Raw genomic sequence first — 57,671 nt, 5'->3', positions numbered from 1 at the left:
AATTCATCAATAGCTTTAAACTACTAAATCATATTATAAGTTATCAGATGGCATTACAAATATTAATGCTATATATACCCAAAACATAGCTGTAAAAAAAATAAAAAAGAATATTCTTACTATAGTTGAATTAAAGCCAAAATAATCTGAAATTCCTCCACATACTCCTGATATAATTCTATCTGTATTTGATTTGTATAAAGGTCTATTCATATAACTCCCTCCTATAATTCTCTTCCAAAAATAAAAAGTTAAGACTTTAAAGTGTTTTATTAAATTAAAATTAAAACATATATCTCCGTATATTTTATATATTACAAATATACTTTACCCACTTATTTCCTGTATAATTATGTTAAGAACCTTAAATCCAAAATAACTTATGATATTTCTAATATCATTATATCTTATTACGTTATCAAATTATATCTATTTCATATCAAATTTATATTAAGGGGATGTTTTTATGAGATCTTTTAAATCAACTCTATCACTTGCCTTACTATCATGCTCTACACTATTTCTATTTGGATGTTCTGAACATGGCGCTGATGGTAAACCTGTAATTTACTTATATCCAACTGAAGAAAAAACTATTAATGTTAAATTGGACTATGATGGTGAACTTACTTCTACTTATCCTACATACAATGATGGATGGACTGTTAATGCTAAACCAGACGGTACATTAACTAACTTAGAAGATAATAAGGAGTATTCTTATTTATTTTGGGAAGGAAATCCCAATGTAGACTTAAATATTTCTGAAGGATTTGTTGTAAAAGCTGAAGATACAAAAGACTTTTTACAAGAAAAGTTAGAGTATCTAGGTTTAACACCAAAAGAATACAATGAATTTATAGTTTATTGGCTTCCTATTCTTCAAGAAAATAAATATAATCTTATATCCTTTGCAGGAAAAGAATATAATAATTATGCCAAACTAGAAATAACTCCAAAACCAGATTCAATTTTAAGAGTTATGATGATTTATAAACCATTGAAAAAGCCTATAGAAATTAAAGAACAAGAATTAAAACAATTTGAAAGAACAGGCTTTACAGTTATAGAATGGGGTGGAAGACAGGTAGATTAATTTTTATTTAATTAGAAATTTTATAAACCCCAGGGGCAATGTCTCTGGGGTTTAATATAATGTACTTCCACTCACTATGCTATTTAAATCAATTTAATTTTTATATAGTCTTCTTCTAAAAATTCATTTAAATTTTCTCTATTATCTCTTATTATCCATCTTTTAAATGCTGCGAAAGGTGATGAAGGTTTTAATTCTCTTATTACTAAATATTTTGCATCTTCCTTATCTTCTCCTTCAGCATCCCAATATTCATTTATTATATTCATAAATTTTATTATTTCATTTCTGAGTTCTTTTCTTATATTTACAGCTTCCATCTTCTTCATTACTGTTGTTCCATTATAAACCTTTTTTAGTAAGTCAACTGTTTCTTCGACTTCTTCAGAATTTACTATTGGTTTTATTTCTATATATTCATCCCATGCAAAATTACCTTCTTTTCTAAAGGAAATAAGTTCATCAACATCAATTTCTGTACAATCCAATACATTTTCATACCTAGAAGATTTTATATTATTGCAATGTCCGCATACTAAAAATAAGTTATCCCAATTAAACTTCAAGTCTATATTACTATCTTTATGTGGCCTTAAATGCTCTATATTGTAAGATGTAACTTTTTTATTTTCACAAATATAACATTTGTTATTAAAAATTAATTTCAATGCCTCTAAAACTTCTGGTTTATTATAACTTCCGCTTATTTTTTCTTTTTCTCTTTTTAAAATATCCTTTGCAGTAATTACTCGCTCAAATTCCTTATTTCTATCTACTTTAATCACTTGTATTTTCTCCTAAAGTTCTCAATTTCATTAAATTCCGCTTTTAATTCCATTGCTAAATCATTAGATGAATTTTTAATTTCCATTCTCAATTCTGCTCTTCTTGCTCTTTCATCTTCATTTAATGAATCTTTTAATACTAACTCTCTGTATTTAGATATTTTTTCTTTTAATTCTTTAGAATAATTATCAACATCAAAATATCCTTCTACTATTCCCTCATAAGAAAAATTTGATAAGTTTTCTAATCTAATATTCTTTTCTAAATCATATACTACAGCATCTTCTATTGAATTTAATACGAAAGGTGAATGAGTAGTTACTATAAATTGTATATTGGGGAAAAACTCAATTAAAAATGGTAATATCTTTTTTTGTAGCTCAATATGAAGATGAGTTTCTAATTCATCAATTAACACTATTCCTTCTATATCAAAAGAGTAATTTTTTTCTTCACTAGCTCTATTTTTATCCATCCTTAATATTAAATCAGATATTATATTAATTATAGATGAATATCCATCTGATAATTCATTCAAGCTATATGGTTCTCTTCCCTCTTGTATAATACTAAAATTATAGTTTCTATAATTAAATTTCAATTTTATGCTTTCATCATCTAATATAGTTCTAAATGCATTTTCTAATCTATTAAACCAAGAATCTATATTTTCAACAACATTCATATCATTTTCATTTCTTGCAAATGACTGTTGAGTTTTTAAATCAACAAGGTATTTTATAAAAATATTACTTGGAGATTCTTCTAAGGAATAGACATCTTGTAATACTACTTTTTCTACTCCTACTGGTACTTGAACTTCTGTTTTTCTATTTGCTCCATAATAAGCTAAAATGAATTTACCATTTTTATATAAGTTTGCTAGACTACTTTCATCTCCTGAAAACTTTAAATTTAAATTCGAATTTGCATGATTATCAAGATATGAATAATTCCTATCTATTTCCTGTTTTAGATTAAGTCTTTTTTCTTCATCAACTTCATTATCTAATTGATTTGAAAATCTATCTATCTCTTGCTTCCAAAACCTAATAGATCTAATAGAATCATTCTGAATACATCTGAGCCAATCCTTAATAGCATTTAAAGTTGTTGTCTTGCCCGATCCATTTTTACCTGTTAACAATAAATGCTTTGGCTCACTATCTGATAACTTTATATCTATATTCTCTAAGTGTCGTAACTTATTTATATTTATTTCCGTTATATAATGCTTATTCAAAAAAAGACTCCTTTCCAAATTAAAATTATCACCATTATTTTATATTATATATTAAAAAACTTATATTTTTTTATTCTACATATAAATATTTTATCATATATAAATATTTACTTAAACAAAAATAGGCCGTTGCAAAACAGCCCATTTTAGTAAAATATAAATAATTAAATTTTTAGTAAGTATGCTAGTCTTCTTTATTAATATTGCTTATATTATTCTTTTTTCTTCTCCTGCTACTAGTGAATAACTTAATTCCTCTACTTCACTATAATTTTCTAGGTCACCTCTATATTTAATATTGCAAGTTCCATCAACTATAGCTTTTACTTTTAGTAATATAAGTTTATTATCTTTCCAGCTTATATCAACAGTATACCCACCTCTTGCTCTCAATCCCTTCACTTCGCCACTTTTCCATGACTTAGGTATAGCTGGAAGTATTTCTATATATCCTTGGTGGCTTTGAATAAGCATTTCTGCTATTCCTGCTGTTCCGCCAAAATTTCCATCTATTTGAAATGGTGGATGTACACAAAATAAATTTGAGTATGTTAGTTTGCTTAATAGTATATTTAAATATTTATTTGCTAGTTCTGGTTCTTTTAGCCTTGCATAAAAATTAATTATCCAAGCACAGCTCCAACCTGTATGTCCACCACCTTGTGATAATCTTCTTGATAGAGTATTTTTGCATGCTTCAATTAAATCTTTATTTTTATACTCTGTAATTTCTTTACCCGGATATAGTCCGAACAAGTGTGAAATATGCCTATGACCCGGTTCTTTTTCGTCAAAATCCTTAAACCATTCTTGGATACCACCAAATTTATTTATTTTATATTTAGGCAATTTATCTAAAGCCTTTTGGATTTTCTCTCTAAAGTCTAAATCAATATCTAGCTCATTGCTTGCTCTTATTACATTATTAAATAAATCTCTAGTTATAGATATATCCATAGTTGATGATTTACTTAAACAACAAGCTCTGCCTTCATTATCTAAAAAGTTATTCTCAGGAGATGTTGATGGACATGTGTTTAAAACTCCTTTACTATCTTCTCTTAGCCAACTTAATAAAAAGCTAGCTGAACCTTTTAAAATAGGATAATATTCTTTTAAAAATTCCTTATCTCTAGTAAAGTCATAATGTTCAAAAATATGCTGACAAATCCATGGACCTCCCATTGGCCAATATCCCCATTCACAGCTTCCTAAAACAGTATTGGAATATCTCCAAATATCAACGTTATGATTTGCTGTCCACCCTTCACAATTAAATTCCTCTCTTGCAGTTTTTTCTCCTGATATACTAAGATCTTTAATCATATTTAATAATGGTTCATGGCACTCTGAAAGATTACAAACTTCTGCTGGCCAATAATTCATTTCTGTATTTATATTTATAGTATAATTACTACTCCATGGTGGTCTTACTTCGTCATTCCATATTCCTTGAAGATTTGCTGGCTCACTGCCACTTCTTGATGAACTAATTAAAAGATATCTTCCATAATGAAAATAAAGAGTTATTAACCCTAAGTCCTCTTCTCCATTTTTGAATCTTTCAAGTCTTTCATCAGTTGGAATATCATCATTGTCCTCATCACCTAAGGTAAACTCTACTCTTGAAAATAAACTTTTATATTCATCTAAGTGTCTTTTATATAGTTCTTCATAGGATAGCTTGTTTGCACTTTCAACATTCAAAGTACAAGAATTTAATTTTGAATTTATATATACTCTTGAATTTACATCTGTTTCTTGGTTTGACTTAGTTTCTTCTAATATATGTGAATTTAAAACTTTATTATCCGATTCTCCTGGAAACTTATCAAATCCTTCAAAATTTGTACTTGCTGCTAGTATTAATATTACTTCAGTAGCATTCTTTATTTCTATAAACTCTTCATTTATAACTATGCTTCCATCTACTATTTTCGCTTTTACGCTAACTTTAAACTTTGTACCTAACTTTTCTTCTTCATCATAAATTATGCTATCATCTGAAACATAGCTTGGTAACATTTCTATTGGAGTAATTCCAGTTAAGCTTATACTGCTTTCATCTTCTTTAAATGCTTTACTTTTTAAAAGACTAGTTAAACTTGCCTTTAAATTTATATTTTCTTTTTTATCAGAAGTTATTTTCATAACCATAACATTATCTGGCTTTGAAATAAACACTTCTCTCTTAAAGGTTGTATCCTTTATTTTATAAGAAACTCTTACTGTTGCATCATCTAAGTCAAGTTCTCTAATATAGTTATTATACAACTTGTCCTTATTACCCTTTTCACTATTTTCTATGGCATTATTAAAACTATCATTGCTTGTACACCCATCTATGTTTAATAATTCTTCGATATTAGTACAATCTTCATCACTATTAAACTCATCAATTATCTCATCTATATCATCATTAAAATTATCGTTACTTGTCCACCCAACTACTTCTTCAGTATTATCTAGCAACTCATTATAAATAAACTCTAAATATAAATCTCCAAGTGGTGCATAAGATTCTGTATATCCAGAAAGCATTTTTTCATTCATTAGCTTTTGTGCTTCAAAATATTCTTCTTTATCAATTAATTCTCTTGCTTTATCAAGATATTTTTTTGCTTCATAATTTGTTTTATCTTTTGGAATACCAGTCCATAAAGTATCTTCATTTAAGGCTATTCTCTCTTTAAATACATCACCTAAAACCATTGCTCCTAATGATCCATTTCCAAGAGGAAGGGCTTCTACCCATTCCTCTGCTTTTTCTTTGTACCATAATATCTTACTCATAAGTCACCAACTAAAATTTATATTGATTTTTTATATTTATAGTTTCCTTTAATCTTAAATCAGCTGAAGATGAACCAAGAATTATGTTAAAATATCCTTCTTCTACTATCCATGAATTTATATCTTCCTTATAAAATGCAAAAGCATTTTTATCTAAAATTATAGTGACTTCTTTTGTTTCTTTTGGCTCTATATATACCTTTTCAAAGCCTTTTAATTCAATATCAGGTCTCTTTTCTGTAGCTTCAACATCATTTATATATAATTGAACAATCTCTGCTCCTGCCACATCTCCTATATTTGTTATATCTAAAGTAACCATTACTTTCAAACCATCTTCTAGTGCTTTTTCTAGATTCTCTTCTAATTCTTTTTCTAAATCATTTTCTAATTCTTCTTTTAAACTCTTTTCTAATGATTTCTCTAAATTACCTTCTACCTCTTCTATATTATCTGCCATTTCATTTACTGAAACTCTTAAATTATCATAAGCAAAGCTTGTATATGATAGACCATGTCCAAATGCAAATAATGGTTCTACATCATAACTTGAGAAATATCTATATCCAACAAATATACCTTCATCATATCTAACCTTATCAGAACCTGGGAATTCTCCAATGCAGTGTGCTGGTGAATCTTCTAATTTTTTTGGAATAGTAACTGCAAGCTTTCCTGATGGATTAACATCTCCAAATAGAACCTCTGCTAAAGCTACTCCACCTTCCATTCCATTGTATGAAGTATGAATTATTGCTTTTGCTTTATCCTTAAAACTTGACATATCTACTGGTGAACCTGCTGTTATTACAACTACTGTATCTTTATTTACCTTTAATAATTCTTCTATTACTTCATATTGATTATATGGAAGTAACATATTTGTCTTATCATTGCCTTCACTATCTATATTTACTACATCTTCTTCTTTATTTGAATGTAAGGCATTTTGATATAATTCAAAGTTTTCCTTAGTATGTTTTAATCCACCTACAAATATTACTGCATCAGAATTTTTAGCAAGTTCAATAGCTTCATTTAATAAATTTTCTCTTTCATCTTCTTTAAAAGTGTATCCCTTAGCATATTTTACTTCTGTATTTCCACCAAGCTTCATTTTTAAACCAAGAAGTGGAGTTACTTCATATAAAGCTTTAATTTCTGCTGATCCGCCACCTAATGAATGTCTTATATCAGCATTTTCACCTATAACAGCAACAGTCTTTATTTCTTTTTCATTTAATGGAAGTACATTTTCTTCATTTTTTAAAAGGACTATTGATTCTCTTGCTATTTCCAAAGTTTTTTCTCTATTTTCATAACTATTGTATGTTCCTTTTTTTCTATCATCAGAAAACATGTTTAATTTATACATTAACTTTAAGATGTTTCTTATCTTATCATCTATAACTTCTTCTTTAATTAAGCCTTCTTTCACAGCCTTTATCATTGGGTTTGCAAAGAAGTATTCATCAAAGTTATAAGTTACAGACATTTCTATATCCATACCTGCTTCTGCTGCTTCTTTAGTATCATGAATTCCAGACCAATCTGATACTAATACTCCATCAAAGCCCCATTCATCCATTAAAATCTCTTGAAGTAACTTTGGATTATGAGCACAGTAATGACCCCATATTTTATTGTAAGCAGACATCATTGAATAGGCATTTCCTTCTTTTACTGCTGCTTCAAATGCTGGAAAATAAATTTCTCTTAAAGCTCTATCACTAACTACAACATCTACATTTAATCTTTCTGTTTCTTGATTGTTTACTGCAAAATGCTTAACACAAGCTGCAACATCATTATCTTGAACACCTTTAATATAAGGTACAGCCATTTCCTTTGTTAAGTATGGATCTTCTGACATATATTCAAAATTTCTTCCACATAGTGGACTTCTAATAATATTTATTCCTGGAGCTAATATTATATCCTTACCTCTTCCCCTTGCTTCATTTCCTAATACATAACCTTCTTTATAAGCAAGTTCTCTATTCCAAGTTGATGCTAATGCTGTATTAGATGGAAGATATGAAACATAATCATCGCTATAACCATATGGAACCCAACTATTATCAGGAAACTCATTTCTCACTCCCATTGGACCATCTGCCATTTTTAAAGGTTTAATTCCAAGCCTTTCTACTCCTTCTGTTCTAAAAAGCCCAGCTCCATGTATCATTCCAACCTTTTCTTCTAAAGTAAGCTTACTTAATATTTCTTCTATATTATTTTCATTAACTTTCATAACTAACCCTCCACTTTATTAATTTAAAATTGTCAACTGTCAATTCTCAATTCTAATCTAGCCTCAGCAAAAGTTGTTAGCTTATACTGAGGCTATATTTATTAATATAAACTTATTTTAAGGTGCATATTATTTTTGAGTTTTTATTAGATGGTGTTAATCTAACACCTCTCTTTTCGATTGTAACATCTGCTCCCTCGATCTTTTCAACATGGAAAATACCATTTAATAAGATGCTGTAATTATTGTTTGCTTCTATATCAAAAGTAACTACTTTATTATTTCTTAATGCTTTAGCTTTTAATACCACTTCTGCATTTTGATTTAATACTTCTGTATAGGCTTCCTTATTATCTACTAAATCAAATACTTCTAAAGTAACATCCTTGCCATAATCATAGTTAGGAATATTATTGTTTGCTCCTACTGTAACTATACTGTTTTCTTTAACCATCATTGGAATGCTTAAGTAGTCATGTTTTTCTCTTATCCATCTTCCACCTTCATAAGCTTTTCCTGTTATAAAGTTAGTCCATTTTCCTTCTGGTAAATAGTATTCTGCTATTCCTTCTTCATTAAATATTGGAGCTACTAAAATATTATCTCCAAGCATATATTGTCTATCTAAGTATCTGCAAGCTGGATCATCTTGATTTTCTAATATCATTGATCTCATTACAGGGATACCTTTAATTGATGTATCGTATGATGTCTTAAATAAATATGGCATTATACTACATTTTAATTTTGTAAAGAATCTAACTACATCACATGATTCTTCATCATAAAGCCATGGTACTCTATAAGATGTACTTCCATGTAATCTGCTGTGAGATGATAAAAGCCCAAATGCTGCCCATCTCTTATATACATCTGGTGTTGAAGTACTTTCAAATCCTCCAATATCATGGCTCCAGAATCCAAAGCCTGACATGCATAGTGATAATCCACCTCTTAAGCTTTCTGCCATTGATTCATAATCTGAAGTACAGTCTCCCCCCCAATGTACTGGGAATTGTTGTCCACCTGCAGTTGCTGATCTTGCAAATAATACTGCTTCATTTTCACCTTTAACTTCTTTTATGACATCAAAAACTACCTTGTTGTATATTTGTGTATAGTAGTTGTGCATCTTTTCTGGATCTGAACCATCAAAGTATGTGCAGTTTGTTGGGATTCTTTCGCCAAAGTCAGTCTTGAAGCAATCAACTCCCATATCCATTAATGCTTTTAATTTATCTCCATACCATTTGCAAGCTTCTGGATTTGTGAAATCTACTATTGCCATTGCAGGTTGCCACATATCCCATTGCCATACATCACCATTTTTCTTTTTAATAAAGTATCCTTTTTCTTTTCCTTCTTCAAATAATGAAGATTCTTGAGCTATATATGGGTTGATCCATACACAAATCTTTAAGCCTTTTTCTTTTAATCTCTTTATCATTCCTTCTGGATCTGGGAAAACCCTATTATCCCATTCAAAATTACACCAATTAAAGTCCTTCATCCAGAAACAATCAAAATGGAATACATGAAGTGGAATATCTCTACTTGCCATTCCATCAACAAATTCATTAACTGTTTTTTCATCATAATTAGTAGTAAAAGATGTTGTTAACCATAATCCAAATGACCAAGCTGGAGGTAAAGCAGGTTTACCAGTTAAGCTTGTATAATTTTCTAAAACTTCCTTCATATCATTTCCTGTAATTATATAGTAATCTAAACATTCTCCAGGAACACTAAATTGAACTTTTGTAACTTGTTCTGATCCAACTTCAAATGATACTCTTTCTGGATGATTTACAAATACTCCATACCCTTTATTTGTTATATAAAAAGGTATATTCTTATAACTTTGCTCTGTACTTGTACCACCATCTTCATTCCATATATCTATAGATTGTCCATTTTTAACGAATGGAGTGAATCTTTCTCCGAGTCCATATACTGCTTCTCCAACTGATAAGCTTAATTGATCTCTCATGTATGTTTCAATATTGTCTTCATCTAAGAATTTTGTATTTGTTTCTCTAAAATATGCTGCACTTCTATTTGCACTCTTTGTTAAGTACTTGTCTCCATTATAGAATTCCATTGAGAAATTATTTTTATCTATTTGTACCTTCAAATCTCCAGATTGTACTGTTATAAATTCTTCATTTTCTTCTGTAAATATATTCTTATTATCTTCCTTCACTTCAAAATGTGGTCCCACATCTTGTGCTCCCATATAATGATATGATCTTATTCTAAGAACATTTTCTAATGGTGAAGAAATTTTATAGGTAATAACTGGACCCCCTAGTGTATCACCTCTATGATTTATTCTATTACATGGTGTATGCATAGTTAAAACCTTTTCATTTTTGGCAGAACTATATACTTCTTGTGGACTAAATCTAGTTATTCCATCTTTATTTAACCAACAACCATTACTAAACTTCATCATTAATCACATCCTTACTCTTATTTTTCACCTTTTATTTGGTGTTAATATTAAGCTTATTTTAGTTTTATCTTACTTTTGCTTTATATTTTTCACAATTTTTCTTGCAAACTTTATGCTTATTTATCTTATTTATCTTTTGCAAATTTCTTTTTATACTTTTTGAAATTTATCTTAAGTTTTTGAGAATCTCATATGCCTTTAAGAATATTGTTATTTACCTCTTACAACATTTCTCTTACAACATTTACATCATCATTATAGCTTATGATTTAGCTTGCATATACCTAGTAAATTCTATATGTTTTATTGTAATAATTAGTGTTTAGTAAAAGGTAGACAAAAAAATATAATGAAGACACTTGATTTTTACTCAAATGTCTTCATTATACCTATCCTAATATTAGTATTCTAATTTTCAAAATTTATAAGTTGCTTATCTCTATATTCAAATATCTTTATTTCTGTAGCATCTAAATTTTCTTTATTCATATCAATTGCATTTATTGTACTATTGTTATAAGTATTGTAATAGTAGATTCCTTTTTCTTGAATCATACAAGAAGTATATTGTGTTATATCATTAAGATTTTGTGGAGTAACAACTGCTCCTTTTACCATTGCCACTGAGTTTAATATATGAAAAAACTCAGATATTGCTGATATATAATCATCTCCAACTACTGCATTACTTCTTAAAAAAGTAGCTTTTACAAATCTTGATGGTGATGAAAAATCTCCTGGAATTCCCCTTCCTCCTGCACCTTGACCCAAAGCTTTTAATTCTACATCTCCCCATTTTATTTCAGATGGCTGATGAGAAGATACTCCAATATATTGAGTTAAGTTAGTCATATGCCAATCAAGGGTTGGAGCATTAGTTAAAATTCCTATCTTATTCTCAAATATATTAAGCCCACTCTTTGTATTTTCTACAACTATACATTTACCTTTTGAATCATATATAATCCAATGAAGTGTTGGCAAAGGTACATTTTCATTTACAGGCCTTGCTACTAAATTTAACCTCTCTAAATGACCCCTTAAATCTTCAATATATTCAAAATTTCCTAAAGCCCATAGTATTAAATCATATGGAGGAATATTTATCTTTCCATCTACAACATCATCTTCCCAATAAGCATATCCAGGAAAGTTCAATCCAGCACAAGCTAATCCTTTTTCATTCATTGCTTCAGCATAACATGGATGTCCGTCTATTATAGTTCCCATTCCAATCATCGCATATTTAGTATTTACCCTTTCATTTGTAGCTCTATTTTTATAGCTAAAATTTCTAGGAACAAGTGCTACTGATTGTTTAAAAGAAACCTCTATATCCATATTTCTCCCAAATAAATGATATCCTTCTTTTGTTTGTAAAGTTAAAGCTGTACACATATCAATCCTCCTATATACTTCTATTATTTTCTTTTGTCATTTTACTTGTACTATTTTTACTTTTATTACTTTTGCTTTATTTATATTTCCCCAAAATACTTAATTTAATTTATTATTACTTTATTTAATTATTAGGCTCTGTTTTAATTAAGTGTTGATTTATTATACTATTGTGAAGTAATAAAAAAGTATAACATTAATATTTATATTTTTTGTAAATATAACCCATAATTAATGTATAATAAAAATGTACATTAATTAGCAATTGTATTATAAGACGTAGTTGATAAAAGATAGTTAAGAAATAAATAGGAGATTAAAGGGGAGTAATGTAATGAGAATTTGTCCTAATTGTGGAAAAAGGTTTAAATACATGATTATATCAAATATTTTTTGTAGTCCATGGTATAAACTAAGATGTGATAAATGTAATACTAGGATTGAATTGACCAAGGAAACTAATACTATAAATTCAATAATAGTAACTCTTCCTATAATACTTTATGGGATTTTTAGTGACAAAATAATAAATTTTATTACTGACTTTACTAAAAATGAAAGTGTGAGTATATGGGGATTAATTGTAATGTATGTGTTATGGTGTACTATTATTTATAATGGACATTATCCATGGACTAAATATAAAGTATTTGAAGAAAAAAAAGCAGGTTTATTATAACGAATAATTAATTGATTCGTAATATTAAACTATTACGAATAAAAAATAGACAATTAATCGTCCATTTTTTATTGTCCAATATCAACATTAGATTAAACAGTGCTAATTATTAATTTAAAAGGTCGCCCATATGGACAACCTCTATTTTTAATCAATAATTAGCTAATTAAGAATCCTGCACCTCTAAGTCCAGCATCATCAGCAATTTCTGCTACTCTTATATCTACAGCATCTTTATTAATTACCTTTTCTTTAACTTTTTGTATTATTAATTCTAACAATTCCTTATTATATAAGATTACAGAACCTCCAAGAACTATTACTTCTGGATCAACAACTGATATTATGTTTGAAATTCCTTTAGATAAATTTTCACATACTCTATTAATTAAGCTTTTTATTGAATCATCATTATTTTTGTATAACTCAAAAACTTCTGGCGTATCTATGTGTTTTCCTAATAAATCGGATGCTTGTCTAGATATATTAGGTCCACTACATTGTCCTTCAAGTCCACCTTGAACTAACCCTGAATGACTGTATTTATCTTCATTTATTATTAAGTTGCATATTTCTCCTGCAAAACTATTTGCACCATTTATTATTTTATTATCAATTATTAAAGCACCACCAACACCTGTTGAAACTGTAATATAAAAAACACTTTCTGCTCCTTTTGCAGAGCCAATCATTGCTTCAGCAAGCCCTGCAACATTAGCATCATTATTAACCTCTGTTTTCAATGATGTTTTTTCTTCAAAGTATTTTTTTATATTAAAGTTATCCCATCCCTGTAAATTAGGTGCTTTTAAAATAATTCCATTTTTAATATCTAAAGGTCCTGGACTTCCAACTCCAATTCCTTTTATATTTCTATCTTTCCAGTTACTATTGATATGATTTATAATCTTATCCAAATTATATTCTGGGCCTTCTTTTACTTGATTTTCTATTTTTATCTTTTCTATAATATTTCTTTCTTCATCTAATAAAGCTGCTCTAATATTAGTTCCACCAATATCTACTCCTATTATATATTTATCGTTATTTGTAAAACTATTTTCCATTACACTACCTCCCACAAATCAGTAAGTACTCTTTATTATTTATTATCAAATTTTCATCATACTTTATTATCGTTTACACTAAAACTTTAGCTTTATTAGATTTAGTTTAAGATTGTTTCCTTTTTCTTCTGCATTTTGACTTTTAATTATCCAACCTAAACCTGTGAATATTCCTCCTATTAGTAACGTACTTATAATTAAACCCTATATATCTATATTTTTCATATAAACTCCATTTAAATTTATTCCTATAATAAAACAACCTCTCTTATAATAATTATATAATCACAACACATACTTGTCTATATTTTAAATATAATAATATATACTTATCTAATCATTTACTTTCATGCAAGCAAAGTAATAAAATCAAGAATATAAACTAGTTGCAATTTTAAAATCCCCAGAGGCATTGCCTCTGGGGACTAAACAAATTAAAATTTATATATCAAGGTATTGTGATTTATATAAGTTATAATACAATCCCTTTTGCTTTATTAGCGAATCATGAGTTCCCTCTTCTAGAATTTGCTTATCACCTATATACATTATTTTATCTGAATTAACTATTGTTGATAATCTATGAGCTATAACAAAGGATGTTCTTCCTTTAAGAAGTTCTTCTATTCCTTCTTGTAATAATGCTTCAGTTTCTGTATCTATGCTTGATGTTGCTTCATCCAAAATTAGTATTTTAGGATCAGATAATAAAACCCTTGCAAAAGATATAAGTTGCTTTTGTCCAACTGAAAGTCCATTTCCTTGCTCATTTAAATATGTGTTATATCCATCTTTAAAATCTTTTATAAAGTCATCAGCTCTAACTATCTTAGAAGCCTCTATTACTTCTTCATCTGTAGCATCTAATCTTCCATATCTTATGTTTTCCATTATTGTTCCTGAAAAGACAAATGGATCTTGAAGCATAACACCTATTTCTTTTCTTAAAGATTTTAAGGTTACATCATTTATATTTATTCCATCAACTAGTATTTCTCCAGACTTTATTCTATAAAATCTTGAAAGTAAATTAACTATTGTAGTTTTTCCTGCCCCTGTAGGTCCAACTAAGGCTATTTTTTCACCAGCTTTAATCCTCATATTTACATTTTCTAAAATAGTAGTGTCTTTTTCATATTCAAAATGCACATTTTTAAATTCTACATCACCCTTAACATTTTTAAGCTCTATAGCATCCTTTTTATCATACTCTGGTTCTTCATCCATCGCTTCAAATATTCTTTCTAAGTAGGCCATTGCATTAATTAAAGTATTATAAAAGTTTCCTATATTCATTATTGGAGCCCAAAATATCCATACATATGAAATAAATGCTGCTATTAATCCTAATGAGACTGAATCCCTAAATACTAAGATTCCAAAAATATAAATTAGAGATATTGATGTTACTGAAATAATGTCTATACTTGGCCAAATTAGAAAATTAAATCTAACTGCCTTCATCCATGAATCACTATTTTCAAAACAAAGCTCCTTAAAGGTATCCATACTTTCTTTTTTCCTTGAAAAAGATTGTGTTACTCTTACACCATTTATACTTTCATGAATATAAGCATTTAAATTTGATTGCTTAGCACTTAATCTTTGAAATGCCCTTCTTTGTGCATTTTTTATAGACATCATTACTATCATAAGTATGGGAATGCCCATTAAAGTAACTAAGGTTAACTTTATACTTAGAAATGACATAAATATTATTGCCATAACTAAGGTAACCATATCTGCAATTAAATTTACAAAACCATTAGATAAAATATCACTAAGTGAATTAATATAATTAACTACCCTTACTAATATTTTACCATGAGGTCTTGAATCATAATAATTAAAAGGAACAAACTGTAGATTCTTAAATAAATCATATCTCATATCTACTAATATATTTTGTCCGACTTCTCCCATTGTGTACATTCTATGCTTCATGATTATTGCTATAGTTACATATATCATTACATATAAAACTGAAATTAATGCTAAATTTTTAATCTCCTTATTTGGTATAAAGTTATCTAAGGCTGATTTAACTATTACTGGCCCTAATAAGGCAAGTGAACTTGAAATTAGCATTAAAATAACTGAAGTAACTATTTTAGTTTTATAAGGTTTCATATATTTTAATAGTCTTCTTAAATATCCTAAATTAAATCCCGTTTCCAATTCTTCATCTACATCATATTTATTTCTAGCCATACATTATCTTTAGTGAGAGAGTGTTACAAGTACCAAACTCTCACTAAATCCTCCTTTCTTTCTTATTATTCACTTTTTAGTGTCTAATAAGTTATTATTGTAGATTCAAAAAATCTTTCTTGAAATTCTACTAACGCTTTTATTTGCTCTTTATTATATTTATTTAATTCTTTGCAAACTACTAATTTATCCTCAATATCATTTGTCCTTTTTATTATTGCTACAACATATCCTTCATATTTTTCCAAAGGTTCAAATTCTCCAATAATATATACATCAATTTCTTCTCCGTCTCCTGATGTTGTATTAGGAATGAAACCATAATTTAAAGAGTATATAAAGTTATGTTTAGGGTGCTTAGAGCCTAATGGTCTATCCATTTTAACTGTAATAAATTTCCCTAAATAAGATTCCATATAATTTCCTCCTTATTTTATACTTTTTATTTTATCTAAACTTTCTCTTAATCTTTTATTTTCATCTTTAAGTTCTTCCATATCAACTAATTGGATAATTAGTTTCTCTTTATCTTCTTTTAGTTTTTTTATTTCTTCATAGAGTTGCTTTATTTTATCGTCTTTAGCCTTTATCTATATCTAATCTAAGTATGGTACTTACTATTTCTTATACTCTCTCTATCTATACTGTCTTATCCCTCTATATCTCTACTATTATCTATACCTATATTCCTATTTACTATCCATACTATAATCACTAAAGATAACATTTATACCCCTCCAATCCTTATATCTAAATTGCCATATTGAGTATAAAATATATTTGAATAATACCCACCCTTTTGTACTAGCTCCTCATGAGTACCTCTTTCTACTATTTCTCCATTATCTAATACTAAAATTAAGTCAGCTTGCTTCAATGAAGAAATTCTATGTGCAATTATGAATGTAGTTTTCTTTTCCTTCATATTTTTTAACTCATATTGTATTTTCTTTTCTGTTTCCATATCAACAGCAGAAGTTACATCATCTAGTACAAAAATTGAGGCATTTTTCATCATTGCCCTTGCTAGGGATACTCTTTGCTTTTGTCCTCCTGAAAGTCCTACTCCTCTTTCCCCTACTATTGTTTCATAACCTTCATCAAGTCTCTTTATAAAACCATGAGCCTGTGCTTTTTTAGAAACCCTCTTTATTTCAGAAAAACTTGCTTTTGGATTACTAAAAGCAATATTATCTTTAATTGTGTCTGAAAATAAGAATATATCTTGCATAGCTGTTGCAATATTTCCTCTTAAAATATCCAAATCTATATCCTTTATATTAATTCCATCAATATAAATATCACCTTCTGTGGCATCATAAAACCTTGAAAGTAAATTTATTATAAGAGATTTTCCTGATCCTGTATGTCCAACTAAACCAATTGTTTGTCCAGCATCAACCTTAAAGGAAATATTATTTATAACCCTTCTTCCTTCTAATGTTAAACTCACATTTTTAAATTCTATATTACCTTCAAACTTATTAACATTCAAAACATTGTCCTTATTTATTATGCTACTTTCTGTATTTAAAAGATCCATAATTTTAGCAGAAGATGCTATAAATCTTTGAGCATCATTAATTAAATACCCACACATTCTCATTGGGTTATTTAACGCCCATAGTAAACTACTAAAAATAATAAGTTCTCCAAAAGTCATCTTTTCTAATGCAACTAAAATTCCCCCAACTAAAATCATAATTACAGAAAGGCTATTAGATAAAAATTCAAGTTTTGGAATATATTTTTTTGTAACCTTTATAGTATCAAGATTTTTATTTTTATAATTTTCATTTTCAGTAGTAAATTTGTTAATTTCAAAGTCTTCTCTACCAAAGGCTCTTACTACTCTATTACCACTTATATTTTCTTGAACAACTGAATTTAACCTTGAATAAGCTTCTCTTATATTATAAAAGGTTGGTGAAATCTCCTTGCTCATCTTAAAAGTTAAAAATCCAATCATTGGTGCAATTAAAAGCATAAATATAGTTAAAATGTAATTCACATACATCATCGAAATAATAGCAAAACTAAAGGTTGTTATAGCTGATAGAATATTATAAACAACCCAAGCAATAAAGTGTCTTATGGCATCAGTATCTCCTGTCATTCTTGCCATAAGATCCCCAGTTTTTACCCTACTATAGAAATTAACATCTAAATTTAAAAGTTTATCATATAAATCTGTTCTTATTTTAAATAGAACATCTTGTGAAATAATTTCTAAAATCATTTGATAGCTGAAAGTTATAATTCCCTTAACAGCTACAACAGATATCATTATTGAAACAAGAGGAATAAGTAGTGATGTTTCTCCACTTCCAAAAACCCTATCAATAATTTTACCTGTAATAAATGGATTTACCATATTAATTGCCGAAGTAATTAATACTAATAACAATGCAAAGAAATATTTAAACTTGTATTTTTTTAAGTAACTAAATATCCATTTTATGCTATCCATAATCAAGCCTCCCTTATATTGTTTATTTATAAATCATATTTTTAATTATAAAAAATCCACTTAAAATTATTCATAATTAACCTCTCCTTTATACTGCTTATTTTTCATATTATGTCATTTAGCAAATAGAGTTAAATCCATATCTATTAATAATTAAGCTTTTTATATCTTATTTATTTCCTAACTTATAATAAAAAAAATAAAACTCCACTTTAATTTACCCATAATCAACCCCTCCCTAAATTATTTATTTCTAAATAAGATTATATCCAAGTTATTGAAAATAAAAATGTATTATATTAAACTTTAAATGTATATTATTATACTAAATGAAGTAATTATTTTGGGAGATGTTAAAATGAATAAAGTACATGCAAATATAGATTGCTATAATCCTCAAATACTATTTGTAATTGATGGAAGTTGCCTTCCCGAAAATCCAATTCCTGAAACTCAATATCACTGCCATGAAGATTTTGTTGAACTTTCATTCATAACTGCTGGATCTGTAGATTATTTAATAGAAGGTGAAAAATATACCTTGAGAAAAGGTCAAGTACTTATTTCTAATCCTGGAGTTTATCATCAAGAGCTTTTTGAAGAAAATACAAATTGTAGAGAGCTACATATTGGTTTAACTAATTTAAATTTATTTAGTAATATAAAAAAAGACTATATTGATATAGATGATAAAAACGTTCTCACATTTGTTAAATATAAAGATGAAATATTAAAGAGTTGTTTAGAAATTCTTGAAGAACAAAAAAACTATAATCAAACTTCTCCTTTTATGCTTAAATCTCTAGTTATGAAACTACTTGTATTATTATATAGAGAAATAAATGAGGAGGATACTACTCGTGATTCTAAGGAATTTTCATTTAAATCACGTGAAAAGAAAGCCTTAGTTGAAAGTATAACAAAATACTTAACTGAAAATTATACAGAGGACATTTCACTGTATACCTTATCAAAAAATATGTATTTAAGTCCTGTTTATATATCTAAGATTTTTAAGGAGCTTATGGGAGATTCTCCAATAAACTACTTAATACAAATAAGATTAGCTAAAGCAAAAGATTTATTAGAAGACTCAAAGCTTTCAATAAAATCCATTGCTAAAATGGTTGGATATAGTGACCCATATTACTTTAGTAAGCTCTATAAAAAGTATTATGGAGTTTCACCTAATAAGTCAAGAAATATAGGTTAAAACAACTATAAAAAATAGACCTCGGGGCAATGCCCCTAAGGCCCATTTTTTTATAGCTCTTTAATACTATTTAGTCTCTTTCCATTCATCTATTTGTTTTTGCATTTCAGTTATAACCTTATCTATTCCTTGCTCTTTTAATTTAGCATTTAATTTTCCTAGGTATTCATCTACATCTACTGATCCACTAAAAATTGCTGATTTAAATTCTTCTATTACATTATTTATTGCTGCAATTTCATTAGAAACACTTGATGAATCAAATTTAAATCCTAATGCTGGTGATATTTTTGATTTATCATTAAAATCTTTAAATTCTTCCCATTTTGTATCTGGTTCCCCTTCTAATTTATAAGTTATAAATAAATTTCCTAATGAGAAATAAGCTACATCATAGTTCTTTTGCTCTGGATTAAGTATTTTTATATGATCTTCTCCAACTTTCTCATAGTGAGTACCCTCAACCCCATAGTTTATTATATTTCTTAAAGTTTTATCTGTATTTAATAATGATAAGAATTCGAAAGCTTTATCCTTATTCTTAGAATTACTTGATATCGCAATTAATGACCCTGTTGTTGAAGCATTAGTAATTAATGTCTGAACTATAGGAGATGATACTACTGGATAATTTAGTGATTTTGACCAAAGTTCATCAGCATATGGTTGTCCATCTGCTTTTGTTACAAATCTTTTAACTGATTTATCATCTTGAGCTGTTGCAGAATCTGCATTTATATATCCAGCTTGATAATACCTTCTTAAAGTATTTAATCTATCTTTCATTTGTTGTGTTTCAAATATATTTTTTATAGTTAAAGATGTATCGTCTGATTCTATTCCAACTGGATCTACTATTGAGTCAAAAAATACTCCATAAGAGAATCCCTTAGTTATATATAAAGGAACTACATCAGGTTCATTTTCTTTTATAATTTTTAGCCATGGTTCTAAATCTTCTAGGCTGTGTATATCTTGATATGGTATATTATATTTATCAACATATTCCTTAGTAAATGTCCACATTGGAGCTACTCCTAGTTCCTTTTGGTTTGGTACGCCATAAATTTTACCATCTATAGTTGCTCCTTCCCAGAACCTTGAATCAACTGCTTCTTTTAATTTTTTTCCAGTATCTGAATTTAAATATTCATCTAATTCTAAGAAAGCTCCTTTTCTTGAATTTCCTAGATAATCTCCAGCCCATGAACATGTAAATGCTAAATCGTAATCTTCACCTGAGTTAATTACAACTGACATTTTTTGATTGTAATCACCGAATCCTGTAAACTTCATATCTAGATGAGCATTTATTTTATCTTCTAAGTATTTATTGGCTTCAGCTAATACCTTATCTAAATCTTTTGGTTCTTCACCAATTGCATACCAAGTCAATGTAGTTAGTTTATCTCCTTTTGTGTTAGAAGCTTCCGTAGATTTACCACATCCTGTAAAGATAGCTGAAGTTGCCATGATAGCACAAGTTGCTAATGCAACCATCTTTTTCACTTTTCTCATTATATATTCTCCCCCTTAATTTAATAACGTTTACAGGATTTATTATAATATTTTGTAATAATATTTTATAGTGCACTTATTTCATATTTAATTAACTAACTCTAGGTTAATTAAATAGTACAATACACAAAATACTTTTCTCATTATAAAAAATATAGGCCCCAGCGGCAGTGCCCGCTGAAGCCCAACTAAATAAAAAATTATACAAATAACTTATTTAGAATTTAATATACTTTCAATACTTTCAAGTTCTTTATCACTAAAGCTTAAATTATTTATTATATTCTTATTATCCACTATTTGTTCTGCCTTACTAGCTCCAATAAGAACTGTTGTAACAACATCATTTCTTAATACCCAAGCTAATGCCATTTGAGCTAATGTTTGTCCTCTTTCTCCTGCTATATTATTTAATTGTCTTATTTTTTCAAGCTTTTCCTCAGTTATATCTTTTTCATTTAAGAACTTACTACTTACCTTTTTAGCTCTTGAATCTTCTGGAATTCCGTGAAGATATTTATCAGTTAACAATCCTTGAGCTAAAGGTGAAAATGCTATTGAACCTATCCCTTCTTCTTTATGAACATCATGTAGTCCTTCTACTTCGCTCCAACGATTAAACATACTATAGCTAAATTGATGGATAAGACATGGAGTGCCATTTGCTTTTAATATCTTAGAAGCTTCTTTTAACTCTTTTGGATGATAATTTGATAATCCTATATATAATGCTTTTCCTTGCTTTACTATATCAGTTAATGCTCCCATAGTTTCTTCAAGCGGTGTATCTGGATCTGGTCTGTGATGATAGAATATATCAACATATTCTAAATTCATTCTTCTTAAACTTTGATCTAAGCTTGAAATTAGATACTTTCTTGAACCACCATTTCCATAAGGACCTGGCCACATATCGTATCCAGCTTTTGTTGATATTATCATTTCATCTCTATAATTAATAAGCTCTTTATTTAATATTCTACCAAAATTCTCTTCAGCAGACCCATATACTGGCCCATAATTATTTGCTAAATCAAAATGTGTTATCCCATTGTTAAAAGCCTCAAATATTATTGCTTTTTGATTTTCAATTGGATCTACGGAACCAAAATTATGCCATAATCCTAAAGCAACCCTAGGTAAATATAAACCACTATTACCACATTTAATATATTTCATTTCATCATATCTGTTTTCGTTTACATCGAACATATCCTCTTCCCCTTTATTAGACTCTTAAATTATTTTATAAAGATTTATATTCCATTACCATTAATAAAAAAATTATAAACTATCTATGCTTACAAAATTTATATAATTCTCTTAATGTAAATTTTTATAAGCTAATTAGAGCCTTTGTATTAAGTTAATTCATAATTTTAAATTTTTATTGTAACTTTAAAATCTTTATTTGTATTATATTTTATACCATTTATTATCTAATAACAACTGTATTAACTTTAAATTCCTCACACCCATGAACTATTTATGGTAATATAAAAATAAAGCAAAAATTTTCATATTTGCTCCATTCATTTCTAATTCAATAATATTCAATATATACATCTAATCTCATTATATTTTATCCACTTATATTTAATCTAACCTATTATAAATTTTCACTTTACTTATCTGCTAGTTTTATAACTAACTTTATTAATCTTATATCTCAATTAATTACGATTTTAGAAAAATATAATATCAAATTACTCAAATATGATATTATATTATTCAAAATATTATTCAAAATATTATTTTAATAACTTAATAACTAGTACTAAATTTGTTCTTTAAAATTATTATTATACTTAAAATAGTAATAAATAAATATACTATGCCATAAGTATGTATGCCTAAGTATTTCACTAAGCCACCTGTTATTAAATTTATTACAGCTGGAAAAATTGTATAACAAAATAAATTAGTAATTATAAATGCTGTTGAATGCTTATCTTTAGGAACTAAAGTCCAAATTAATTTATTTTGCATAGGAAGTAACAATCCATTTATTAATCCATGCATAAGTGCTAATACCATAATTATAATATAAGAATTAGCAAATCCGAATATAACCCATCTTATAATTAATAGGATTCCTACTAATTTAAAAACATAATTTACATTATCATAAAAATTTAATTTTTCTATAACAGGTAATAGTATAACTTCAAATGCTATCATAAATATTGGAATCAAACCTATAAATGCATCTGGTGCATCTAACTTTATCATTAATATTGGTGTACCATAATTAACTGAAGCTGCTATTACTCCTGTTAATATACCATAAGTATATATAAATAATCTAAAATCTTTATTTTTTAATATATTTATTATATTTAAATAAGATTTATCCTTAGAAACTACTTTTTCTTCAGATCCTGTTATTTCAGGTAATCTAAAAAATAATATTAATGTAGTTGTTAAAAATATACTAGATATTAATATAGACTTATTAATACCTAGATAAGCTAACGATATTGTAGATACTATTCCAGCTATCCCATAACCTATAGTACCAAATACTCTAATTTTCCCAAACCTTACCCCGTACTTATTTGATAAATTTAATAAATATTCATCGTTAGCTACACCACTTGGTTGCATCATTATTGTTCTTATAAGATTTATAATAAAAAACAACTTAAAGTTATCTATTTTATATAATAAGAATAAGGTAGCTATATTCATTGAATAAACTAATTTATTGAAAAAAACTAGTTTCTTATACTTATCAATAATTGCTCCCCAAACAAAAAATGTGAATATAGATATTAACGGCAATACACCAAGTATAATGCTTATTTCTCCATCACTGAACCCTTTAACTGATGCCATAAATAATATGAATACATTATTTATTATTGAGTTTCCTATGCTTCCTAATATATATGTTGAAGAAAAAACATTTACTATCTTATTTATATTTTTACTTTTGTTATTCAATTTTCAAAATAACTTCTAATAATTTTTTCAGCTAATTTATGCTTTACACTATAATCTTTAGGAAGACTTTTTTCTTTAGTACTTTGTAATCTCATTGGCCAATCCCAAAAACAAAATCCCTTTACAAAATCCCTTTTAGAACTTTCCTCTAAAAGCTCATAATAAAATTTATACTGCTCTTCTTCACTTGCTTCACCATCTAAAATTAAAGTCCAATCATTTGGAAATTTTCCTGCACCTTTAATAGATGGACAACCAGCTTCTGAAAAAAAGAAGGGCTTATTGTACACATTAACTACAGTTTCAATTCTATCAAGTTCCTTAGATATTGTTCCAATTGGATAATATCCAGATGATGATATATAATCTAATGCATCCCACCACTTAACATTATGTTCTTGATATTTATCACAGTTATATGTTAATTTACCACTATACACTTTTCTTATTTTATTTATTAAACTTCTCCATTCCTTTTCCCTATGATCTGTTCCAACAAGTTCACATCCAATTATCATCATATCAACGTCATTTTTTTCAGAAAACATACTATAATTCATTAGATATTCATTGTAGCTTTCGAACCAATCACTCCATTTTGGCTCACATGCTACATCCTCATCGAAGAATCTAATATAAGCTCTCCAATATCCATCACTTACATTAAGCATTGGTTTTAAAATAATTTTTAGCCCTTTATTTTTTGCATATCTCACTAATTCAGATAATTCCTCATCCACTGGCATATGATCTCCTTGCCAATATATTTTTGTGGAATAGCAATGCTCTTGAACAGCTGAAAAAGCAAAAGTTATGGTATTTATATTACATTTATCTACCTGATAATCTATTTCTTTTTTCACTTCTTTAACTACAACATCATTTTTCCAATTCCAAGTTATAAAATTAAAACTCTTAATTTCAAAGTCTTTCTTCATCATTAATCTCCTTTTATTTAAGAAGCTAACTTAGAGTTTAGCCTCACAAATATTAAGGCAAATATGCTAAAAGAAAATAATACTAAAATCTCTTTAAATGCAACTCCAAGCGATATTAAACTTATAAATAATAAGACTGCTGTTATAAGATTTTTAGGATTCTTAAACATCAAAACTAATACATTTAAGTAACTTTTCTTTTCTTCATTAAAAAGTAACTCCACTCCATAGTAACTCCAATAAATACTTATCATAGAGAAAATATACATAAGTAATATGTTGATACTTGTAGCCATTGGCATATTTACTCTTCTTAATAAAAATATTGCTATTACTAATGTCAATGAATATGCTCCAGTTAATAACCCTTCTTTTTTATAAATTTTCATATTCTTTATCATTAAAGTGTTAAAATGCTTTACTAGGCTTGAGTATCCATCAACTTCGCCTTTTAATAACTCATTCATTACTTCAATTACTGAAAAAATAACTGGAACAAGTGTAAAAGAAAATAATCCTAAAGTAAGATAAATTAATGCAATTATATTAGTTATCATTATTACATAAAGTGAATTAACGAATCTAAATGTCTTATTATTCATAAGCCAAAAACCTCTCCTAATTATTAAATGTAAATTATTAAACTCAACTTATTAAAAATAAATTGTTAAAGCTATTTATAAATTCTATTTATTTAACCGCTCCATCTGTAAAGCCATTATAAATATATTTTTGTAATAATAAGAATACTATTGCTGTTGGAATCATTATTAATATAACTCCAGCTGCTATTACATTCCATTGTCCACCATATGGTCCTATAAATTTATATAAAGATGTCGCAACAGTTCCAAGTTCTTGGCTTGGTGCATATAAAAATGGTGTGTAGAAATCATTATAGATAGCTACTCCTCTTAAGATTATAATTGTTGCTATGGCAGGTTTTAATAAAGGTAATATCAATCTATTAAATATATAAATATAAGATGCTCCATCAAGCATTGCAGCTTCATCATTTGCAATAGGAATTGATTCCATAAATTGCATCATTATATAAATACTCATTACATCTGCTCCTAAATAAAGAACTATAGGAGCCCAAATAGTATTATATAATCCTAATTTAGATATTATTTGGAATGTTGCTACCTGTGTTGTTACCATAGGTAAAAACATTGGTAATAAATATATAAGTAAAATTGCTTTCTTTAATTTAAAGTCAAATCTTTGAAGTACAAAAGCTACCATTGCTCCTAATAAAATAGTTCCTGCTAATGAAATGACCATAATGAAAGCAGTGTTCATAAATCCTTTTAGCATACCTCCGTCTACAAAGGCCGTTATATAATTAGAAAAATTAAACATATTTTCAGGCAATGATAGTTTACTACTTGAATAAAACTCCTCATATCCTTTAAATGAGGCCAAAAATATAGTTACTATTGGAAGTATAAATATGAATGCTGCCAATATACATGATAGGTATTTAGTTACGCTCCAAGCTATTTGACTTACTTTTGATTTAAGTATATCTTTATCACTCATTATTTTTCCTCCTTAAAGAAAATATTTTGTATAAGTGCAACAGTTCCAACTATGAACATAACTACTACAGCCATTGCTGATGCTTTACCTACTTGATTAAACTTAAATGCAGTGTTCATTGTTTCAATTACAAATGTTGAACTTCCATTAGCTCCACCTGTCATTATATACGGCATTTCAAATACTGAAATTGCACCTGAAATATTAAGTATTAGATTTAGCTTAATTATATTTTTTACTGATGGAACTAATATATATTTGATCTTATGCCATTCCCCTGCTCCATCTATTTCTGCTGCCTCAAGCACTTCTGTTGATACTGATTGCATTGCTCCCAAGAAAATAATAAAGCTATATCCTATATATCTCCAAATAGATGTAAATGCTAATGAGTAATTAACTACATTTTCATTTCCAAGCCATAAAGTTATATATTTCTCTAAACCTATCATTTTCATAAGTGTATCTAATGTTCCTTCAGGTTGGAAAAAGAATAAGAACATTAGTGAAATTGCAACTCCATTAATTAAATATGGGAAAAAGAATACTGATTTAAAGAAACCCTTTCCTCTTAACTTTGAATTAACTAATACCGCTAGATAAAACGCTAAAATTAATTGAATAATTCCACCTACAAAGTAGTAAATACTATTTTTAAAAGCTCCAAAAATATCTGGATTACTAAATATATCTATATAGTTTTGTAATCCAACAAAGGTCTTAGTTCCATACCCCTTCCAGCTTGTAAAACTATAAGTTATCATATTTATAGCTGGCAAATAAGTAAATAGTAATAAAAATGTGATTGGTACTATTAGAAATAGAAATATTATTATTCTTCTTTGTTGTTTATAATCTAATCTACTAAACAAGACCCTATCCTCCTATTTGTCATAATAAGAATTTCAGTTTAGGAAATTTTCCTAAACTGAAATTTAAATTTTTCTTATTTATTAATTTGATGCTGCCTTACTCTTATTCCAAGCATCATTATATTTTTTAACTACTGCTTCGAAATCTGCACGACTCTTTTTAGCTGCAATAACTGCTTCTTGAATATAAGAACCTTCCCAGAACTTAATTCCAGCATTATTTGCTACTTCTGTTGTTAAATCACTTGCTGCTGGATCTGCTTCTGCTGGATCTGCAAGCATTAATTCAACGCCTGATTCTTGATAACCCTTAACTACAGCATTCTTAGACTCTTGTCCCTTTTTAGCTGGTATCAATCCTTCGCTATCAGCATATCCTGATGTAGTATAGAATTTAACAAAATCTTTTGCTTCTTCTTTATGTTTTGAATGTGAACTTACTGCAATAAATTGATCTGGACCAGCTTCTGCCTTTAATTTACCACTATTATTAACAGGGAATGGTGCTATTCCAATATCATCTGGGTTAGATGATAATCCTTGAATTTGTGGAACTGCCCACATACCTAAAGCCATCATAGCAATTTTTCCATTTGCCATATCTGATTTTGATTGTTCCCAGTTAGTTGTAGTTAAATCTCCTTCAACCCATCCACTACTTACAAATTTATATAAAATCTCTAAAACGTCACCTGTTGGTTTTCCTGCTAACAAAGTATCATCCATTTTACCCATATCTCTATAATAATATGGATTTCCATATGCTACTGAAGCAACTGAATCATATTGACCTAATGGCCATTTATCTTTAGAGTTAATTGCTAGTGGAACTACGCCTCCCATTTTAGCAAGCTTGTCCGCTAAATCGTAAAGCTCATCTATTGTTTTTGGAAATTCATTATAACCTGCTTGAGCTACAACTTTTTTGTTATAAACTATACCTGTTGCTCCTAAACCATTTGGTAATCCATAAACATTATCTCCATCAGCTCTTTGTGTAACACCTTGATAATCCTTTAATTCGTCTACTGTTCCTAATGGTTCAAAAAATTGTGATAGTTCTGTACTTGTTATTGCAGGTAATATATTAAGTACATCACCATAATCTTGAGTATTCATTCTTGTTTTTACAACACCTTCGTAATCAGTTATTCCTTCCCACTCAATTTTTACTCCAGTCTTCTCAAAATACTCATCACCTATTTTTTTAAGAGTAGTATCAATAATATCTGTTCTATGAGTTAAAACCTTTAATGTAACACCCTCTTCTTTTGATGTTCCTTTTGAACTACAACCAGCAAAAAGAGTCATAGCAAAAATTGATAAACAAATTGTGCTTATTAGTTTCTTTTTCATAAATCTCCCTCCCAATAAATAACTTTATAAATTACATTTTAGAAAACGTTTCCTGCAGATACATTCTACATCCTTCTTCTATAAATGTCTATACTTTTAACTTGTGTTAAATATACTTTTATTTTGATAATTGCATATTTTGACCCTCATTTTATTAATAAATATTTCAAAATTTAACTATTTTTTATAAAATTATTAATAATGCAAAGCTAAATTATCTTAATATATGCAATAATTAAGATATGCCAACAAAAAATAGCCAGAAATAATATTTATTATTTCTGACTATTAAATAATTAATAAATGTATATAACTCCCTTAATTCGGAATATAACATAATAGAACTTATATATTTTTTATTATATTTTATTTCTTTGCAAATAATTAAATAATGCACCTAATAAATTTGCATCATTTTCAAATTTACACTTTTCAATTATAGGTCTAACCTTTGCATCTGATAAATCACCCATTATTATATCTAGTTTTTCATTTATTCTATCTATGAAATCTGGTCTGCTACTTATTGCACCTCCAAGAATAATTTTCTCTGGATCATACATGTATTGAATATTAAATATACCTAATGCATTATTTAAATAAAACTCATCTATAGCATTAATACAATCTAAATCTCCATTTTCAGCTAACTCAAAAACTTTTTTCCCATCTATTTCGTCTTCATTAATATTTTTTAATTTAGCCACATTTTCTAATAGAGCTCCAACCGCTCCAGTCTTACTCCAACTTTTAAATCTTATATTATTTCCTTCTTGAATTCTTTCTAAAATACAATATCCAAATTCTCCACCATGTAAATTATTTCCTTTATGGATTTTTTTGTCCTTTATAACTGCTCCTCCAATTCCTGTACCGCATACTACAAATAATACATCATTATTATCTTTAGCAGCTCCTTTCCATACTTCTCCTAGGGCAGCACAATTTGCATCGTTTTCTATTTCTAAAGTTAATCCTAATTCTTCACCAAATACTTTCTTAAAGTTTGGTCCATGAATACAAGGTAATGCACTTGCTCCTCCTATTAACCCTGATTCACTATCTACTCCTCCTGGTGCACTTACTGCAACTCCAATTATGTCATTCTCTTCTTTTGCTTTGTTAATTACATTAATCATAGATTCTTTGAATAGTTCAAAATCATTCTTTGCTGATTTATAACTTCCTTTTGATAAAAATTCTCCTTCTTCAGTCATAATTGCATACTTTACACTGCTTCCACCAATATCAAATACTATATAATTATTCATACCTTTCCATCTCCCCATTATTAAAATCTTTATATTATAATTTTACACGCTTATAAAAACGTTTTCTACAGTATTACAAATTAAAAACTACTAAACATAGTAGTTTTTATAAACAAATAAAACTTTATATCATTATTTAAATAATATATAACAATTTTGTATTTACTTTATCAATATAAATATTGTAATAACTTTTTATTTATATTTTTTTATGTATTACACATTACTTGCAATTATTTAATAATACTATACCTATCTTACAATTATAGCTTTAAATTCATATGTATCATATCTATGTCTTGAAAATGAATATTCAAATACTTTCCCATTATCTAAATATCCTATTCTTTCAACTTCTAAAACTGGCTCATCATTTTCTAAATTTAAGTATTCCTTATCTATTTCATCTGATTTTCTAGCTCTAACAGTTGAGTGAGAACTTTGTATTTTAAAATTCATTTTATCTTGTATATAGCAATATAAAGAACCTTCTGCATCAGATCTTTTTATTCCTGGAAAAAGATATAATGGCATATAGGTCTTCTCAATTACAACAGCCTTATTATCAACATATCTCACTCTATGTATGAAGCATACAAAATCATCTTCATCTATTTTAAGATTCTCTGCAACTTTTGAATCTGCATTTATTATCTTAAAGTCTAATAATTTACTTTTTATTTCATGCCCTGCATTTGTTACTGTTAAACCTAAAAATTGATTTTTAATAGCTAAATCTTCAATTTGATCCTGAGACATATCCTTTACAAAAGTACCTGCACCTCTTCTTTTAACTATTAGTCCTTCCATGACTAATAAATCTAATGCTTTTTTTACAGTCATCTTACTAGCATTAAATTTTTCACAGAGCTCTTTTTCAAAAGGTAATTGCTCATTTGCTTTATATTCGCCATTAGTTATTTTCTCCTTTATATAAATGGCTATTTGCTCATACTTAGTCATACTTTTCTCCTTATTATTTATATATCATAGATTAATTTGTTTTTCCTTATAAAATAAATTATATTTCAATTTATAATTTCAAATTGCTAAACTCAATTATTTAATTGTTATTATATACTATTAAATATATAGCTACAATTAAAATTATACCCCTGAATGCAGAATAATTGTAATTTCCAATATTCTTTTGACTTCAGGGGTAATTAACTAACTCATAACTATACTGGATAACTCTTTAAAACAGTAACATTACCTTTTATCTTATATTCTCCTAAAGTTGCTGGAATTAGATAGCTATCTCCCATTTTTATAGTTTCTGAAAAATCTTTTCCTTCTATTATTCCTTCTCCTTCAACGCAAGTGTACATATCAAATTTTTCAATATCACTTGAATCTTTATACTCTGAAGTAATTGATATCTTTTCTATTCCAAAATACTCATTTTTGCATAATAAACTATGGTTATATCCATCATAGTTCATTACTTCTTTTTCACTTAAATTCTCACATTGAAGATCAAAATTTATAACATCTAATGCTTTTTCAACATGAATTTCTCTTGGTCTTCCATAATCATATACTCTGTATGTTACGTCACTATTTTGTTGAATCTCAGCTATTATAACCCCTTCACATATAGCATGAACTAATCCACTATTTATTAAAAAGCAATCACCTTTTTTAACTTCAATTTTATTCAAATAATTTTCTACATTATTATTTTTTATAGCTTCTTCAAATTGCTCTTTAGTACAATCCTTTGTTCCAACTATTAATGATGCACCTGGTTTAGCATCCATTACATACCATGCTTCTGTTTTTCCATAATCACCTTCATACTTTGCTGCATATTCATCTCCTGGGTGAACTTGTACAGATAATTTTTCTTTTGAGTTAATGAGTTTTATAAGTAAAGGAAATTTTTCAAGTGTTATCTTTCTTCCGACAAGTTCATGTCCATATTTCTTTATTAAATCATCAAAGCCTATTCCTTTTAATGAACCATTTGCAACAACTCCAGTTCCATTTGGATGACATGCTATATCCCATGTTTCTCCTATTTCACCATCTGGCATATTATCCCTAAATGCTTCAAAATCTCTACCACCCCATATTTTTTCATAATAAAGATTTTCAAATTTAATTGGATACATTAATCTTCCTCCCTTGTAACTATTCATATACTCTTACTATATGTATACTATACAATAAAGATATATACTTTTAAACACATTTCCTATACTTTTTAACAAAAATTTTTTATTATGCATTTGACACTACATAATCTTTTGGTAATTTCCATAATATAGTTAATAATATTGATATTGATATTGATATTGATATACTTATTATAGTATAAATATCCAAATAACTCCTTTACAATATATATTATATACTTTATATTTTTAATTTATAAAATATACTTTTCTATACAATCTGCTACAGAATCAACTAAATATGACACATGTTCCTTAAGTTCTTTTTCTACATGATGAAATGTAAATGAATTTTTAGTTATATTAAACATAGAAACATCATTCCATGAATCACCTATTGTATATACATCTTCATCTTTTATAAGTTCTTGATTAGAAAGATACTTTATTCCATTTCCCTTTGAACATCCTAGTGGTACTATATCTATATAAATATCATTTCTGTATGCAATTATTTTATCTCCATAATTTTTATTAATTTTATTTTTTAGTTCTTCTATTTCTAATATATCTTTTGTAGGATTATATATAGAAATTAAGCTTAGTTTCTCTTTTATTTCATCTATTGATTTTACTCTTTTCTTTTTAGGATATGGTAAATTATCTCCATCAGTTAATAAATATGTATTAAATCCCGATTCTACTGAAATAGCTACATTCTCTTCTCTTATTTCATTTATAATGCTATTAATAACATTCTTTTCAATTATTTCTTGCCTGATTTTAGTACCTAAAGCATCTACTATTAAAGCTCCATTTAGTAATACATAGTAATTTGCAAATATCTTATATTCATCTTTTAACATTTGTACTCCATTGTATGGTCTTCCTGTTGAAACTACTAATAAATCTTTTTTTCTTTGAAGCTTAATTATGGCATCTTTATCCCTTTTTATTACTTCATTATTATTTATTAATGTTCCGTCAAGATCTGTCGCTAGTAATTTGATCATTTGTTCCTCCAATATATTTTGATATTTTCATCCTATAATTTTACCATATTATAACTTAAGTTTTTATAAATAAATTTTTACAACATCATATTTTAATTTTAAATAATCTTTATGCATTTTTAGAAGATAATACTAGGAATTAAAAACTTCATATTTCAAATAATATAAGTATAAGGAGGGATTAATATGCCAACAAAACCTAACTCAAAAAAGATTTATTTACCTAATGAAAGAACTGGATATGCACCAGAAAAACATTCTTTGGTTAGCCATGGTAAGGTTGAAGGACCATCAAGTCCATTACCTAGTACAGTCGAAGATGATATAGTTGTAAATAATATTGCTTATATGGAATTTGATTATACAGAGCAACCAGAAGTAGATCCAGAAATTGATACAAATGCTCCAAGTAAATAAGCTATATTAATTATGTAATACCCCCCAAAATAATTTATACGTCAATATTTCTCTAATTTTTAAAATAGTAATTTATTATAAAGGAGAGATACAATATGTCTAACAATAAGAAAAAACGAACTGATGGTAAAGCACCAATGAAAAATAAAAGTTTTGCAGTTCCTGTTACTTCAAATAATACCTCTACCTCATTTTATGAGTATACAAAAAAAGAGCAAGTTGCTAGAAACACTAATAAAAATCAATTATATTAATAAACAAATATATGCAAAAATAAACTAATATTACGTTTAAATGGACAACTACTAAATTATTAAAGGAATTTTCCGATAATTAAGATAGTTGTCTTTTTTTATTTTTGCACAATTTATTTTAAAACAAATTATATTTGGAACTTATGGGAGGGTTATATGAAAAAACTTTTTAACATTAAAAATAGAAAGAAAGGAAACAAATACAAATTACGAAAAAGCTCAAAAGCAAAAAAAAATAAAATAACTAAAATTAATAGACTACATAAAATATCAAATAGACTTATAGGTTGTTTCCTTTTAATTATAGCTTTAATAATATTTATCTGGGGATTAGGACTTTATAATATGAAGCAAATTAACGACGCTTCTGAAAAGCTTTACTTTAATAATACTTTAGGTATAACTTACATAAATGAACTATCAGAAAATTCCACTTATAATTATCTTGCTAGTAAACAATTAATTATAAGTAGAGATGATGATTCTAATAAAGTATTAATACAAAATATTTATTATAATAATCAAAGAAATTCGCAGCTTATTCAGTTATATATTAATTCAATTACAAAAGAAGAGGATAGAGAAAGATTTGATGAAATAATATCTTCATTAAATGAACTAGAAGAAAGCAGTAATCAAATAATTTCATTAGTTAAAGAAAAAAAATTTACTGAAGCAAATGATCATGCATATGATTTAGATACTAGCCGCGGAAATTTTACTATAAAAATAGATAGATTAGTAGAATTAAATAGTAAGTGGGCCCAGGAATCCATAATATCTAATGAAACTATTTATAATAACTCATTAAAACTTACATTAATCGTAATAATAATATCAATCTTAATCACTTTAATATCATCAGCAAGAATTACTCTTAGAATTTCTAAATCACTAAAGAAAATAATGGATTTATCTAATAGAATTGCAAAATATGACTTATCAGAATCTATAGAAATAAATTATAATGATGAATTTGGAGCCATTGGTACGTCTCTAAATACAGCACAAGAAAACTTAAAGAATATAATAAATTCCGTTAAAAATAGCACCGAAATGGTTAACTCTTCAAGTGAAGATTTAGCTGCCTCCATAGAAGAAGTAACATGTCAATTTGATTTGATAAGTGAATCTTCTAATGATATTAATTCTACAATTCAAGAAACTAGTGCTATAACAGAAGAGCTATCAGCTTCAATTTTAGAAGTTAGTGCTAGTATAGATGTACTTTCAGAAAAAGCTACTGATGGAAATATTAATTCTGAAAAAATTCAAAAGCGATCAACTAATATTAAACAAAATACTGAATATGTTATTGATAATACAAGCAACTTATATAAAGATGTTGAAAACGATATAAAAGAATCAATTGAAAAAGGAAAAATAGTTAATGAAATAGTTAATATGGCTAACTCTATCGAAGAAATTGCAGAACAAACTAATCTTTTGGCTTTAAATGCTGCAATTGAAGCAGCTAGAGCTGGTGAACAAGGAAAAGGCTTTGCAGTAGTAGCTGAAGAAGTTAGAAATCTAGCAGAACAATCTCGCTCCTCAGTACAAACCGTAAAAGATACTATAAAACAAGTTCAAATAGCCTTTAATAATATAACTGATAGTAGTAATAAGCTATTACAATTTATGAATAATGAAATAATGAAAGAATTTAAGGGATTTATTAAAGTTGGTGATAAATACGAAAAGGATGGAATATTTATTAAAGGAATGAGTGAAGATATTGCTGCAATGTCAGAGGAAGTATCCGCTACAATGATTGAATTAAATGATGCTGTTCATTCTGTTGCTTCAATGACTCAAAATTCATCTGCAAATGTTAATTCAGTTAAAGATAGCATAAATGATACTACAAATGCTATAATTACAATTTCTGAAACTGCTCAAAATCAATCCCAATTAGCTCAAGACCTTCTAGAATTAATATCACAATTTAAACTTTAAATAAATCTGAATGTCTCCAAACCATAATTTAATAATTAATTTTGAGATTCTCTAAACAAGAAGAACCTAATAAGATTTAATTGTTCTTATTAGGTTCTTTTTATTTATTATTTTAACTTATTTAATTTTCATATATAACAAATTATTACTTTTAGTACTAGTTATTTATAGATAATCCATTTATTATTCTTGTGATTAATATCTAAATCCCATCATAGATCCAGTTCTTCCCCAAGCTCCTCTTCCTCTACTTTCTGAATTAAATCCATATCTATTTCCTTGTCCTTGACCTTGATAACCCTCGCCATAATAAGGACAATGTTGATTTCCCCAGCTAGAATAATTATTATCATCACTTATATTATAGTCTTCGCCTATATTAGAATTTTCAGTTTCACTTATCGCTGGATCACCTGCTGCATCTATTATTGCACTACCTTCCTCTGCTGCAAAAGCTATAGCCCCTGTCCCAATTGTAATAGCACCTATTATTGATAATGATAAAATTAATTTTTTCATAGTTATTATACCTCCAATAAATATTTCCTTAATTAAATAAATATTACTCTTATAAATAAGTATTTTTTAACTGTCCTTATTTATTAAGTATCTTTAAGAATATAATAACTTTTATTTTTAATAAGTTAATGACTAATTTGTGATGAATCTGTGAAAACTTATTTTTCTTTTATTAAATTTCTAGGAATAATAAAAGAAAATTTACTTCCTTCCCCTATATGGCTTTCCACTCTATAATTAAATTCATGTGCTAATATTATTTCCTTAGAAATGGCTAATCCTAACCCCATTCCCCCACTTTCATTTCCTTTATAATATCTATCCCAAATATACTTAATAGATTCTTGTTCTATTCCCTTTCCATAATCCTTAATATATATTTCTATATTCTTATCTACTTCCTTCAACCCAAATACTATATTTTTATTCTTACCTTCAGAATGTTTTATAGCATTAATAAAAAAATTAGATATTACTCTAAATAAATAATTATTATCTATGGAAGCAAAAATCTTCTTACCATCTAAATTTTTATCTATTTTAAGATGTAAACTATAATTATCATAATTGCCTTTAATTAAATAATTATTTAACTTATCATAACTTTCTTTTACAAAATTCTTTATCTCATACTCTAATGGCTTAATTACTTTTTTATTATCTCTTAGTTTTGTTAAAACCAATATTTCTCCTACAAGATCTGTTAATATATCAACTTCTTTAATTATACTAGATGCATATTCAACAACTTCCTTACCAGAAACTAACTCATCCTTTATAACCTCACTGTTAGCTCTAATTACACTTAATGGTGTTTTTAAATCATGACTTACATTTGCAATAAACTCCTTTTGCATATTATCTTTGACTTCAAGTTCCTTAGCCATATTATCTATGCTGTCATTTAATTCCTGTATCTCATCTTTCGTATTAATTTCAAATTTACTACCATATATTCCTTTAGAAATATCATTAGCTCTTTTTCGTAAGGATATTATTGGCTTTGTAAATTTTTCTCCAAGGTAAATAGCTATAAAAGCGGATATAATTAATGAAAATATAAATATTGATATCATTATTAAATTAACACTTTTTATTAATGATTTTGTTCCTTCATAGCTTTTATAAACTACTATATCACCGTAGCCAGAATTTCTTTTAAGTCCTATATATGTGTTGCCATCACTAGACTTAAAAATCTGCCTACCTTTTATACTCTCGTAATCTATATAATTCATTTGTCCCATCATGCCCATCTGACCCATATGCCCATGTCCTTTACCAGCTTTACACATATTCGTAACTTTTCCATTATTAATTAATACAGCATATATATTCGCCAAATCTGTAACAGTATTATTCTTTGCTGCTTCCAAAACATATTCACTGGCTTCTTCCAAATCAATATACTCATTATTTATATAAATCTTTGGTAAAATAAATGATGTTAAAATCAATCCAATAATCGTCACTACCAAATTCATTAATATCATATACTTAACTATTCTTTTACTTATCTTATTCATTATTCTATAGTAAGGCTATAGCCTACCCTCCATACAGTCTTCAGATTTTTTCTAAAAAACTCCAACTTTTCTCTTAGTTTTTTAACATGCGTATCTACAGTTCTAGTATCTCCATAAAAATCATACCCCCAAACACTAGTTATTAAATCTTCTCTTGTAAAAACTCTATTCCTATTCTTAATTAAAAACATTAGTAAATCATATTCCTTAGGCGTTAGAATAATCTCATTATCCTTTTCAAAAACTCTTCTATTATTATCATCTATTCTCAAATTATCAAATCTAATTTCATTCTTATATTCATTTTTAGGACTATTTATCCTTAATCCAACTCTTAAAACTAATTCTCTCATACTAATAGGCTTTACCATATAATCATCTGCACCAAGTTCAAACCCAAAAATCCTATCTTCCTCTTCTCCTCTAGCACTAGTTATAATAACTTGTGTTTTATTATTTAAGGACTTAATTTTCTTTAAAAGATACCAGCCATCCTTATTAGGCATCATTATATCTAATATGACTAAATCATATGTACTATCTTCAATTAAGTCCTCCGCTACTTTACCATCATTAGCCACAGTAACCTCATATCCACCCTTTTCAAGATATAACTTCATAACTTTACTTATTTGCATCTCATCTTCTGCTACTAAAATCTTTCTCATATATCCTCCAAATTAATATATTTCTGTACTTATATTCCTAAATATTTATTTATAAATAATATAGCATACATTAAAAACTACATCTAACTATTCAAACTATAAAATAAACTGTATATTAATAGCAAGAATTTGTTCAATTAACTCTACTCTATACATAATATTTTATACTATACATATGTGTTTTAAAAACGTGTTGTTTTAAATATTATTAGATACTCATTGATTAATCTATAACTTAATTGTCTAAAATTAAAATATACATTATATGTACTATATATATTATATGTTCTTAAAATATTCTCTTCTATTTCAATACCAAAATAATAATATTAAGGATGAGTAAAATGAAATCTAAAAATAAAACTATCATAGAATATAGCAATGATCCTATAAAAGAAAATACAATTAAAAATATTTTTAAAACAATTAATGATCATTTAGATTATCTTAATACAATAGATATATTTAAAGATAAAAAAATCAAATCTTGTCCTTATTGTCAAAATAGCAAATTTATTAAACATGGAAAATTTAGAGATATTCAAAGATACAAATGTAAAAATATAAACTGTTCTAAAACATTTTCTGCTAAAACTAATTCACCTTTTAGTTATTCAAAGAAAAATATTACATTATGGATGAAATATTTATCTCTTATGAATAGTGGAATGTCTATAAGAGCTTGTTCTCATATTTTAGGAATAAATATTGCAACCTCATTTTATTGGAGGCACAAAATACTTGTTGCAGAATCTTCCAATAATAATTTTAAGATTTTAAAAGATTATGTTGAAGCAAATAAAATAATGATAAAAGAAAATTTTAAAGGCAATAAAAAATCTAAAACTTTTAATAGAGAAAAAATATTTATAATTTGTGCCATGGATAATAATGAATCAATTTTATCTAAAGCAATATGCAGATATTCTATCTCTTTAGCATCGATATCAAAGAACTTCTATCCTAACCTAGATAAGTCAGCTTTTTTAGCTACCTCTGGAGATAGATGTTTAGTTGCCTTTGCTAAAAAGCATAACTCTACAATCCCTAAAACAAAATTAGATAAATTAAATAAAATTAACCTAAATGAAATTAAATTTGGGAATTTAAATAGTAAAAATACTTTTTCCTATGCTGAATTACCTCATATCCATAGCTTCTCTTTTAATATTTATAGATGGCTTAAGAAGTTTAAAGGGGTTGCAACAAAATATTTAGAAAACTATTTAAGCTGGTACATTCTTGACTACAAATCTAACTATTCTCTTGGAAACTCCAACCAAATTATACTATTAAAGAAACTAAATGATGAAAATATATATTTAAGAATTAAAGATTTTTCAACTTTTAAATTATCATATCAATATACTTGTATTGGTAATTATTAATTTACTATTGAATCAATTACTAATACCAGCATAAATTTTATTTTTATATCATTATTCTTATAGCTTCAATTTATAGAAACAACAATTTGTTAAAACACATATAAATAGTGTTAATATTTAAACCACACATATATGTCAATATGCTTGTGAAATTCTTATTATATTAACAGGTATATTTCTAATAGTACGTTTTTTATAATAGTCATTAAATTATTTAGTTATCCAACTCATAAATTTAATCTTATTATATTTAATTATTTAATTCATAAACTTAAATGATATACTTTTTATTTAAAATAAAAATAGAGCAATAAATGTATTACTCTATTTCATATAAATACTTCTAAATATGTTTATATAATGTTTCACTTCTTTATATAAGAATTTTTAATTTTATACATATAATTCACGTATAATTCTGCTGATTTCAAATAAATTTAATATTTTAAATTATCTTCTCTTTTACTATTTATATTCTGCTCCTGCATCTACTTTTGTAACTTGAACTGCTGTCATATTTTGTTTATTCCCATTTGTAATTTCATGCCATTCTCCTGTAGGGATAAATACTGTACTTCCTACACTAACGTCAAATTCATTTTCTCCAACCTTTATTTTTCCTTCACCTTTTAAAAATATAAATATTTGTTCTCCATTTGGATGTCTGTGTGTTTTTAGAACTTGACCTGGCTTAAAAAAATAAACTTCTGAAGTTATATCATTTCCTGAAAATACTGGTATCTTCGGAACCACCATATCATTATATTGCTCTATTGTTCCATTTAAAAGTTGTTTATTAATATCCATACTAAAACCTCCATAATTCTAAAGCTAAATAATATTTATGAAATCTCTTTACCCTTAGTATTACTTTTCAGAAGTATATTATTCTATATAAATATTTAATAATGATACTAATATTCACTATAATAATAATCCTTTAAAAATATAACCTGTAATATTATCAACTATACTATTCTCAAATATAAAAAAGATACTCATATAACATAAATATGTCCTATGAGCATCTTTTCTCTTTTCTATATTAATTATTTATCTTTAAATTAATCTTTAATTATAGTGATATTAAGCTACTACTTCTGATTTTCTTCCTTCTATCTTTTCTGCTATTTTTTCTCCAACATTTTTTAATGCTACGGAAATATCTAAAAATACTACTAGTATTATTCCTAGAATTAAGAAATCTTTTCCTATTATGCTATAGTTGATTACATCTGCAGAAATAACTTCTCTTAAAGCTTCAACTGCATAAGTAAATGGCATATATGGATTTATTACTCTAAAGAATTTAGGTACTACTTCTAATGGGAATGTACCTGCACATGCAGTAAGTTGAAGTATTAATAAAACTATACCTAATAATCTTCCAGCATCGCCTAATAGTGAAATTAAACATTGAATAATTGAAACAAAAACTAATGATAAGAAAATATTAGTTCCTATATATGCAACTACGTTACTTGTCTCTAATCCAAGCATTAGTACTACTATACTTACAAGAACAGCTTGTAGTACACCTACAAATGCATAGGATAAATATTTTCCTACTACTCTATCAAACTTAGATAAATTTTCTTCATCTTTTACCTTAGATGGTATTACGAAGAACATCATTATAGCACCTATCCATAATGAAAGTGGAATAAAGTATGGTGCAAAACCTGTTCCATAGTTTGGAATCTTGTTTATTGAATCAAAAGCCATATTAATTGGCTCTGATGCAAATTCTCCCATTGTGTCTGATGGATTTACTAGACCATCTTTCATCTTATCTGCACCTTCGTTTAGCTTAGTTGTTAATTCATTACTTCCATCATGAAGCTTTTTAACTCCATCACTTAACTCTGGAACACTTGATGTTAATTGTGATATACCATCATTTAATGCTTTTTGTCCACTTACTAATTGATTTGAACCATCAGCAAGTTTAACAGAACCATTTGCTAATTCATTTGAACCATTGTAAAGTGCTGTTATACCTGATGCTAATGTTGGAATATTAGATTTTAAAGCACTAGTACCATCATTTAATTGTGATGCTCCTACATTTAACTTATTTAATCCAGTATTTAGATTTCCCATATTATCTGAGATAGCCTTTAATCCTACTCCAAATTCACTAGTATTAGGATCTAAATTAGCATATAAACCATTTAATCCTGCATTTAATTGTGATACTCCCTCTTTAACAGTTCCAACTTTTGAAATTAAGCTACTAGTTCCTGTTGCTAAGTTTTTTGATCCTTGTGCATAATAATTTAATGATTTTTCAAATGCCTTAGATCCTTCTGCAAGTCTCTGAATCTTAGGTGCGCTTTCTTGTGAATCACTTTGAATCTTATTTATAATTTGTAGTGCTTGCTGTATTGACTTATTCTTATCTTCTTCGCTAGTAGAAGGACTTACTGCATTCTCTAGAGCTTTTTGTATCATCGCTGTTGCACTTGCTGAGTCTGAAACTCCATTTATTAATTCGTTTATTCCAGTTTCTATTTCTGAATATCCTGCTACTAAAGGATCTGAACTAGCAATTACTCGATTTGTTCCTTCATATAACTTAGCTATATCCTCTTGCCCTGCTGATAATCCTTCATTTAGCTGGTTAGCTCCAGCTTTTAATTGGCCAACAGCTGGATATATTTTTCCTGTGTATGCATTATATATATTTTTGCTTCCATCAGCTAATTGGTTTGCTCCTGATGAAGCTTCAGAAATTCCTGACTTTAAATCGCCTGTTCCTTTTGCTAGTGCATTTACTCCATCACTTAATGTTGGTACTTTTTCATATACTTGTCCAAGTCCTGAATTTAAAGCTTTAGCTCCACCTATTAGTGTTCCTATACCATCATTTAGCGCTACTTGTCCATCTAATAATTGATCTGATCCATCACCTAGTTTATTGGCTCCATCAACTAATTCTGGTACTTTTTCATTCATTGTGCTTAGACCATCATAAATTTGTTTACTTCCATCAGCAGCTTGAGTTAATCCGTCTTTAGCTTCATATAAACTATCAAATGCTACTTCTACATAATTACTAGATATTTTTTTAGTAATCTTAGCTTTAAGTTCAGCCTCTACTTTTGAGTTTATTTGTGATGCTAAAAAGTTTTTCTTATCATTTGATATAAAATCAACTTTTGCTACTTGTGGTTCTCCTTCTTTGGCTGATATTATTTTTGATGAAAAATCTTCTGGAATTACTACTTTTGCATAGTACTCTTTTCCCTCTAAACCCTTATTGGCTTCTTCTTCAGAGGCTATTTCCCATCCAATCTCCTTATTATTCCTAAGTTCATCTTCAACATCTTTACCATAGTTTACTTTGGCACCATCTAAGATAGTCCCTTCGTCTTTATTTACTACTGCAATGTGAACATCTTCAAGTTTTGCATATGGGTCCCAGAATGCATATAAGTATAATAATGAATATAATAGCGGTACTACAATAATTGCAATTATCGATACTCGTATGAATCTGTTTTTAAATATGCTCTTGATGTCTTCCCCTGCAATCTTTAGGAAATTCATACAATCACCTTCTGTTAAATTTTTTATACTGATTAGTCAGTTAATCAATATGATATATTTATACTACTTTTGTACTGAGTAGTCAATATAATTTTTAAAAATATATTTATATTTTTTCACTAATTTTTGGAACATAATCGAAAATTATTTATTTCATCTATTTTATTTATTTTATCTATTTTATTTATTAAATTTATTTGATTTTAAGTCATACTATATAACATATACTCTTTTATTTAATAAAAATAAAAAGATTAGATTTATGCTTCTCAATATAAATCTAATCTTTTTATATTTATAATTTAAATTATTTATTACTTTTCCTACTTCTCATTTATTTGAGTTGATCATGAATTATTTTCTAATATTCAAAATCAATATTACTAAAGATACATCTTTAAGCTCCATTACTCTACATTTTTAATTATCTTTGCTGGATTTCCACCAACTACAACATTATCTGGAACATCTTTTGTAACTACTGATCCTGAAGCTATTACTACATTGTTTCCTATAGTTACTCCTGGATTTATTGTTGAATGTCCGCCAATCCAAACATTATCTCCTATAGTAACACTTTTTCCATACTCATATTTTAATCTTTCTATTGGGTTTATTGGATGTGTTGCTGTATAAATATGTACTCCTGGTGCAATAAAACAATTTTTCCCTATTCTTATTTCACATACATCTAGCATTATGCAGTCAAAATTAGCATAAAAGCCATCTCCAACATGTATATTATATCCATAATCACATTTAAAATTAGGTTCTATATATAAATTTTCTCCTGTAGACCCTAAAAGTTCTTTTAAAATCTTTTTACGTTCATCTCGTTCTGTTTCTATAGTATTATTAAATAGTCTCGTTAATTTTCTTGCTCTTAATCTCCCATTTTTTAATTCTTCATCGCTTGGATCATATGGTAACCCCTGAAGCATTTTTTCTTTTTCTCTCATATATTCTCTCCCTAAATATTTTTTTATTATTACTTATTCTTATAAACAAAAACCTTATTTATGTACTGCTAATTTATTATAGCTTAATAAAGTAACAAATATTTATATAATTTTCTATAAATATTCGTTATTTATTAGATTAATATTTAAATTTAGAAAATAACGATTTCATTATCTTTTTACATTAATTCCATATTCCAGGTATCTCATAAATTTTTCCACGATCTCTTCATGATCATATTGACCTTCATTTATAATTTCATAAAGTGCAGAAGAAACTAATACACCTATTAATCCATAGCTTAATAATATTGGATCATCATTTTCTATAAATCCTCCATCCATTACAGCTTTAAACTTAAGTGAACTTTTGCTTATAAGAGTCTTTATTTCTTCTCTTAGCATATTATTTCTTTCACCAGTTCCCCAAAGTTGACTGATTATTACCTTAAATAAATCCTTATTTTCATAAACATATTTAAGTTGAACTTTAGCTGAAACTTTTATTATTTCATATGGATTTTTAATATCTTTTGTTGCTTCCTCAATTTCTTCATTTATAAGGTTTATTCCCTCTTTAATTATAAACATAAAGAGTTCTTCCTTACTTTTAAAGTGATAATATAAGCTACCCTTTGCTACACCAGCTCTAGCTACAACTTCATCCATTGTTGCTCCTGTATAGCCATAATTTGAAAAAACCTTTATAGCTGATTCAAAGATAGCTTTTTTAGTTTTATTCATTAAGATCTCCACCTTCTTAAAAATTATCTTTTCGTATTCTCCCATAATAATCTATCACATTTTTCTCGTACTCTTCATTAAGCTTATTAGAGCTTAAAACAAAATCAGCTGTAGATTTACTCATTGCAACTATTACATCATATAATACAGCTATTCTAAGCAAAGCCTTAACATCTGGATCATGAGGTTGTGATGTTAATGGATCCCAAAAGAAGATCATTATATCAATATCTCCATTTACAATAGCAGCTCCAATTTGTTGATCTCCTCCCATCGGTCCACTTTTAAATCCATGAACACTTAATCCAGTTTTTTCGCTAATTAGCTTAGCTGTTGTACCAGTTCCACAAAGTGTATGCTTTTTTAATATTTCCTTATTTTCGTTTACCCATTCAATTAAAGCTGACTTTCTATTATCATGAGCTATAAGTGCTATTTTTTTCGCACCACCCATTTTATATTCACTCATACTTCTCCCCCTAATTCTATCTATGCACAAATTTAATTAATATATTTTTTGATTAATAATATACATATTTAAATTAGTACCATATCAAATATATTTTTAACAATTATTTATTTACCATTACTAAAATTATACATAACTAATTATTAATTTACAATGTTACTGATTTTTTAAATTATATTTATTATGATTTTTTAAATTTTCATTCTTATTCTCTTTAATATTATTACTCAAATTTATCTGCTGAAAAGTTAGGAGTAAAAAGCAATTTATAAAAAATGCCATATTACTGATATTGGCTTTTTCAGTAATATGGCTAAATCTTATTATTATTGTGTATGCGTATTTATTAAATTATTTTTGTATTTTAACTTCAATCATATCCTAATTTATATGCACAAATATCCTAATTTATATACACAGTTTTATATTATAACTTCTATATTAAGGCTTCCTTTATCCCTTGGAATTATATCATTATTAGTATTTTCTCCATTGATTATAATTCCTTTATTATCACCACGTTTAACTTTTATTTTATAATCTTCTTTATCATTTTTAATATTTATATCATATTCATTCCACATTTCTGGGATACATGGTTCAATTTTATAGCCTTTTCCTTCTATTTTCTTTAAGCCTAATATATCTTCAAGTCCTACTTTATACATCCAGCCTGAAGCTCCTGTATACCAGCTCCAACCACCTCTTCCACCATGAGGTTCTTTAATATATACGTCTGCTGCCATTACATAAGGCTCTACTTTGTAATTTCTTGCTTCAAGTTCTGTATTAGAATGGTTTATAGGATTTATCATGTTATAATACTTCCAAGCCTTATCTCCTAAACCAAGCTTAGTTAAAGCTAAAATAACCCATACTGCTGCATGTGTATATTGGCCTCCGTTTTCTCTAACACCTGCTACATATCCTTTTATATATCCAGGTTCTAAAGCAGACTTATCAAATGGTGGTGCTAATAATTTTATAAGCCCTTTATCTTTATCTACAAGATATTTATCAACTGCTTCCATAGCTTCTTGTGCTCTTGATAGTTTTGCTGCATTTGAAATTATTGACCAGCTTTGAGATAAAGAATCTATTTTGCATTCATCGTTTTCTCTTGATCCTAGAGGCGTACCATTATCAAAGTATGCTCTTCTATACCAGCCTCCATCCCAAGCATTTTTTTCTAAGTTTTCTATTATGAATTCTTGGAATGTATTATATTCATCTTCCTTTTCATTATCTTTCTTATATTTACAAATTTCTTTAAATCCATCTAATATCTTATATAAGAACCATCCAACCCAGACACTTTCTCCTTTTCCCTTGTTTCCTACAGTACTCATTCCATCATTCCAGTCACCACTACCCATAAGAGGAATATTATGCTCTCCAAACTTTAAGCCTCTATCAATAGCTTTTAAGCAATGTTCGTATATAGTTCCATTTTTATTTGATTGATTTACTATAGTATATCTTTCATCTTCTCCATTTCTTAATGGTTCATCTTCTAGATAAGGAGCCTCTTCATCTAAAATACTATAATCACCTGTAGATTTTATATATTCAATAGTTACATAAGGTAACCATAATAAATCATCTGAAAATCTAGTTCTTATACCTGAGTTAATTACTGGATGCCACCAATGTTGAACATCTCCTTCAAGATATTGTCTTGATGCACTTCTTAAAATCTGTTCTCTTGTTATAGTTGGATTTAATATACCTATAGACATAGAATCTTGCAGTTGATCTCTAAATCCATATGCCCCACCACTTTGATAAAAAGCTGTTCTTGATAAATATCGACAACTTAAAGTTTGATACATAAGCCATCCATTTAACATATAATCCATAGATGCATCTGGTGTCTTTACTTGTATATTTCCCAGGAAATTTGACCAATATTCTTTCACTTTTTCTAGTTCTTCATCAACATTCTTTATATTGCTATATTTATTTATTTTTTCTTGTATTAATTTTTCATTTTCTTCTTCACCAAATATTATTACAAGTTCTTTTTCTTCACCAGCTTTTAAATCTATATCTAATGAGGCTGCTAAACAAGGATCATAGATACTACCAGATACATTATTCAATTTATTTTTCAGTAATGCTTCTGGACTACCTAACTCTTCTCCAACTCCTAAGAAACTCTTTCTATCACCGGTAAAGCTTTGATTATCTTCACCATTTATAGACAAATAAGCTTTTAGTTTACCAAAATATTTTGAATAAGGATTTTGGCCATATATATATTGGCCTTGGACATGGGTGCTTATATATTTAGCACTTCCATAATTATATACACCAAGTACTAACTGAGCATAGTAAAACAATGATATACTTTTATCTACATTTGATAAATTCTTAAGGGATACTTTACATAATTTCAACTTTTCATCTTGAGGGCAAAATACTTTCATTTCACCTCTTATGTTATATGCAGTATGTTTGAATGTAGAGAATCCAAAACTATGTTTTATAATATATTCTCCACCATCCCTTATTGGCATAGGGGTTATTGTAAAATATGCTCCGCTATTATTATCTCTTATATATAAAGCTTCACCTGTTGGATCTATTACCCAGTCATTGCTCCAAGGCGTTATTTTATTTTCCCTACTGTTTCCACACCAGGTATAAGTTGAACCCACCTCGGAAATATGGAATCCAAAATCCTTATTAGAAACTACATTTATCCATGGTGCTGGAGTATTTTCATAGTCTTTAAGCCTTATAACATAACTTTTATCAGATTTATCAAAACCTCCATATCCATTAAAGAACTCTAAATCACCAACATTTAAATGTTCATTTCCAAATTCAGTTTTCCTTACTTCTTCTAATTTATACTCTTTTTCTTTATTAAAATCATTAAAGTCATTAAATTCATTAAATTCATCGTACTCCTCTCGACTTAATGATTTTTCTAGCTTTTCTTCATTTAAGTTATTAAATTTATTCTTTTCTAAGATATTTTCTAAGTGTTCATTCTTATTTATTTCTTTATCCACAAAGTTCTTTACATAATCACTTTCATTTATATTTACCTTTATTCTATTAATAGGAGCTATATCTTCATTATTTTTGTATTCATCAATATTATAATTTACAGCTTCTACTAATTGATTAGCTAAAGTTCCTTCTTGTGAATTAATATATAGTTTAGAAATACCAATAATAAAGTCTCTAATATCATCTCCCATAGTTGACTTATTATGAATGAAAATACCACCTGATTTATTTATATTTTCTCTTTCAACAGAATTTTTAACTGTTGATATAATATTTTTTTGAAGTGGCTCTTCATATGATATTTCTTCTTCATTGTAAATTATTAAATCTGACTTTATTCCCTTGTTCTTGAAATAATAATGCATGTTTATAACTTGCCTTAATAGATCTATATCATCTTCACCTTCAATAGCTAATAAAATAATAGGTAAATCTCCTGATATTCCATAAGCCCACAAGTTTTCTTGATTCATACTTATATTTCTTATATAATCTTCTCTATTTTTTCTACCACTATGTAGATATAAGATATAAGAAGCTAAGCTTTGATATATATTTGCTTGTGCTGATCTAATTCCTATATGCTTAAGTTCTAATTGATTAGAATAATTAAAAGCATCTGCACTCTTTTCTATCATTGGAACTTCTTTATATCTTTTAATAAGCTCTAATACCTCTTCTTTAGATTCTCCAACTCCTGTTAAATAGTAAATTTGCTTTTCTTCTCCAGGGCTCAAAGTAATCCTACTTCTCATACTCATTATAGGATCTAGTACTGTTCCAACTGTGTTTTGAAGTGGAGCATCATTATCCATAACTTCTGGTGATTTTAAGCTTCTATTTCTTCCTATAAAGTTTAGTCTTGATGTTTCATAAGTTAAATCACCATCTAACTCAAAATTAGTAGCTATAGTATGGAATATATAATGAGTAACTGCACCTTCAGCTCTTGGTCTTCTATTACCTATTAAGCTTTTAGTTTCTTCATCATATTCAGTACTTATAAATAAATTAGAAAAGCTTGGATGTACTGCATCAGCTTCAAAAGATTGTAATGTTACTTCTAGATAACTTGTTATTTCTAAAGTTCTTAGTTTTTCGCCTGTATTTTTTAAAGATAATTTTCTTACTTCCAAGTTATCCTCACAAGCTACTGTAACTTCATAATTAGTTTTTATATTTCCATCTATTCTTTCGTATTTGGCTTTATCAAGGGTAAATTCCACTACATAATCATCATTATCTTCCTTGCATGGCTCATAAGTAGCACTCCAATAGTCATTTGAATTTAAATTCTTTATATAAAAGAACATTCCGCTTGAATCGGACGTGCTATCACCCTTCCATCTATAAACGGTCATACCATCTTTTTTAGAATACCCACTACCACTATCAGTAATCATCGTAGAATAACTTCCATTTGATAATAGTAAGACTTCTGGATTTTCTCTTCTGCTTCCTCTAAATAATCTTGGAATAAAATCTTCTTTTTCTAATTTTTTATTATTAACACTACTTATATCAACTTCTCTTTCAAATGTTATATTTTGAGGAATCTTTTCTTTTAATAAAAGCTCTACTGCCTTTATTTCTGGAATACTATGAAATCTTTCTTTTAGTATATTGTTATTTATAACATTATCTAGAGCTAAAAGAGACATCCCTAAATGGTGAACCATATAACATCTAACTTCCTTAGCTTCATCCTTAGCTTTTTCTTCACTATAATCTATTGCTTCGATAAATCCATATCTTCCATAAGCTTTATTATCATATAATCTTCTAAGATTTTCTATTGATCCCTTTTTATCATATGGAAGTGTCATTATAGATGAATAAGGAGATACTACAACTTCTTGTTCAAGGCCCCTCTTTAAACCTATTCCAGGTACACCAAAGGCTTTATATTGATAATTTTGAGCAACATCAAATTCATAATAAGCAGATTCTGATATTCCCCATGGGATATTCTTCTTTTCGCCATATATCTTTTGCGCATTTACAACTGAAGAATAAGTTAAATCCCATATAGTATTTTTAAAATCCTTCATTATTTGGAATGGCATAAAATATTCAAACATAGTACCACTCCAAGAAACTAAACTCTTTTGACCAAAGACCTTTGTCATATTCCTACTTAAGTTATACCAATGTGACTTAGGCACTTCACCTCTTGCTATTGCTAAAAATGATGCAATTCTAGCTTCTGATGCCATTAAATCATAATAAGAATTTCCTAGTGATTTTTCTTCAACATTATATCCTATTGCAAACAGGCCTCTATTTTCGTTATATAAGAATTTAAAGTTCATATCTTTCATAATGCTATCTATCTCAGATGATAAAAATTTAATCCTTTCATCAAACTCCTTTAGCTTACTTACCTTTTTATTTAATATTTCCTTAAACTCTTCGCCTGAAGCATTCTTTATATCTTCTAATAAATCTATAAGTTGCAATAAACTTGGAGCCTTGTAACTCTTAAATAAATCTATTACTATTTTTTCTATACCATCAAATATAAAATCATAAAAATCTATCTTTGTTTCTATTTCTCTTTTTAATTTCTTTATCCAATAGTATTCTTTTTTAGATTTTTCATCATTTTTTTCATTCTTTTCTAATTTAGCATTTATCCTTTTTAACTCATCTACCAGTATATTTTTATATTCTTTTATATCTATAATGTCAGGTAATCCATCATAAAACTCTTCTTTTTCATCTTTCCTAATTAAGTCATATGTATCCTTTATTGCTGAAACTTCTTTTTCTCTTATTATTGGCTCTTTACTAAAACTTTTTATAGTTTCTTTAATTATCCACAAGTATCCTAAAAGATTTCCACTATCTACTGTTGATACATATCTTGGCCATAGTGCTTCTTTTGTTTTGGTATCATACCAATTTAAATAATGACCATTATACTTTTCTAATCCCCTCATTCCATCTAATATTGATTCTAATCTATAAATAACTTCTCCTATTGATATATATCCAAAATCATAAGCAGTTAAATTAGTAATTAGTCCCATACCAATATTAGTTGGAGATGTTCTATGGGCAACTCCTTTAAAAGGCTTTTCTTGAAAGTTATCTGGAGCTAAATAGTTATTTTCTTCATTAACAAAATCTTCATAATATGCCCATATTCTTCTACTACTTTCTCTTAAGAACTCCTCATCCTCTATATCTAATCTTTCTCTTATAACTACTTCTTCTTTTGATATCTTACATGCTATTGCAGGTGCTAAAGCCCAAAGAATAGATATTAACAATGTGGCTATTAAAATTTCTATGGAATTATCTAAACTAAGTAGTAATACTACTAAAGCTATTCCTATTGATATCCACATTTTTTGATAATACCACATATAAGTATTTTTAACTGATTTCTCAACTTTATCGGCAGTTTTCCATTGAAGCAAATTCTTTTTAGATATAACTAATCTATAAATTGTTCTTAATATAGCATCAAGCATTAGCCAAGCTTGATATGGAATAAAGCTTAATATCAATATTATTTGTTTTAAAGTTTTAAATGTTCCCATCAGTTTATTTTTAGGTGTTACAACGAAATCAGTTACAGTAAATACTAATGGAGTTATTAAAGCTAAAAATAGCAACACTGCTACTTGAACTGCTCCATTTAATACTGTTAATACTCCAATAAGTGCTAATAATAAACTTGGTGCAAGTAAACTCCTTCTAAGGTTATCGATAATCTTCCATTTAGATATTGTTGATATCTTCCTTGAAAAAGCAAAGCTTGCTATTTGCCAGTCTCCTCTTACCCATCTATGAAGTCTTAAAGCACTAGCTAAATAACTTGATGGATATCCATCAATAACTTCAACATCTGTTACTAATGCACATCTTGTTAGTACTCCTTCAATTAAGTCATGTGATAAAACTCTATTTTCTGGTATTTCATCTTTTAAGATATTATAAAAAGTATCTATTTCTATAATGCCTTTTCCCGTAAATATACCTTCTCCAAATAAGTCTTGATACGTATCTGATGAAGCTGTCGAATAAGCATCTACTCCTGCATCTCCAGCAAAAATCTCTGAGAAATATGTTTTATGCTTATCTTCTAAATTTACACCAACTTTAGGTTGCATTATACCATATCCTCTAACTACAACTTCATTTTCTATATATGGAGTATTTAATATATGCCCCATAGCCCCTATAAGCTTCTTTGCACTTCCTATAGGTAAAAATGTATCACTATCTAATGTAATTATATATTTTGCACTTTTTAATGATTCTATATTGCTACTTATTATATTATAAGTAGTTTTTTCATTTCCTCTAATTAATGCCATAAACTCCATGAGCTTTCCTCTTTTTCTTTCATAGCCCATGTAAACTCCCTCTGAGTCATTGTATAATCTCTTTCTATTTAAAAAGAAAAATCTAGCTTCTTCATCTTTTACATATTTTTTATTTAATTTATTTACAAATCTTATGCCTTCATCATTTATAACTTTATCTTGTGCTTCATTTTCATTCTCACTATCACTTAAATCTCCTAGTAATGCGAAGAATATATTTTTATCTCTATTTGCTAAGTAATATACCTCTAATTTCTTTAATAACTCAATTACACTTTTGCTATTACTTAATATTGCAGGTATCACTACAATAGTTCTTTCACTATCAGGTACACCATCTGAATAATCCATCTTAGGTATAAAGCTAACAGGTGTTACTTTTGCTATAAACCAATTTAGTAATGATATCACTACTTCACTAGATGGAACTATCATTAAAATGAATGCTAAAAAATATTGACCTATACTAAAATTCAATGGTATTAAATATGTTAAAAGTATTACTACTAAATCTATTAATATTGTTCCTAAAAATATGGTTGATAAATAAGTTGCCTTTGACATTCTCTTATCTATATTCTTATTTATATTAAATCTCTTTAAGAGATCTTCTATTCCATCATCTACTAGGTAATAGCCTATATGCCTCTTATATGAATCTTTGCTTTCTAAATGTAAGCTACCAAGCTCTAATGCAGTTTTAACCAATTCTATTTCTTTTATATTAGTCTTTCTAGATATTTCTTCTATCTTGTGCCTATAATAATCTTTTGTTTCAAAATCCATATCATTATAAACATTTGCCGGATCTTGTTTTAATATCTTTTCTATAATTGATGTTTCAGAGAAAAACCTCTTCCAATTAATAGAATCCATTACTCTTAAAGAATTTATAGTTATCCCTATAGATGTTGCTATATTTCCTTCTCTTATATGGTCCTTTAATATTTCCTTTTCAAAGCTTGTATTTTCCTTTTCCTTTAATCTATCTAGCGCAAACTTATATATTCTCTCATCTTCTACTGAATTGTCTCTTAATATACTGAAAAACTTATCTATAAATTCTGGAGAAAATAATCCATCATGAAGACTTTCATCGTCTCCCATATAATTAGTATTTGATTCTTCGCCTTTATCTATTTTATTATTCCTTAATGGATACTTATCTTCTAATTTAGAAAGCAATATATCTATCTTTCTATTACTATATGAGTCTATAACTGTATTAGCTAAATCCTTAGCTCCTAAACGTTGCTTTTGAAGAACTACCATATCATTAGTTATAACTCCTAAATTAATTATAAGTGCAACTCTAAGCATTAATGGAAATGCCCATAACTCCCCTATTGTAAATATTTCACTCTGCTCATTTATAAACTTTATAAGCTCATTTTCTTCAATTATATTTTGACTCTTTCCTATATAATTCTTAGCCAAAGCATAAATTCTTGGATAATTAATCCCATCAATATCGCTAATAGGAAGATTATTAAAATAATTAATTGGCAAATTAAACTTAATTGTCTTATATTCCTTTTCTATTAAATATATATTATCAAGCAACCATTCAGCAGAAGAAATAACATCCTCCCCGTGTTTAACAAGTTTATTTAAATATCTATGGTTATGGACAATTCCCTTGAATGCTTCATTTAACTCTGTGAGCACAGTTCTTCTACTACTGTTTAAAATCTCATCCTTCATAAACTTACTCCTCTCATTACTCATAGTTTAAAGTATTTTAAAAATAGGATAGGTTTATTATTTACAATATTGAAGAATTTTACTCAAAAAGAAATAAAAGAGTGAAAAAGTGAAATTGCTAATATAAAGGCGAAGATAAATAGATATGTTCCATAAGCTAAATAGCTTAGCAAAGAAGTACTAGGCTCGGAAAAACTACTATGCCAAGAGTTTTGGTTAACTCGCTACGCTCAAACAAACCAACAACACTAAGGCCTAGCAGTTCTTCCTTCACCAAGTACTTCTAATTACTCGCTATATGCTTATTTCACATATTCTATTTATCTTCGCCAACTATCTTTGACAATTAAAATTTTCAATTGAAGAATTAATCTCATTAATACATATCATTATGTTTAATTCTCAATTTATAAAAAATATTAATTTCCTAAACTTCGCAAGAGTTTATTCCTTAATTATCAATTGTCAATTTTTCATTTTTACAGTCTAATAAATTGCAAATCGAATTCTCCTTCACCTGTGTTATCAATATTTTCAAATATTAGTGTCCATTCCCCTACTACCTTATCAAATCTTTTTGTTTCTTTTAAAGCTTTATCAGATGTAACTTCCTCACTCCATTGTATATTTCCATTTGGGTTTTTAAGTTCAAATTTAACATTGCCTTTAGTAATGATTAAATTTATCTCTAATTTTATCCCCTTAAAATCTTCTTCAACGTTATAAGTATAAATATCACTTATCTCAATACCTTCTTTAATAGTATTATGTGCTGAACTTTGGTTTCTTACTATACATCCTGTCATCATGAATAAAATTATCCCAATTATTATTGATAAACCTAAATTCCTTTTTATCATATTCCCGCTCCCTCTTAAAAAAATTATGTATTGTAATAAATTTCCAATCAATTTATTTTCAATGAAATATTTAAGAAATTAAGGAATAAAAAAATTGATGAATGTGTTCATAATTATTATACCATTATTTATATAATTTTATTTTTTATGTAATTTATAACTGCAATTAATATATAATTAGAATATATATTAATGAGAATTTGTATTATAAGTCTAGTAGTTTTATTTTTAAACTAATTGATAAATTAGAATTTTAAGGAGGCATTGTAATGTTTGGAAAAGAAAAAAAAGAAAAGCGATTTATTATTAAAGAGGAACAATCCTTGGGATTTGGAGCAATATACATCGTCGTAGATACTATAACAGGAGTTAATTACTTGACTACTGTTGGAACTGGTATGAATGGAATGACACCATTATTAGATTCAGATGGTAAAGTAGTAATTAATAAATAAATTTCAATTTTATTAATAGTACTATAATTTACTTATACTTTTAGTAGCCTGTGCTGATAGATGTACAAATAGAAAGATGAGAAAAAAACTATGATTATATATTAATAAAAGAAACTAAAGATAGTTATTGGGAAATCCATGATTGAGGATATTAATGATACACTTAGTAAAAAACTCTTTTAAATAAGTAGAATTGAATATAATTAATATTTCGGTAGGGGGTTATAAAATGAGCTGTAAAATGTGTGAAAATCAAAAAAACATTAAGGATGACCCATATTTTATTATGGAACTTGAAACAGGGTATGTAGTTTTAGGATGGTTTCAAAGGTTTAGGGGATATACTGTTTTTAATTGTAAAGAGCATGGTCCTGAATTACACAACTTAGAACATTCTTTTAAAATAAAACATCTTGAAGAAATGTCTCTAGTAGCTGAGGCTATTTCTAACATATTTAAACCAGATAAGATGAACTATGAATTGCTTGGAAATGGATGTCCTCATATTCATTGGCACTTATATCCGAGAGTAAAAGGTGATACACCTATAATTAGCTCTGTATATCAATTATCAAACGAGGAATTATTTGATGAATCCACAAGACCAGATGAGGAGCAAAGAAAAGAATTGAAAGAAAAAATTAAAAATGAAATTGTTCGTCTACTTTTAAAATAAAAATTAAATAGGTTATAATTCACCTTCGTTGAATTATGAAAGAAGTTCAGAAATATTCCACCAATATATGTATTATTTTATTTTTTATGGAATTTACATTTGTAATTAATGTATAATTAATATATATTAATTATACTAAAGGGTGGGATGTAGTTTGCAAAATAATAAATTAATACCAATATCAATAATTATACTTACATTTTGTATGCTATTAAGTTTGATTTATTTAGGATATTCAATGCAAAGGATAACTAATATACAAACAGAAAAGATAATTGCAGATAATAGTGTTATGACTATATCTGAAGTTGCCAACTATCTTGAAATGACAGTTGAAGAAGTTCAAGAAATAATTAGCACAGAAAAAAATATGCTAAACTCAAACGGAAGTTATATGGGTATTATGTTTCCTTATTTTATAGTAGATAATAAATTATATTTCTATAAAGAACAAGTAAATGAATGGCTCAAAGATGTTTCAATTCAACATAAAGAATATGATACAAAAAAACACTTAGTATTTTAAATAAATTGGCAATCCTAATGCATTAAGAATTATAAGGGACCAATTAATTGACTGCTTTTTATAATTTAATACCAAAATTATTTTAAAACATAACTTGATATATAAAAATGAGGAATAAAATAATTTCAGAAACAATTCAGATGAGCTGAATTACAATGGATAATTGACAATGGACAATGAATAACTTCTTTCATAATTCATCTTCGTTGAATTATGAAAGAAGTTTATGAATTTAACACCAAGATTTGTATTATTCTATTTTATATGAAATTAATATATATATTAATTAGTAATTGTAATTTATTACGAATTTAATAAGGGGATTAATAATATGAAATCTATAGTTTATAAAAAACGAATAACATTTTCTATAATACTGTGTCTGTTAACTATGTT

Annotated in this window: 43 protein-coding genes; 10 read left to right on the top strand and 33 right to left on the bottom strand. The window is 27.4% G+C overall.

Features of this window, described 5'->3' with window-relative positions; translation table 11 throughout:
* Positions 1 to 33: 33 nt before the first annotated feature.
* A complete protein-coding gene (locus I2E83_RS05765) occupies positions 34 to 213 on the bottom strand; it encodes a PspC domain-containing protein (RefSeq protein ID WP_195428965.1) in 180 nt (59 codons plus the stop codon).
* Positions 214 to 466: 253 nt separating this feature from the next.
* Between I2E83_RS05765 and I2E83_RS05760 the strand changes: the two genes are divergently transcribed.
* Positions 467 to 1,096, top strand: coding sequence for a hypothetical protein (locus I2E83_RS05760; RefSeq protein ID WP_195428962.1), 630 nt, complete (start codon positions 467 to 469; stop codon positions 1,094 to 1,096).
* 83 nt (positions 1,097 to 1,179) lie between these two features.
* On the opposite strand, the gene I2E83_RS05755 is transcribed toward I2E83_RS05760, so the two are convergent.
* The 6 genes from I2E83_RS05755 to bsh form a co-directional block, all read right to left on the bottom strand.
* On the bottom strand, positions 1,180 to 1,881 hold the full coding sequence (locus I2E83_RS05755) for an HNH endonuclease (protein WP_347708055.1): 702 nt from the start codon (positions 1,879 to 1,881) through the stop codon (positions 1,180 to 1,182).
* Positions 1,878 to 3,125 (bottom strand): AAA family ATPase, encoded by a 1,248-nt coding sequence (locus tag I2E83_RS05750; RefSeq protein WP_195428960.1) that lies wholly within the window; start codon positions 3,123 to 3,125, stop codon positions 1,878 to 1,880. Before I2E83_RS05750 ends, I2E83_RS05755 begins: the two co-directional genes overlap by 4 nt.
* A 207-nt stretch (positions 3,126 to 3,332) precedes the next feature.
* Positions 3,333 to 5,918: a glycoside hydrolase family 95 protein gene (locus I2E83_RS05745; protein WP_195428959.1), complete on the bottom strand. Its 2,586-nt coding sequence runs from the start codon at positions 5,916 to 5,918 to the stop codon at positions 3,333 to 3,335.
* Between the two features lie 10 nt (positions 5,919 to 5,928).
* The gene (locus I2E83_RS05740; RefSeq protein WP_195428956.1) at positions 5,929 to 8,172 is read right to left on the bottom strand and encodes a glycoside hydrolase family 3 C-terminal domain-containing protein; all 2,244 of its coding nucleotides are present in this window, start codon (positions 8,170 to 8,172) and stop codon (positions 5,929 to 5,931) included.
* A gap of 112 nt (positions 8,173 to 8,284) precedes the next feature.
* The gene (gene yicI, locus I2E83_RS05735; protein ID WP_195429185.1) at positions 8,285 to 10,624 is read right to left on the bottom strand and encodes an alpha-xylosidase; all 2,340 of its coding nucleotides are present in this window, start codon (positions 10,622 to 10,624) and stop codon (positions 8,285 to 8,287) included.
* 411 nt (positions 10,625 to 11,035) lie between these two features.
* Positions 11,036 to 12,025: a choloylglycine hydrolase gene (gene bsh / locus I2E83_RS05730; protein WP_195428954.1), complete on the bottom strand. Its 990-nt coding sequence runs from the start codon at positions 12,023 to 12,025 to the stop codon at positions 11,036 to 11,038.
* Positions 12,026 to 12,359: 334 nt separating this feature from the next.
* Here bsh and I2E83_RS05725 point away from each other — a divergent pair, with 334 nt between their 5' ends.
* Positions 12,360 to 12,704 (top strand): hypothetical protein, encoded by a 345-nt coding sequence (locus I2E83_RS05725; RefSeq protein WP_195266824.1) that lies wholly within the window; start codon positions 12,360 to 12,362, stop codon positions 12,702 to 12,704.
* 158 nt (positions 12,705 to 12,862) lie between these two features.
* Here the strand turns inward: I2E83_RS05725 and I2E83_RS05720 are convergent, their stop codons facing one another.
* From I2E83_RS05720 to I2E83_RS05705, 4 genes are all read right to left on the bottom strand, one after another.
* Entirely contained in the window at positions 12,863 to 13,771 is a 909-nt protein-coding gene (locus tag I2E83_RS05720) for an ROK family protein (RefSeq protein ID WP_195428952.1), read from the bottom strand.
* Between the two features lie 441 nt (positions 13,772 to 14,212).
* Complete coding sequence (locus tag I2E83_RS05715) at positions 14,213 to 15,982, bottom strand: ABC transporter ATP-binding protein (protein ID WP_195428950.1); 1,770 nt, start codon at positions 15,980 to 15,982, stop codon at positions 14,213 to 14,215.
* Positions 15,983 to 16,065: 83 nt separating this feature from the next.
* Positions 16,066 to 16,398 carry an inorganic diphosphatase gene (locus I2E83_RS05710; RefSeq protein ID WP_195428948.1) on the bottom strand — a complete coding sequence of 111 codons (333 nt, stop codon included), beginning with the start codon at positions 16,396 to 16,398 and terminating at the stop codon, positions 16,066 to 16,068.
* Between the two features lie 311 nt (positions 16,399 to 16,709).
* A complete protein-coding gene (locus tag I2E83_RS05705) occupies positions 16,710 to 18,452 on the bottom strand; it encodes an ABC transporter ATP-binding protein (RefSeq protein ID WP_195428946.1) in 1,743 nt (580 codons plus the stop codon).
* A 358-nt stretch (positions 18,453 to 18,810) separates the two neighbouring features.
* On the opposite strand from I2E83_RS05705, the gene I2E83_RS05700 reads away from it, so the two are divergent.
* A complete protein-coding gene (locus tag I2E83_RS05700) occupies positions 18,811 to 19,665 on the top strand; it encodes an AraC family transcriptional regulator (RefSeq protein WP_195428944.1) in 855 nt (284 codons plus the stop codon).
* Between the two features lie 66 nt (positions 19,666 to 19,731).
* Here I2E83_RS05700 and I2E83_RS05695 read toward each other — a convergent pair whose 3' ends face one another.
* From I2E83_RS05695 to I2E83_RS05640, 12 genes are all read right to left on the bottom strand, one after another.
* Positions 19,732 to 21,183, bottom strand: coding sequence for an ABC transporter substrate-binding protein (locus tag I2E83_RS05695; protein WP_195428942.1), 1,452 nt, complete (start codon positions 21,181 to 21,183; stop codon positions 19,732 to 19,734).
* A 213-nt stretch (positions 21,184 to 21,396) separates the two neighbouring features.
* Entirely contained in the window at positions 21,397 to 22,395 is a 999-nt protein-coding gene (mgrA, locus tag I2E83_RS05690) for an L-glyceraldehyde 3-phosphate reductase (protein WP_195428940.1), read from the bottom strand.
* A 552-nt stretch (positions 22,396 to 22,947) separates the two neighbouring features.
* Positions 22,948 to 24,129 (bottom strand): MFS transporter, encoded by a 1,182-nt coding sequence (locus I2E83_RS05685; RefSeq protein ID WP_195428938.1) that lies wholly within the window; start codon positions 24,127 to 24,129, stop codon positions 22,948 to 22,950.
* Positions 24,126 to 25,067 (bottom strand): 1,4-beta-xylanase, encoded by a 942-nt coding sequence (locus I2E83_RS05680; RefSeq protein ID WP_195428936.1) that lies wholly within the window; start codon positions 25,065 to 25,067, stop codon positions 24,126 to 24,128. Before I2E83_RS05680 ends, I2E83_RS05685 begins: the two co-directional genes overlap by 4 nt.
* Positions 25,068 to 25,084: 17 nt before the next feature.
* Complete coding sequence (locus tag I2E83_RS05675; RefSeq protein ID WP_195428933.1) at positions 25,085 to 25,669, bottom strand: hypothetical protein; 585 nt, start codon at positions 25,667 to 25,669, stop codon at positions 25,085 to 25,087.
* A gap of 88 nt (positions 25,670 to 25,757) precedes the next feature.
* Entirely contained in the window at positions 25,758 to 26,612 is an 855-nt protein-coding gene (locus I2E83_RS05670) for a carbohydrate ABC transporter permease (protein ID WP_195266815.1), read from the bottom strand.
* Positions 26,612 to 27,484, bottom strand: coding sequence for a sugar ABC transporter permease (locus I2E83_RS05665; RefSeq protein ID WP_195428931.1), 873 nt, complete (start codon positions 27,482 to 27,484; stop codon positions 26,612 to 26,614). The genes I2E83_RS05670 and I2E83_RS05665 overlap by 1 nt, the downstream gene beginning before the upstream one ends.
* A gap of 81 nt (positions 27,485 to 27,565) precedes the next feature.
* The gene (locus I2E83_RS05660; protein WP_195428929.1) at positions 27,566 to 28,840 is read right to left on the bottom strand and encodes an ABC transporter substrate-binding protein; all 1,275 of its coding nucleotides are present in this window, start codon (positions 28,838 to 28,840) and stop codon (positions 27,566 to 27,568) included.
* Positions 28,841 to 29,199: 359 nt separating this feature from the next.
* Complete coding sequence (locus I2E83_RS05655; protein ID WP_195428927.1) at positions 29,200 to 30,111, bottom strand: ROK family protein; 912 nt, start codon at positions 30,109 to 30,111, stop codon at positions 29,200 to 29,202.
* 252 nt (positions 30,112 to 30,363) lie between these two features.
* Entirely contained in the window at positions 30,364 to 31,074 is a 711-nt protein-coding gene (locus tag I2E83_RS05650; RefSeq protein ID WP_195266811.1) for a GntR family transcriptional regulator, read from the bottom strand.
* 218 nt (positions 31,075 to 31,292) lie between these two features.
* Positions 31,293 to 32,228, bottom strand: coding sequence for a type I phosphomannose isomerase catalytic subunit (locus I2E83_RS05645; protein ID WP_195428925.1), 936 nt, complete (start codon positions 32,226 to 32,228; stop codon positions 31,293 to 31,295).
* A 257-nt stretch (positions 32,229 to 32,485) separates the two neighbouring features.
* Positions 32,486 to 33,244: an HAD-IIB family hydrolase gene (locus I2E83_RS05640; protein ID WP_195428923.1), complete on the bottom strand. Its 759-nt coding sequence runs from the start codon at positions 33,242 to 33,244 to the stop codon at positions 32,486 to 32,488.
* A gap of 186 nt (positions 33,245 to 33,430) precedes the next feature.
* Between I2E83_RS05640 and I2E83_RS05635 the strand changes: the two genes are divergently transcribed.
* The 3 genes from I2E83_RS05635 to I2E83_RS05625 all read left to right on the top strand — a co-directional run bounded on the left by I2E83_RS05635 (position 33,431) and on the right by I2E83_RS05625 (position 35,871).
* Complete coding sequence (locus tag I2E83_RS05635; protein WP_195428921.1) at positions 33,431 to 33,661, top strand: hypothetical protein; 231 nt, start codon at positions 33,431 to 33,433, stop codon at positions 33,659 to 33,661.
* 95 nt (positions 33,662 to 33,756) lie between these two features.
* Complete coding sequence (locus tag I2E83_RS05630) at positions 33,757 to 33,915, top strand: hypothetical protein (RefSeq protein ID WP_195266807.1); 159 nt, start codon at positions 33,757 to 33,759, stop codon at positions 33,913 to 33,915.
* A gap of 156 nt (positions 33,916 to 34,071) precedes the next feature.
* Complete coding sequence (locus I2E83_RS05625) at positions 34,072 to 35,871, top strand: methyl-accepting chemotaxis protein (RefSeq protein WP_195428919.1); 1,800 nt, start codon at positions 34,072 to 34,074, stop codon at positions 35,869 to 35,871.
* Between the two features lie 195 nt (positions 35,872 to 36,066).
* Here I2E83_RS05625 and I2E83_RS05620 read toward each other — a convergent pair whose 3' ends face one another.
* From I2E83_RS05620 to I2E83_RS05610, 3 genes are all read right to left on the bottom strand, one after another.
* A complete protein-coding gene (locus tag I2E83_RS05620; RefSeq protein ID WP_195266825.1) occupies positions 36,067 to 36,390 on the bottom strand; it encodes a hypothetical protein in 324 nt (107 codons plus the stop codon).
* Between the two features lie 158 nt (positions 36,391 to 36,548).
* A complete protein-coding gene (locus tag I2E83_RS05615; protein WP_195428918.1) occupies positions 36,549 to 37,916 on the bottom strand; it encodes a HAMP domain-containing sensor histidine kinase in 1,368 nt (455 codons plus the stop codon).
* Entirely contained in the window at positions 37,916 to 38,584 is a 669-nt protein-coding gene (locus tag I2E83_RS05610; protein ID WP_195266827.1) for a response regulator transcription factor, read from the bottom strand. Before I2E83_RS05610 ends, I2E83_RS05615 begins: the two co-directional genes overlap by 1 nt.
* Positions 38,585 to 38,928: 344 nt before the next feature.
* Here I2E83_RS05610 and I2E83_RS05605 point away from each other — a divergent pair, with 344 nt between their 5' ends.
* Complete coding sequence (locus I2E83_RS05605; RefSeq protein WP_195266828.1) at positions 38,929 to 39,972, top strand: IS1 family transposase; 1,044 nt, start codon at positions 38,929 to 38,931, stop codon at positions 39,970 to 39,972.
* Between the two features lie 465 nt (positions 39,973 to 40,437).
* Here the strand turns inward: I2E83_RS05605 and I2E83_RS05600 are convergent, their stop codons facing one another.
* The 7 genes from I2E83_RS05600 to I2E83_RS05570 all read right to left on the bottom strand — a co-directional run bounded on the left by I2E83_RS05600 (position 40,438) and on the right by I2E83_RS05570 (position 55,618).
* Positions 40,438 to 40,779, bottom strand: a complete 342-nt coding sequence (locus tag I2E83_RS05600) for a cupin domain-containing protein (RefSeq protein WP_195266829.1) — start codon at positions 40,777 to 40,779, stop codon at positions 40,438 to 40,440.
* Positions 40,780 to 41,058: 279 nt separating this feature from the next.
* Complete coding sequence (locus I2E83_RS05595) at positions 41,059 to 43,524, bottom strand: YhgE/Pip domain-containing protein (RefSeq protein WP_195428917.1); 2,466 nt, start codon at positions 43,522 to 43,524, stop codon at positions 41,059 to 41,061.
* Between the two features lie 407 nt (positions 43,525 to 43,931).
* Entirely contained in the window at positions 43,932 to 44,483 is a 552-nt protein-coding gene (locus I2E83_RS05590) for a sugar O-acetyltransferase (protein ID WP_195428916.1), read from the bottom strand.
* A 171-nt stretch (positions 44,484 to 44,654) separates the two neighbouring features.
* Positions 44,655 to 45,227, bottom strand: coding sequence for a TetR/AcrR family transcriptional regulator (locus tag I2E83_RS05585; RefSeq protein WP_195266832.1), 573 nt, complete (start codon positions 45,225 to 45,227; stop codon positions 44,655 to 44,657).
* 16 nt (positions 45,228 to 45,243) lie between these two features.
* Entirely contained in the window at positions 45,244 to 45,696 is a 453-nt protein-coding gene (locus I2E83_RS05580; RefSeq protein WP_195266833.1) for a methylglyoxal synthase, read from the bottom strand.
* A 422-nt stretch (positions 45,697 to 46,118) separates the two neighbouring features.
* Positions 46,119 to 54,758, bottom strand: coding sequence for a glucoamylase family protein (locus tag I2E83_RS05575; RefSeq protein ID WP_195428915.1), 8,640 nt, complete (start codon positions 54,756 to 54,758; stop codon positions 46,119 to 46,121).
* A 479-nt stretch (positions 54,759 to 55,237) separates the two neighbouring features.
* Positions 55,238 to 55,618: a hypothetical protein gene (locus tag I2E83_RS05570; RefSeq protein WP_195428914.1), complete on the bottom strand. Its 381-nt coding sequence runs from the start codon at positions 55,616 to 55,618 to the stop codon at positions 55,238 to 55,240.
* Positions 55,619 to 55,887: 269 nt separating this feature from the next.
* On the opposite strand from I2E83_RS05570, the gene I2E83_RS05565 reads away from it, so the two are divergent.
* The 3 genes from I2E83_RS05565 (at position 55,888) to I2E83_RS05555 (ending at position 57,275) form a co-directional block, all read left to right on the top strand.
* Positions 55,888 to 56,073: a DUF6440 family protein gene (locus tag I2E83_RS05565; RefSeq protein WP_195266836.1), complete on the top strand. Its 186-nt coding sequence runs from the start codon at positions 55,888 to 55,890 to the stop codon at positions 56,071 to 56,073.
* Between the two features lie 229 nt (positions 56,074 to 56,302).
* Positions 56,303 to 56,749 carry an HIT family protein gene (locus I2E83_RS05560; protein ID WP_195428913.1) on the top strand — a complete coding sequence of 149 codons (447 nt, stop codon included), beginning with the start codon at positions 56,303 to 56,305 and terminating at the stop codon, positions 56,747 to 56,749.
* 154 nt (positions 56,750 to 56,903) lie between these two features.
* Entirely contained in the window at positions 56,904 to 57,275 is a 372-nt protein-coding gene (locus I2E83_RS05555; protein ID WP_195428912.1) for a hypothetical protein, read from the top strand.
* Positions 57,276 to 57,671 lie beyond the last annotated feature (396 nt).

This window comes from Clostridium sp. D46t1_190503_E9, from assembly GCF_015555225.1.
Lineage (GTDB): Bacteria > Bacillota > Clostridia > Clostridiales > Clostridiaceae > Clostridium.
Note: the sequence above shows the minus strand (reverse complement) of the source record. Positions and strands in the feature narration are given on the sequence as shown.

Excerpts from the sequence above, each read along its gene's own strand:
- I2E83_RS05680 (WP_195428936.1), bottom strand. The coding sequence starts at position 25,067 with ATGAAGAAAGACTTTGAAATTAAGAGTTTTAATTTTATAACTTGGAAT.
- mgrA (WP_195428940.1), bottom strand. The coding sequence starts at position 22,395 with ATGTTCGATGTAAACGAAAACAGATATGATGAAATGAAATATATTAAA.
- bsh (WP_195428954.1), bottom strand. The coding sequence starts at position 12,025 with ATGTGTACAGCTTTAACTTTACAAACAAAAGAAGGATATCATTTATTT.
- I2E83_RS05560 (WP_195428913.1), top strand. The coding sequence starts at position 56,303 with ATGAGCTGTAAAATGTGTGAAAATCAAAAAAACATTAAGGATGACCCA.
- I2E83_RS05615 (WP_195428918.1), bottom strand. The coding sequence starts at position 37,916 with ATGAATAAGATAAGTAAAAGAATAGTTAAGTATATGATATTAATGAAT.
- I2E83_RS05605 (WP_195266828.1), top strand. The coding sequence starts at position 38,929 with ATGAAATCTAAAAATAAAACTATCATAGAATATAGCAATGATCCTATA.
- I2E83_RS05710 (WP_195428948.1), bottom strand. The coding sequence starts at position 16,398 with ATGGAATCTTATTTAGGGAAATTTATTACAGTTAAAATGGATAGACCA.
- I2E83_RS05580 (WP_195266833.1), bottom strand. The coding sequence starts at position 45,696 with ATGAGTGAATATAAAATGGGTGGTGCGAAAAAAATAGCACTTATAGCT.
- I2E83_RS05595 (WP_195428917.1), bottom strand. The coding sequence starts at position 43,524 with ATGAATTTCCTAAAGATTGCAGGGGAAGACATCAAGAGCATATTTAAA.
- I2E83_RS05760 (WP_195428962.1), top strand. The coding sequence starts at position 467 with ATGAGATCTTTTAAATCAACTCTATCACTTGCCTTACTATCATGCTCT.
- I2E83_RS05725 (WP_195266824.1), top strand. The coding sequence starts at position 12,360 with ATGAGAATTTGTCCTAATTGTGGAAAAAGGTTTAAATACATGATTATA.
- I2E83_RS05670 (WP_195266815.1), bottom strand. The coding sequence starts at position 26,612 with ATGAGTGATAAAGATATACTTAAATCAAAAGTAAGTCAAATAGCTTGG.
- I2E83_RS05630 (WP_195266807.1), top strand. The coding sequence starts at position 33,757 with ATGTCTAACAATAAGAAAAAACGAACTGATGGTAAAGCACCAATGAAA.
- I2E83_RS05590 (WP_195428916.1), bottom strand. The coding sequence starts at position 44,483 with ATGAGAGAAAAAGAAAAAATGCTTCAGGGGTTACCATATGATCCAAGC.
- I2E83_RS05600 (WP_195266829.1), bottom strand. The coding sequence starts at position 40,779 with ATGGATATTAATAAACAACTTTTAAATGGAACAATAGAGCAATATAAT.
- I2E83_RS05765 (WP_195428965.1), bottom strand. The coding sequence starts at position 213 with ATGAATAGACCTTTATACAAATCAAATACAGATAGAATTATATCAGGA.
- I2E83_RS05675 (WP_195428933.1), bottom strand. The coding sequence starts at position 25,669 with ATGAATAATAAGACATTTAGATTCGTTAATTCACTTTATGTAATAATG.
- I2E83_RS05625 (WP_195428919.1), top strand. The coding sequence starts at position 34,072 with ATGAAAAAACTTTTTAACATTAAAAATAGAAAGAAAGGAAACAAATAC.
- I2E83_RS05565 (WP_195266836.1), top strand. The coding sequence starts at position 55,888 with ATGTTTGGAAAAGAAAAAAAAGAAAAGCGATTTATTATTAAAGAGGAA.
- I2E83_RS05620 (WP_195266825.1), bottom strand. The coding sequence starts at position 36,390 with ATGAAAAAATTAATTTTATCATTATCAATAATAGGTGCTATTACAATT.
- I2E83_RS05575 (WP_195428915.1), bottom strand. The coding sequence starts at position 54,758 with ATGAAGGATGAGATTTTAAACAGTAGTAGAAGAACTGTGCTCACAGAG.
- I2E83_RS05610 (WP_195266827.1), bottom strand. The coding sequence starts at position 38,584 with ATGAGAAAGATTTTAGTAGCAGAAGATGAGATGCAAATAAGTAAAGTT.
- I2E83_RS05570 (WP_195428914.1), bottom strand. The coding sequence starts at position 55,618 with ATGATAAAAAGGAATTTAGGTTTATCAATAATAATTGGGATAATTTTA.
- yicI (WP_195429185.1), bottom strand. The coding sequence starts at position 10,624 with ATGAAGTTTAGTAATGGTTGTTGGTTAAATAAAGATGGAATAACTAGA.
- I2E83_RS05740 (WP_195428956.1), bottom strand. The coding sequence starts at position 8,172 with ATGAAAGTTAATGAAAATAATATAGAAGAAATATTAAGTAAGCTTACT.
- I2E83_RS05635 (WP_195428921.1), top strand. The coding sequence starts at position 33,431 with ATGCCAACAAAACCTAACTCAAAAAAGATTTATTTACCTAATGAAAGA.
- I2E83_RS05745 (WP_195428959.1), bottom strand. The coding sequence starts at position 5,918 with ATGAGTAAGATATTATGGTACAAAGAAAAAGCAGAGGAATGGGTAGAA.
- I2E83_RS05700 (WP_195428944.1), top strand. The coding sequence starts at position 18,811 with ATGAATAAAGTACATGCAAATATAGATTGCTATAATCCTCAAATACTA.
- I2E83_RS05650 (WP_195266811.1), bottom strand. The coding sequence starts at position 31,074 with ATGACTAAGTATGAGCAAATAGCCATTTATATAAAGGAGAAAATAACT.
- I2E83_RS05660 (WP_195428929.1), bottom strand. The coding sequence starts at position 28,840 with ATGAAAAAGAAACTAATAAGCACAATTTGTTTATCAATTTTTGCTATG.
- I2E83_RS05655 (WP_195428927.1), bottom strand. The coding sequence starts at position 30,111 with ATGAATAATTATATAGTATTTGATATTGGTGGAAGCAGTGTAAAGTAT.
- I2E83_RS05715 (WP_195428950.1), bottom strand. The coding sequence starts at position 15,982 with ATGGCTAGAAATAAATATGATGTAGATGAAGAATTGGAAACGGGATTT.
- I2E83_RS05705 (WP_195428946.1), bottom strand. The coding sequence starts at position 18,452 with ATGGATAGCATAAAATGGATATTTAGTTACTTAAAAAAATACAAGTTT.
- I2E83_RS05720 (WP_195428952.1), bottom strand. The coding sequence starts at position 13,771 with ATGGAAAATAGTTTTACAAATAACGATAAATATATAATAGGAGTAGAT.
- I2E83_RS05695 (WP_195428942.1), bottom strand. The coding sequence starts at position 21,183 with ATGAGAAAAGTGAAAAAGATGGTTGCATTAGCAACTTGTGCTATCATG.
- I2E83_RS05585 (WP_195266832.1), bottom strand. The coding sequence starts at position 45,227 with ATGAATAAAACTAAAAAAGCTATCTTTGAATCAGCTATAAAGGTTTTT.
- I2E83_RS05640 (WP_195428923.1), bottom strand. The coding sequence starts at position 33,244 with ATGATCAAATTACTAGCGACAGATCTTGACGGAACATTAATAAATAAT.
- I2E83_RS05645 (WP_195428925.1), bottom strand. The coding sequence starts at position 32,228 with ATGTATCCAATTAAATTTGAAAATCTTTATTATGAAAAAATATGGGGT.